Origin of the sequence: Halomonas sp. DP3Y7-2, from assembly GCF_019800795.1 — a bacterium.
In the GTDB taxonomy this organism is placed as follows: Bacteria; Pseudomonadota; Gammaproteobacteria; order Pseudomonadales; family Halomonadaceae; genus Halomonas; species Halomonas litopenaei_A.
Window position 1 is genome coordinate 172,788 of record NZ_JAHVKJ010000013.1, and the last position, 57,671, is coordinate 230,458.

Sequence of the window (57,671 nt, forward strand, 5' to 3'; positions counted from 1 at the left end):
TGGCCTATCGACTCGACCTGTCCCGACACATGCTGCCACCCCAGAGTCATGGTGACCTGCACCGCCTGCTGGCCACCGAGGCAGAGCGATTGTCCGGCCGGGTGACGACCTACTCACCGCTGGACAGCGGTGTGGGCTATACCCTGGCACAGCAGGATGCACGCTATTCCTCGCGCTTCTGGGATCTGGTGGCGGCGATGGGGGCGGTCGACACCCAGCTGGAAGCCAGCACCCGAGACATGTTGCGGGGGCTGAGCGACGGGCGTTATTGGCTGGGCTACAACCTGTTGGGGTCCTACGCCATGGTCTACGCCCAGGAGCATCCTGAGGTCATCGTGCAGGTGCCCATGGATTACTCCCTGGTGCTGATGCGTCTGGCGTTCGTTCATCGTCACGCCCGCCATCCGCAGGCGGCCGCCACCTTCGTCAAGTTTCTGTTGAGTCGAGCCGGCCAGCATGTGCTGGCGGGGCAGACCCCACTGTTCAGCATTCGCCCCGACGTGACCGGGCCCTATACGGCAGCACGGCTGCGCTCTCAGGTCGGGGAGAGGCTGTATCCGATTCTGCCCAAGGCGTCCTTGCTGGCGTTTGTTGATCCGGTGCGGCGCCAGGAGTTTATCGATCGCTGGGAAGCACGCTTTGGCGATAGCGCAGGCAAGGCCGACATCGAGGCACCGTCGGAGATAGAGGCACCGTCGGAGATAAAGGGTGAGACAGCGGATGCGAAAGCATCGATCGACACGGGGTCACTCTCGACACAGGGAGACTCTCGATACAGATAAGCAGTGGGCGCAGATGAACCTGGGCTGTCGCGTCGATAGCGGGACTTCATCGAGGGCAGGCAGCGCCCGTCACAGGCGGGCTTGAGGACGGCGTGAGAGGGCGCAGGACAGGGCCGAGCCATGGCAGTATCGAGTGGGCACATTGCCCGATGGTGGGGCGAAACGTTATAATGCGCGATTAACTTCTTCCCTCCCTCCAAGCCTCTGTGGGTGTTGCCGATTATGCTACGTATGGCCCAAGAAGCACTTACGTTTGACGACGTATTGCTCGTTCCCGGCTACTCCGATGTTCTGCCCAAGGACGTCAGCCTCCGGACCCGCCTGACTCGCGACCTCTTCCTGAACATCCCCCTCGCCTCTGCTGCCATGGACACTGTGACCGAAGCCCGTCTGGCGATTGCCATGGCTCAGGAAGGTGGCATTGGCATCATCCACAAGAGCATGAGCATTGCCCAGCAGGCGCTGGAAGTGCGCAAGGTCAAGAAGCACGAGAGCGTCATCGTCAAGGATCCGGTGACCGTAGGTCCCAAGGCCAAGCTGCAGGATCTGCTGTCCATGGCCAAGGAACACGGGTTCTCTGGTTTCCCTGTGGTGGAAGGCGAGACCCTGGTCGGCCTGGTCACCGAGCGTGACATGCGCTTCCAGCCCAACCATGGCGACAGCGTGTCGGACATCATGACCCCGCGCGAGCGTCTGGTGACGGTACCGGAAGGCACCCCGCTGGACGTCATCAAGGGCAAGATGCAGGAACACCGCGTCGAGAAGATGCTGGTGGTGGACGGTGAGTTCCGCCTGCGCGGCCTGGTGACCTTCCAGGACATCGAGAAGGCGCGCACCTTCCCCAATGCCGCCAAGGATGCCGATGGGCGTCTGCTGGTTGGCGCCGCCGTGGGCACTGGTCCCGAGACCCCTGACCGGGTCAAGGCTCTGGCAGAAGCTGGCGTCGATGCCATCGTGGTCGATACCGCCCATGGCCACTCCCGTGGCGTCATCGAGCGCGTGCGCTGGGTCAAGGAGCACTTCCCCCAGATCCAGGTGATCGGTGGCAACATTGCCACGGCCGCCGCCGCCAAGGCACTGGCCGAGGCGGGCGCCGACGCGGTCAAGGTGGGCATCGGTCCCGGTTCCATCTGTACCACCCGGATCGTGGCCGGTGTGGGCGTGCCCCAGATCACGGCCGTGTCCAACGTGGCCGAGGCGGTCAAGCCCTATGACATTCCGCTGATCGCCGACGGCGGTGTGCGCTTCTCTGGAGACATCGCCAAGGCGGTGGCAGCCGGTGCCAGCTGCATCATGGTGGGTGGTCTGCTGGCGGGTACCGAGGAAGCCCCGGGCGAGGTGGAACTGTTCCAGGGGCGTACCTACAAGGCCTATCGTGGCATGGGCTCCATGGGCGCCATGTCCCAGACCCAGGGTTCCAGCGACCGCTACTTCCAGGACAAGGATGACGGTGTCGAGAAGCTGGTACCGGAAGGCATTGAAGGCCGTGTCCCCTACAAGGGGGTGATGAGCGCCATCGTGCACCAGCTGATGGGTGGCCTGCGAGCGTCCATGGGCTATACCGGTTGCGCCAGCATCGACGAGATGCGCACCAAGCCTGAGTTCGTCAAGATCACGGGCGCCGGCTTCAACGAGTCCCACGTGCATGACGTGCAGATCACCAAGGAAGCCCCGAACTATCGCGTAGGGTGAGGCGTCCACCGTCGCCCTGAAGCTGGAAGCGCCCTGGCGCTTCCAGCTTTTCACTTTATTGCCCTTTGATCGCCAGGCCTTTTGGCCACCGCCTGCAAGGTAATTCCCATGACCGATATCCACGCCCACAAGATCCTGATCCTCGACTTCGGCTCCCAGTACACCCAGCTGATTGCCCGTCGGGTTCGCGAGATTGGCGTCTATTCCGAGATTCGCGCCTTCGACATCACCGAAGAAGAAATCCGCGAGTATCGCCCCAATGGCATCATCCTGGCCGGTGGGCCGGAGTCGGTGACCGAGCTGGATTCGCCGCGGGCGCCTGCCTGCGTGTTCGAGATGGGCCTGCCGGTGTTTGGCATCTGCTATGGCATGCAGACCATGGCCGAGCAGCTGGGCGGCAAGGTCGAAGGTTCCAACAAGCGCGAATTCGGCTATGCCCAGATTCGCCTGGATGCCGAGACGGCGCTGTTCAAGGACATCAAGGACCACGTTGATCCCGAGACCGGTCGCGGCCTCCTGGATGTGTGGATGAGCCACGGCGACAAGGTTGCCCAGGCGCCTGAAGCGTTCACCGTGACGGCCTCCACCCCTAGCTGTCCGATCGCTGCCATGTCCTGGGAAGAAAAGCGCTTCTACGGCGTGCAGTTTCACCCTGAGGTGACGCATACCCAGCAGGGCCAGCGTATCCTCGAGCACTTCGTGCTGGACATCTGCGGTGCTGAACGCAACTGGACTCCGGCCAAGATCATCGAAGACCAGATCGCCCGGGTGCGCGAGCAGGTAGGCGACCGTCACGTGTTACTGGGCCTGTCTGGCGGCGTCGATTCCTCGGTGGTGGCCGCCCTGTTGCACAAGGCCATCGGCGACCAGCTGACCTGTGTATTCGTCGACAACGGCCTGCTGCGCAAGAACGAAGGTGACCAGGTCATGGAGACCTTCGCTCAGCACATGGGCGTTCGCGTCATCCGCGCCGACGCCGAAGACCTGTTCCTCGGCAAGCTCGAGGGCGAGGCCGACCCCGAGGCCAAGCGCAAGATCATTGGCAACACCTTCATCGACGTGTTTGATGAACAAGCTGCCAAGATCGACGGCGTGGACTTCCTGGCCCAGGGCACCATCTACCCGGACGTGATCGAGTCCGCCGCGGCCAAGACCGGCAAGGCTCACGTGATCAAGTCGCACCACAATGTGGGTGGCCTGCCGGAGACCATGAAGCTCAAGCTGGTCGAGCCGCTGCGCGAGCTTTTCAAGGACGAAGTGCGCAAGCTGGGACTTGAGCTCGGCCTGCCCTACGACATGGTCTACCGTCACCCCTTCCCGGGGCCGGGCCTGGGGGTGCGTATCCTCGGCGAGGTGAAGAAGGAGTACGCCGATATCCTGCGCGAGGCCGACGCCATCTTCATCGAAGAGCTGCACAACTCCGGCTGGTACCACAAGACTAGCCAGGCCTTCGCCGTCTTCCTGCCAGTGAAGTCCGTTGGTGTGGTGGGCGACGGGCGCCGCTACGAGTGGGTTATCGCCCTGCGCGCCGTCGAGACCATCGACTTCATGACCGCCCGTTGGGCGCACCTGCCCTACGAGCTGCTGGAGAAGGTGTCCAACCGCATCATCAACGAGCTGTCCGGCGTCTCCCGCGTCACCTACGACGTGTCGTCCAAGCCGCCGGCGACGATTGAGTGGGAATGATAATCCCCCGTTAAGTGACGGTCAGTCGTGACTGACAAAGCGGCGCAAGCTTTTGATTTTCATTAGCTTGTGTCGCTTTTTTTTAGTGCTGGATGTAGGCCGGTCAGCATATCCTACGCCTCGACGCGTCAGCGCTTGCAACATGCCCGTACGACGGTCACTCCACTCGCTCGTTCAACACATTCAGCGCTATAAGCGCCCTGGCTCATGCCGGGACGTTCGCCATATGTGCCGGTGCAAGTCCTGCTCCCATTGAGGGTAAAGAGTGATGCTTTTCTCAACGTATTGACCCATTGCGGTAGCAACTCCATCGGTGTGAATGCCCCGTTAGTGGTCGTTAGCTGCTCGGTGTCAGTATGGTGAGCCGGCTGCTTGGCCGAGAGGAACCGCTTTATAGCCTAGGTTGTCGTTCCCATACTCGAGCCTTGAAATGACTCGTCCATCGAGTTGAGGTAGGAGGTAGCCACGCCTGGGGCAAGATCTACTGTCCTTACAATGATGATGAGTGCCGCTGTGGCGAGTTCTGTATCGCAAGTGTGTGGAGTACGCCGAAAAACCCCGGCAGTCACGCCCGGGCGCTGAGAAGGGTCGTAGACAAGTGCGCTACCCACAAGCGCCGGAGCAGACAGCAACCGGAGGATTGAGCCGTGGAATATGTCTTTACGCTGAAGTACCAGTTGGCTGACCAAGACAGTGATCAAGATGCACTGGTAGAGCGGCTGGGTGCAGCCGGTTGTGATGACGCCCTGGTGGGAGTGGGGCAGGCTGGACGTCTTGCGCTGGAATTCTCCCGTGAAGCAGACGATGCCGAGCAAGCGATTCGCACTGCGTTGGCTGATGTTAGAGGCGTCGTCCCGTCCGCGCGTTTGATCGAAGCCTCGCCAGACCTCGTAGGCTTGACTGACGTTGCCGACGCCGTGGGCGTTTCCCGCCAGGCCATGCGGAAATTGATGCTCACCCACCGAGCCACGTTTCCCCTGCCGGTTCACGAAGGTAGCGCCTCTATCTGGCATCTCGCAGAAGTGCTTGATTGGCTCAACGCGCGAGGGGGCTACCAAATAGATGCTGGCGTATGGGAGGTGGCGAGGGTGGCGTTGGCAGTGAATATCGCCAAGGAGGCGGTCCGTCATCCGGTGCGCGATCACGGTGATATGGCATTGCTGACCGCGTAGCCAAGGGTGGGGAGGATACCCTCACAAGAGAAGAAAGTGGATGGTGAGTGGCAGTGACGTTGTCGACCTGGAGTATTGCCGGCTTGGACAGTGCATCGTCGGCTAGTCCTGCCACCACCATCGCGCTTTTCCTAGTGGGAGAAGGGCGTTTTACCCGTTTGTGTTACCAGTGGAAGCCTGCACCGACACCGATCCCTACATTCCCCTGGGTGTCGCCGGAGCCATTGATCTTGAAGGCCCACTTGCCGTTCTCCGTCAGGTGCGAAACGCCTACCGCCGCTGCAGATTCGCCTGAGTAGTTGCCTCCACCCACCGCGACCATGCTTCTGCCCGGCAGATACGCCTGGGGAACGGATGCCATGGCAATGGCGGTAGCTGAGCCGGCGTTGGCGTCGTCCTCTACGTCACCGATCTTTTCCGCCAGTCGACTGAACTGACGCTGCACGTTCTGGTTGAGGGCATTCAGCTGCCCCACGTTGGCTGCATCGGTGTCAGCGACGCCAGGCCCGACGTTGTGAACGGTGGTGGGGCCAGCAGTGGCATCGCCAAGGGTCACGGAGCCATAGTCGACGCTGCCATCCTCGTGCCGGTCGTAGTTGACGGCGCCTGCCTGAACGGACTCAAGCTGGCGGACATTGACCGCGTCGGTGGCTTCGGTGCCCCCGGCAACGTTGGTGATCTGACGTTCAGCTCCAGCGCTACCTACCGACAGTGCTCCCGCGGTAGAGCCAACAGCGACATCGGAGAACGCCTCGCGGGCACCGTTCATGCCACCGCGGTCAGCGACGGAACCTGAGCCCAGTGCGATGCCGCCTTCGGCTCCCTGGTCCACGCGAGCGCCACCCCCCATGGCAATGCCATCGTCTGCATCGACCTGGGCGCCAGGCCCAGACGTGCTGATCTTGCTGTAGAGGCCACCGCCGCCGCCAGCACTGCTCAGCTGCTGACTAAGGTCCCAAAGCTGTCCGCCGGTCACCGCATCGGTGCTGCCACTGCTGATGTCCCCATCGGCCAGATTGGAGAGGCTAGTGCCATCTTGCCCACCCAGGGTAATGCTGCCCTTATCTGATCCGGTGTCATAGGTCAGGGCATCGGCGCCAAGGCTGGCATACTGCCCCTCGAGGTCATCCACGCGGCTTGAGACGCCCTCGACCGCCTGGTTGGTGGCGTATAGCTGGCTACCATTGATGGCATCGGTGCTGCTGGCGCTGACCCGACCCGCGGCCAGATGTGTCAGGGTCCGCTCTTGACCAGCGCTGCCAATGCCCACAGTGGCGATTGGCGAGCTACCGGCAAAGGTGTAGTCCGTACCGGCCAGGGTGATACTCGACGTTGCCACTGCCGCACCGGTCACCGAGTTGCTCCCCAGCGCAATGCTAGACACCTCGCTGGCGTTAGCGCTGTGCCCAATGGCGATGGCATCCACGGCCGATGCGATACCGTTGGAACCCAGTACCAACGTATGGTCGGCGCTAGCGGTTCCGGTACTCCCCACAACCGTTGCCCCCAAACCATCGACCGTTGCGTTGTTACCCATGACATTGGCGTGCTTAGACGCAGCTGAAATCGAATTGTTCGATCCGGAGACGCCAACAAAGTCTGCACTGACCGTGTTGTTGTTACCCAGCACTCGCGCTGCATTGCCATCTACATTGTTCTTCATACCAACAACGCTGGCGTACTTTGATGCGTCACTGATCGTGTTCGAGTCACCGATGGCATTCGCGCTGATAGCGTTGGTGCTAATGGAACTGTTCGTGCCAATCAGCACGCTATTTTCGGCGCTAGCGGTGAGAGAACTGCCTAAACTCACCGCTCGACTTCCGCTCGATGTAGTGCCTTCCCCAATGGCAATGGCTTGAGAGCCGGAGGCGGCGGACTCTCCCCCCAGAGCGATGGCGCCTTTGCTGGTGGCCTGTGCACCCTTGACGGTATTGCTGCCGATAGCGATAGCGCCAACACCAGAGGCGGTCGTGGAGTTGGCCACGCTCAAGGTGCCGCCGCTATCTGCTCCAGCACCTGCACTGGTGCCATCACTGGCGCCGCCGATGGCCACCGCATTGGTGGCTTTTGCATTAGCGCCAAAGCCTAAAGCGGTGGCGCCGGAGGACGAGGCGACGCTCTCAAGGCCAAAGGCGCTGGCAAAGCGTGCCGTGGCAGAGGAATGAAATCCTACTGCCGTGGCCCCCTCCGAGGTGGCAGTGGTAAGCCCCCCAATGGCGGTGTTGGCGTAACCGTTTGAGCCGGTGCCTCCACCGGTGGCGTCGCAGCCAGCTACGAGGGAGAAGGTTCCGTTACCGTCTGTGGCCTGAGACGTGTTGTGAAGATTTCCCTCGCGACCCACAAACACCGGATTTGATAGCGAGGCTCCGCCACAAGAGTCTTCTGTGTTGACGTAGTTGGCCTGAGCCGTCGTGGACATGCCCGCTATGAGGACCAGGCCCAGCGCTGGCATCAGCGGTCGATGGAAAAGCCCTTTGCGACTGTGGGCCATCGCTGTGAGTAGCGCTCGATGCTGAAACTTCGGTGTTTCCGAGTCGCTCTTTGTACGCCCGTAAGATGTTTTCATCGTTGACACTCCCTGCCTACTGTCGCACAAGGCTGCGGTATCCGCTGCCGCGCCCATCGTTCGTCGAGATGTCGCAGTCACTGGATCGGAACAGGTGCAGCTAGTCCGCCACCACTACGACGAGGATCACTAATGCTTCTGCAAGAATGTCGTAGTGTAATGTTAAGTAACAGGTAGGTAGCGGCCGAGAGTGGAGCGATCTAGATGACATGATTTTCTATGCAGAATTGGCTTTTGTTGCTTTGAAATAACGAGGCGGCGTCGAGGTCTTTGACGTGATCAAAGGGGGTGGCTATGCAATTTTTTTCTGAATGTTAAAAAAGTTTATTTAAAAACAATGATTTGCTCTGTGATTTTATATAGATATATAATTCATTTAAAAACATTGGCTGACGTGATAGTAATAGTTAAGGAGTGAAGTGAAAGAGATGTTTTTGTGCGCATATGGCTACCTAGATCCCCTCTTAAAAGCATGTCAGGTTCTTTATGCTTTTGGAAAATCTCTTTTATATTAGTATTTTGTGTTTTTGTTTATATGTAATGCTTATTTTAGTCATTTTTCTTTTTCGCTCTTTTTGGCACAATTCTTCGAAAACTAAAACCAAGAATGCGAAGTATATGTTTCAATTGTGCTGAAAATGCTTACAAATATGTTGGTGTGGCGTAGTTACTACTATGTGGAGTGTGATCGAGCCTCTGTGGAGAGCACGCGGGTCACGGCGGTACTTGTCGATTCTTTCCAGAAGACCGTTCTTGGTGCCTATCCATATTAGGAGTTTTACGGGTATCAATAACGAAAAGCGCACAGATAGACGAGGTGTCGAGGAGGGGAAAAGAGCCGGCGTATATGGCCCGCCTCAGCCAGCTTCGGTCACACCCGCCATGGAGTGGGAGCCGTCGTTTGAGTGCTGTCTTACTGCGACTCGCCCCGCCAGGATATCTTTAGGCGATGTAGGGTGCTGGACCGAGTAGAGCGTAGCGGTATGTCATCATCACAACACCCGCCGATGGGCGGGTGTTGTGTTCGAGTGGAGAAGGTCGGCCTGGCGTCGTCGATCCAGGCTGTGTGTCAGTCGCTCTCGTAAAGCTCTGCCTTGGCATCGCGCATGACGTTTTCACAGGCGGCGTGCTGGGCCAGCTCTGTCATCAACGTCTGGGACAGGGCGAAGCCCTTGCCCAGGCAGCGATCCACGTCTTCACGGGGGATGCCGGGCTGCACATCCACGTCCAGGGTGAGGGTTCGCTTGCCGCCTTCGAGACGGTCGGCAAGGTGCCTGAGCTGCCATGCCAGGCGGTGTTTCCAGCTTGCGGTTGTTTCCACGCCTTCGGTCACGTCCAGGGTGCACTGCCACTGAGGCTTGTAGACCTTCATGGTAACCTCCTTGCTGGTGAAGTGAGCGTTCTCCTGTTCCTTCATCACGTTCAGGTTTCAGCATACTCGCATATGTCCTCCTTGCCACTCCCTCCCTCGGGGGCGGTCCCCTGTTTCTATTGGATGGGGCCTTTAGGGTCGGTTCTATTGGGTCGTACCGGGTAAGCGAGTCCTTGCTGGGGCAGAACAAAAGAATGCTGAGAGATTGAACAAAAGGTCCTCGGATTGCGGCCTCGGGCGACGGAGCGCCTGCGGAAACTGGCTACACTGAATCGGGGTCACGGGGAGTGCTGCGATGCAGTCGCGGGGGGCAGGAGCGGCAATCGGCAGGGACAGGCGACTATGGCTGGTACTGCTGGTGGCAGTGGTATCACTGGCCTGGGAGCTGGCGGGAGAAGCATCGCGGCCACCGCCCAATGTCACAATGTGGGTGCTCGACCACACAGATGAGCTGCCGCCGCCGTCGAGCAGCTCTGATGGCTTGGTGCAACGCCGGCTGGAAGAGCAGGTGAGCCTCGGCCTCAGGGCGCATCCCGTGTGGATGCGTGTCGTCATTCACAATGGGCAGGCGGGCCAGCGCCTGGTGTTCTCGAATCCTCTGGTCCAGGGCATCGAGTTGTTTGGATGCACCGCGAACGATTGCCGTCCCGTTCGTAGGGCGGCACATTTCGCCGACAATGAGGGTATCGCTGCAGCGCTTCCCCAGTTTGTGCTGCCTGACGGAGTGAGCGAGTACTTGCTCAAGGTGGTGACCAATCAGGCAATCCGCTTTGACCTTACCGTGCTCGATGACGCCCAACTGCATCATCACTGGCGTCAGCTGCTGTTGGGCCAGGGGCTGTACTTCGGCCTGATTGCCGGTCTCGCTGCCTACAATAGCCTCTTGCTGTTCAGTCTGCGCGACGGTAATTATCTGTGGTACTTAGGGTTTCTCAGCGGGTCCGGGCTTTACTTCCTGACCCAGAATGGCCTGCTGATGATGCTCTTTCCCCACATGGGCGCTCGCCTCAACGAGGCGCTGCTGCTGTCCTCCCTGTCGGTGATCAGCATTTTCGGTATCCAATTCTGTCGTCGCTTCTTGCGCACGCCCTATCAGGACCCTTGGGTGGACAGGCTGATGCGTTGGTTATGCTGGCCGTTGTGTGCGGCGATAGCGGTGGCCTGGCTTCTACCCAGCTTCTTGACGGTGGTGATCTACTCGGTGCTGGGAACACTGGTACTGGCGGCCTTTCTGGTGTCATCACTACGAGGCCTGTGGCGAGGGTTTCGCCCAGCCCAGTGGCTGCTGATGGCGTGGTCGGTGCTGGTGGTGGGGGTCTCGCTATTACTGCTGGTCACCTATGGGATCATTCCCCATAACGTCTGGACGTTACACGGTTTTCAAATGGGTTCCGGGCTTGAAGCCATCTTGCTGTCGTTGGCCCTGGCCGATCGCATCAGCTTGCTGCAGCACGAGCGCGAAACATTGCTGGAAGAGAAGGCGCGGCTGCATGGCATGAGCTATCTGGACGGGCTGACCGGCGTGCACAACCGGCGTTATCTCGATGAAGCACTGCCCGCAGCCATCGCTCAGGCCGAGGCGAGTGAGCACCCGCTGTCACTGATCATGTTGGATATCGATAACTTCAAACGCTTCAATGATGGCTGGGGGCATGCCGAGGGGGACCGCGCCCTGCAGCACCTGGGAAAGGTCATAGAGGACGTGGTGCGTGATGTGGATCCTGTCTGCCGCTACGGTGGTGAAGAATTTGTCATCCTGCTCAAGGAGCGTGATGAGCACCAGGCAATGGAAGTGGCCGAGCGAATCCGCCATGGGTTGGCCTCGACACCGCTGCTGCTGCATAGCGGCGAGTCGGTGCTGTTGACCTGCACCCTGGGTGTGGCGCGACGCCAGCGGGGAGAGTCGGCCAGTGACCTGCTGCGACGTGCCGATCAGGCGCTGTACCGTGGCAAGTACGCCGGGCGCGATCGCGTGGTACTCAATGCGTCTGCTGTCAGTGCCGGCGACACGCCCTGAACATACCGCCTTCCCCATGACCTGTCGCACTATGCCATTCTTTTCAGGGAACCCTGGTGGTGGTGCGGGTCGAAGCTAGCGGGTGTCACGTTGTTCAATAATCCAAGGAACCGGCATGAAAGATGTCTCTATGTTACCTCGGCCATCAGCGCCCGGCGCTGCGTTTCTGATGGTGGCGGCGGCGGTGCTGTCGATGGCGCTGCTGGTGCCGGGTGGAGCGAGTGCAGCAACGGACAAGCAAGACAACGAGATGGCCGAGCCGTCAGAGGGACAGGCGCCTCTGGCGCTGCCGGCCACCTACCTGGGCACCTACCTGGGAGAACTACCCTGCGATGACTGTCGTGGCATACGACTCGAGCTGTCCCTGGATGGTGCTGGCCGCTTCCTGCTCAAGGAGCGTCACCTGGGGCCGGGGGAACAGCCTGACCGGCGCTACCGCGGCGACTATGAGATCGAGGCGAGTCGTCTGGCACTGATGGGGGCAGTCCCTCAGCCGTTTGACGAGTGGCGGATGGGCGCCAATGGCGGCTGGCTTGGCCAGGGGGATCAAGCGGGTGAACAGGGAGCCCGCCTGGAACGCCTGGAGACCGTGCTGTCAGAGCCGCTGGAAGGGCGCTACTGGAAGCTGGTCGAACTGGCGGGCAAGTCGCCGCTGACCGGTGAAACGCATCTTGTATTGCATGAAAAGGAGGGGCGCGTCGCCGGCTTTACCGGCTGCAACCGCTTGATGGGCCGCTACCAGGTAGAAGCGGACTCGTTGGCGCTATCTCCGCTCGGTACGACGAAAATGGCCTGCGCTCAAGAGACGATGATCCAGGAACAGGAGTTGCTGGAAGCGCTGCAAGCGACTAGTCGCTATCGAATACTGGGTGACGAGCTGTTTCTGCTGGGAGACCAGGGCGCGACCCTGGCGCGCTTCGAGGTCGTGCATCTGACCTGAGCTGGCCTGAACGGATGTGAACTGGCCTGGGCTGATGTGAAGTGGGCTGGGCTGATGTGAACTGGGCTGGGCTAGCTTGACTTAGGCTGGCCCGGCTTAGCTCAGTCCCTTCAAGGCGCTATCAGGCGGTCGTCGTGCTGACATCCGCGCGGTCGCTGACGATGCAATCTCGGCCTTCGGCCTTGGCACGGTACAGCAGTCTGTCCGCATGGTTGATCAGCGCATCGTAGCTGACGCCGGGAGAATGGCTGGTCACCCCAGCGCTGACCGTGAGCGAGATCACATCGCCATTGTGCATGATCGGCAAGCTGTGCAGTCGCTTTCTGAAGCTCTCCAGTACCGGCAGTATTTCGCCAAGGTCAGCGCCGGGGAAGATCAGCAGAAACTCTTCGCCTCCCCAGCGGCATAGTACGTCGGAGCGTCGAAAATGACGCAACAGCAGGTCCGACAGCTGGATCAGGCACTGGTCGCCCACACGATGACCATGCTTGTCATTGATCAGTTTGAAGTGGTCGATGTCGATCAAGGCAAGACTGTAGGGGATGCCCTTGCCTTCCCTGCGGTCACTGGCCAGCTGACGCAGGTATTCCCCCGCGTAGCGGCGGTTGTGAAGACCGGTCAGCGCGTCTCGGGTGGCCATGCTGGTCAGGTTTTCTTCCTGCGTTTCATAGACGTGTCTTGCCAGCATGGCAAAGCCGATCATGGTGAACAGCGCGATCGCCAGATTCAGCGTCGCCAGAATCAGCGGGAAGGGCGCTGCCTGCTCGACGGGAAACAGCTGGGCGATCGGAAATTCGAGGAAGAGGAAGATGACCATCCCCATCAGCCCCAGCAGCAGCGATACCCACCTCACCGAGTGGGTGACCGCGGCCCAGCAGGCCAGGGTCAGCAGGTAGAAGTGGAAGCCCGCTGTGGTGCCGAGCACAAGCGTGGCGATGATAGCGTGGCAATAGGCCTCCGCGATGATCAGATAGACAGCGCGATCCTGTTCGCCCCGCTCGTTGGCCAGATAGGCGCCCAGCCACATGCCGACGCTGACGATGTTGGTCAGTGCCAGCGCGGGATAGCCCAGCCACCAGAACAGCGGAATAAACAGGAAGTGAACGCCAGCCCCCATCAGGCTGGCCCAGCGCGTCAGCAGGTGCTTGCGCAGGCGTCGATGGCGGATGGAGGCCGGGCGCTGGAGTGCCGTCTGGGCGAGAATCGAGTGTCGGTCCATGCACGGGAGCCTCGCATTCGGTAAGGGGAGTCTCGACGTCTCGTCAGACGACGTGCTTGACCATCAGGGTGGGGCGAAGAGCGTGCCTGAAAGCAGGCTCCCGCCGGACACCCGGCTACAGGTTGCTACATCCAATGTAGCAGTTCCGGTAGATGAATAGTGCTACGCACTCACGCCAATTCAGCGCTGTGATACACGTTCTGTACGTCGTCGAGATCGTTGAGCATGTCGAGAAGCTTCTCGAACAGGGCCACGTCGTCCCCTTCCAGCGGGGTAGTCGCCTGAGGCAGGAACTGGATCTCGTCCACCTCAAATTCTGCCGCGCCCACGGTATCGCGCAGTGCCTGGCGAGCCTTGGCGTATTCGGTCGGCGGAGCGAAGACGGTGATCACGCCGTTTTCGTTCTCGATGTCAGTGACGTCCACGTCAGCTTCCATCAGGGCTTCCAGCGCCGCTTCTTCGTCTTCGCCGGCGTAGGACAGGATCGCCAGATGGTCAAACATGTGGCTGACGCTGCCGGGAGTGCCGATTTTGCTTTTGGTCTTGGTAAAGCAGGCGCGCACGTCGCCGAAGGTGCGGTTGGGGTTATCGGTCAGACACTCGACAATGACCATGGCATTGCCGGGGCCGAAGCCTTCGTAGCGCGCGCTGGAGTAGTCCTCACCACCCACTCCGGAGGCCTTCTCGAGCGCGCGCTCGATGACGTGGCCGGGTACCTGATCTTTCTTGGCGCGGTCCAGCAGACTGCGCAGCGACAAGTTGGCGGTGGGGTCAGGCCCCCCGGCCTTGGCGCAGACGTAGATCTCGCGCCCATACTTGCTGTAGACCTTGGTCTTGGCGGCGGCCGTCTTGGCCATGGATTCCTTGCGGTTCTGAAAGGCCCTACCCATTGCGTATTCCTGTGACGTGACAACACGAACACAGAATTCTACGAGAGTCTGCCCCCTGGCGAGAAGCCTTATTTCCCGCCGAGAGGGCTTATTCCCCTGGCGAGTGACTGGCCCGGGTCGCCCAAGCATAAGGCATGAGCTGTCTAAACTGGGGATACTGACCAAGGAGAGCGCTTATGGATCATCTTGCCTATCGCCATGCGTTAACGGAACGCCTGGCCGGTGCCGAGCTTCCCTTTGCCGCTGAAGAGTTTGATCGACGGCTGGCCCGGACCCGCGATGCGATGCAGCGTCAGGGACTGGATGCGCTGCTGCTGTGTCAGCCATCGGATATCTTCTATCTGTGCGGGTACCACACCTTTGAAGTGTCGGTACATGCCGCGCTGGTGGTCACGACTCGGCGCACCATGTTGCAGGTGGCCTCGATCGAAACCGGGCCCGCCGTGGTGACCGCGCGGGTCGACGAGATTGTCGGCTATCGCTGGGAGGCGCCCGAGGAGATCATCGACCCGCTGGCGCAGGTGCTGTCAGAGTGTCGCGCCATCGGGGTGGATGGCCATAACCCTGGTCTTCGACACAGTGTGATGCAGCACCTTCAAGGTCGCTTGGGAGGTGATCGTTTCCAGCACGCAGCAGGACCCTTGATGGCCACGCTAAGATTGGTCAAGAGCGACGCCGAGATCGATTGCCTCGTGCGCAGCGCCGCGATGACGGCCGAGGGACTGGAACGAGCCATTGAGTCGGTCGAGCCGGGCATCAGCGATAATCACATCGCCGCCGCTGGCGCCCAGGCCATGCTGGAGGCTGGCAGCGAGTTTTTCAGCCTGGCGCCTATCGTGACCACTGGCCCGCGCAGCGGCACGATTCATGTCAACCATCAGCGTCACCCCGTTCACCAGGGGGATGTGGTCTTTCTGGAGTTTGGCGCGGTCTGGCGCCGCTATACCGCCCCCATCATGCGCACCGTGGTGATCGGTAGCGTCACCGACGAGATGCAGCGCGCAGCCGAGCTCTGTGCCGTCATGGAGTCCGAGCTGTGCAAGGCCATGGTGCCAGGACGCCGGTTCGAGGAAGCCGCCAACGTGGCCGATCAGCTGCTGGCGCCGCAGCGCGACAGCTTCTTTCATTCCGGGGTCTACGGATACTCGGTCGGAGCCCAGTTTCCGCCTAGCTGGGTGGAGGGAACCGGTTACCTCGCTCCGGGCCAGACGACTCGATTCGAGCGCAACATGGTTTTTCACTTGCCCCTGTGCCTGCGTGTTCCCGGCCAATTTGGTATCGGCCTGAGCAACACCGTGCGAGTCACCGAGCGAGGGGCGGTGCGCCTGACAAATCACGACATGACATTGGTCCAGCGGTAGGCCTGGCCTGCTGCTGGGGACATGGGTGCCGATGCACCACATTCAGCGCTAGACTGGCGCGCCAATGCGCTTGAGAGCACAACATGCTGAGCTTCTTTGAACGGCTGGTCGATCCCTACCCGGATCAGCCCGAATCGGTGCCGACGCCCCAGCTTTGGCCCTTTATCCTGCACTACTCGCGGCCCTTTGCCGGGCTGCTGCTTTCCATGGCGCTGGTCACGGCCCTCGTATCTGCCGCCGAGGTGGTGTTCTTCACCGCCATGGGCGAGCTGGTGGACTGGCTGGCCGAGGCGGATCGAACCCGCTTTGTCGATACCCACCTGATGGCGCTGGTGGGGTTGGGGGTGGCGGTGTTGGTGGGGTTGCCGCTGCTGGTACTGGTGCTGTCTCTGATCACCCATCAAGGCATTTTCGGCAACTATCCGATGCTGGGGCGCTGGCTATCTCACCGCTTGATGTTGAACCAGAGCCTGTCGTTCTTTCATGACGAGTTCGCGGGAAGGGTGTCCCAGAAGGTCATGCAGACTGCCCTGGCCATGCGCGAGACGGTGACCAAGCTACTCGACATGCTGGTGTATGTGCTGGTCTATTTCACTGGCGCACTGGTGGTGCTGGGCAGCGCAGAACCCTGGCTGATGGTGCCGCTGCTGGTGTGGCTGGGAGGCTACCTGGGGTTGATGCGCTGGTTCATTCCGCGGTTGCGTCGGGTGTCGATGGCCCAGGCCGACGCCCGGGCGGTGATGACGGGGCGGGTCGTGGACAGCTACAGCAACATCCAGACCATCAAGCTGTTTGCCGATGACGGTGCTGAACAGGCCTACGCTCGGGAGGCCATGGATGGCTTCATGGGCACCGTGCATCGGCAGATGCGGTTGGCGACGGGACTGTCGGTAGCGCTGACGATGCTCAACACCTTGCTGCTGGTGGCCATGGCCGCGCTGGTGGTGCTGGCCTGGTACCACGAATGGGTATCGCTTGGGGTGACCGCCGTCGCCATTGGCCTGGTCATGCGAGTGCGCTCCATGTCGGATTGGATTCTGTGGGAAGTGGCAGGCCTGTTCGAGAACATCGGTACCGTGCAGGACGGCATCAACACCCTGTCGAAGGTCCCTGAGGTGCAAGACCAGCCTGGCGCTCCCCGGCTTGTGGTGTCTCGAGGCAAGATTGTGTTCGACCACATCACCTTTGGCTATGCGCGGGGACAGCTGCCTGGACGCAAGGTATTCGATGGCTTCGAGCTGCAGATCGCTCCGGGTGAGAGAGTCGGCATCATCGGTCGTTCGGGTGCGGGCAAGTCGACGCTGGCATCGCTGCTGTTGCGATTTCACGATGTCCAGGATGGACGAATCCTGGTGGACGATCAGGACATTGCCGGCGTCAGTCAGTCGTCACTGCGTCAGCAGATTGGCATGGTGACCCAGGACACCTCGTTACTGCATCGGTCGTTGCGCGAAAACGTGCTGTATGGCAGCCAGCCATGTAGCGAGGAACGCCTGTGGCAGGCACTGCGTCAGGCGCATGTGCATGAGTTCCTTGATGAGCTGATCGATCCGCAGGGACGGCGTGGGCTCGATGCGCAAGTGGGAGAGCGTGGAGTGACGCTGTCTGGCGGCCAGCGCCAGCGAATTGCCATCGCCCGGGTGCTGCTGAAGGATGCTCCCATTCTGGTGCTGGACGAGGCCACCTCCGCGTTGGATTCAGAGGTGGAGTCGGCGATTCAGGAACAGCTCTACACCTTGATGGAAGGCAAGACGGTGATTGCGATTGCGCATCGCCTGTCCACCATTGCGATGCTGGATCGACTCGTGGTGATCGACAGGGGGCGCATTGTTGAAATGGGGGATCACCACAGCTTGCTGGCCCAGGATGGGCTGTACGCCTCGCTGTGGCAGCGCCAGGCAGGAGGATTTTTGGGGGAATAGTCTTCGTTTGCTGTAGCGGTTTTCTTGGGTTTTCTTAGCTGATAGCTTCGCCATATGTGCGTCAAGTCAACGTCTTGGCTACCATTCGTGTGATACTGGACAGCTATTTCAACCGTCTGTGGAGATGACCTATCCCATGAAGGCTCCTGAGAGTGCTCATGACCTGTACCAACAACGGCGTGAGCGCTCTGGCGGACGGGGTGTCGCCCGCTGGTGGCGTTGGTGACAGGGGGGCGTGCTACAGCAGAGCGCCATCCTGAGCCTGAGCCCCGATCAATGCCGTCCCAGGGGCAGCGGCGGCGTCTCGCCCTCACGATTTACGGCGTTGCCCTGGTGGCCCTGGTGGTGACGCTGGCGGGTTCCCTGCGAGCGCAATACCTAAGCGAGCTCGAACGGATCGACCAGCGTCTGCTGGCACGTGCGAGTGTGGTGGAGGCCCTTGTCGGTGGCGCCTTCGACACGGTATCCAGCACGCTATCTGGAATTCTCGCCCTCGATGATGCTCTCGACGGTGTGGATGCAGGCTACTCTCGAGATGCCTTGCTGGCCGAGCGGGCAGCGCAAGTCCCCCTGGTTGATCGTCTGATGATGGCCCCGCTGTCCGTACCTCAAGAGTCAGCGCTGGCCAATGGATGGCTTCCCCTCGATAGCTTTCATCAATACCTGGCAGCGCTGGCGCCTGGGGACACCTTGATCTCTCCCTTGCACAGGCCGGAGCGCGCCGATGGCTACCGGGTGACCGTGGCACAGCGCAGCGCCTCTCCGACATCATCGCAACACGTGGCTCTGGCGCTGGTGGATCCTCAGCCGCTGGCCGAGCTTATCGCAGGCCTGGGACTGGTGGATGGGGAGAGCATTGCACTGGTCGATAGCGCCTCCCGCCTGCTGGTTCGCGTACCCCATGTCGCACTGGCGACGGGTGAGGTGGTCCCCCGGGTGGAAGCGCCGCTGTTGACGACGAACACCCCCGACACCCTGCGCTTCCGTGAAGTGTCTCATCTGGATGGCCAGGCGCGCTTCTTTTTGGCACGCCGGGTCAACGGCATGCCGCTGTGGCTGGTGTTGGGGCAGACGGAGGAAGACGCCTTGGCGGGCTGGTACCAGCGCCTGTGGTCCCTGCTGGCGTTGGCGGCGTTGCTGGCCCTGAGTGGCGGGTGGCTGCTGCGTCACATGTTGGCCCAGTGGCGTATCCAGGCCGAACTGCGCGGAGAGGTGATCGAGCGTCAGCGGGCAGAGCAGGCGGCACACCGGCGAGAAAACCGCCTGCAGGCGTTGATCAAGTCCATGCAGGATGTGGTGATGGTGCTGGATGGAAGAGGGGTCTTCACCTTCGTTCATGCCGGTGATGAGGGGCTGTTGATAGCCCCTGTCGAGCAGCTGATCGGACGCCACTATACGGATGTTCTCCCTCAGGATATTGCGGCACGACTTCGCAATACTCTCGCCTCGAGGATCGATAGTGGCGATGCTCATCGGCTCGACTACAGCCTGACCCTCAACGGTGAGCGCCATGAGTTCAGCGCGCTGATCAGCCCGCTGTTCAGCGGCAGTGGGGGGCACGATGGGACCATGATGGTGGTGCGTGATGTCACTGAGGATCGCCTGCTGCAGGCACGCATGAGCATTGCCGCGGTGGCCTTCGAGACCCACCTGGGGATGATGATCACGGATGCAGATGGCGTGATTCTCAACGTTAACCAGACGTTCACCGAGATCACCGGTTACACCGAGATAGACATGAGAGGCCAGCGTCCCGGCATTCTGCGTTCAGGACGACACGATGAGCATTTTTATCGTGAGATGTGGTGCCAGATAAGAGAGTACGGGGTGTGGCAGGGGGAGATATGGAATCGCCGCAAGAGCGGTGAGATCTACCCGCAATGGCTGACCATCAGTAGCGTGCATGACGATCAGGGGTGTGTGCGCAACTATGTGGCGACCCTTAGTGACATCACCGAACGCAAGGCCGCCGAAGAAGAGATTCACAAGCTGGCCTTTTTTGACCCTCTTACTGGCCTTGCGAATCGACGCCTGCTGCTCGATCGCCTGGAAGAGGCGTTGGCGTTAAGTCGTCGCGAAAATCACTACGGTGCTCTGCTGATCGTCGATCTGGATAACTTCAAGCAGGTCAACGATATCCTGGGTCACCGAGGGGGCGATGCCCTGCTCCGCGAGGCCGCCAAGCGCTTCAAGGCGGTGCTGCGGGAAGGGGACACGCTAGCTCGCTTCAGCGCGGATGAGTTTGTCGTGGTGGCGAGTCATCTGGGGGCCGAGCAGGAAACCGCCATCCGCCTGTCTGAGGTTATCGCCAGCAAGCTACTGTCGACACTGGAAACGCCAATATGGGTCGAGGGACGCCCCATGACCCTGACCGCACGGGTCGGCATCAGCCCGTTCCGTGATGAGGTGTCCAAAGAGCGCCAGATGCAACAGGCTGACATGGCACTCTTCCACGCCAAGTCACGCGCCGTGACACCAGTGTGCTTCTTCGACCCAGGCATGCAGCAGCGGATGCAGCAACGCGCCCAGCTCTACGAAGACCTGGTCGGAGCGATCGGCCGTGGAGAGCTCTACCTGGCCTATCAGAAGCAGGTCGACGAGCACGACCGCGTGACCGGAGTCGAGGCACTGTTAAGGTGGCAGCATCCTCAGCGCGGGATGGTTCCCCCTGCCGAGTTCATTCCCCTGGCCGAGGAACGCCCACTGATCCAGGAGCTCGGGCTCTGGGTGATCGAGCAGGCCTGCTTGACTCTGGTGTCCTGGCAACAGGCACAGGGCGATATCGCGGCGCAGCCAGCGGGGACAGAGCCCGGGGAGATAACGAGCGCGGCAGTCACGAAAGATGCGAGAACGAGGGGCGCCGATGCAGGAAAGAAGGCGCCGTGTCCCAGCGTGTCGGTCAATGTCAGCCCCAGGCAGTTTCAGGATCCGGGCTTTGTGGCCAGGGTCAGCGACATCCTGGCCCGTACCAGGGCGCCTGCCGAGCGGCTCAAGTTCGAAGTGACCGAGACATTGTTTGTCGGGGACCGTGACGGCGTCGAGCGCACCATGAGGCAGCTCAAGGCACTGGGCGTGACCTTTGCGCTGGATGACTTTGGCACCGGTTACTCATCGCTGGCCTACCTGAAGCGCCTGCCCCTGGACGAATTGAAGGTGGATCAGTCGTTCGTGCGCGATGTCCTCGACAACGCCACCAGCTCGGCCATCGTGGCCAGTACCATTGCCCTGGCGCGCAGTCTCGGGCTCGATGTGATCGCCGAGGGGGTGGAAACCCTTGAGCAACGTGACTGGTTGATTCAGCATGGCTGCCATCGTTTCCAGGGCTACCTCTACGGCCAGCCAGCGCGCATATCGGAGTTGAGCCTTACCGTGTTGTAGCCGTTCTATCGCCGGTACTATCGCAAGCCCTATCTCCAGTACTATCGCAAACCCTATCGCCAGCCCTATCGCCGATGTTGTGTTGAACCATGATGGAGCCATGATGACAGCGCCATTCTTTATCGATGCCTGGTCGTTCACCCATGGGCGGCGCCAGCTGCCTGAGCCCGCACCAGGCCCCCTCGAAGTGGGCGCCTGGTACCACTTTCAGCGCGATGTCGAGGAGACGTATCACCGGCTGGAACAGGCCGGCATCCCGGAGTCCGCAATTGACGGTGTCCTGGCCGAGGACACACGACCACGCTTTGAGTCACTGGGCGATGGCAACTTTCTGTTGATCTTGCGGGGCGTCAATCTCAACGCAGGCGAGCAGCCGGATGACATGCTCAGTATTCGCATCCTGCACTACAATGGGGTGCTGATCTCGACCCGCAAATTGCCCTCGCGCGCCATCGCCGACATTCGCCACGACCTGGAGCAGGGCACCGGCCCGGACGATCTAGGAGCGGTGGTGGTGGAGATCATCGAGAAGCTTCACCAGCGGATCGAAGATTTTGTCGAGCCCTTCGATGCCATCATCGCGTCACAGGAAGAAGCACGCGAGACCGACAATAGTGTGCTGATGGCGCTCAATAAACGCCTGATCAAGCTGAGACGATTCCTCAAGCCCCAGCGTTATGCCCTGGAGGCCATGATCGACAACCTGCCGCCATTGCTGGGCGACGATCGCTTTGACCTGGCCAATGGACGAGACACCATTCAGCGCATCAACGAGTCGGTGGATTTCTATCTCGAGCATGTGGGGATGGTGCAGCAGTACCAGGCTCATCAGCACACCGAGAAGGTCAATCGCAACACCTATCTGCTCTCGATCATCTCCGGCGTGTTCCTGCCCATCAGCTTTCTCACCGGGCTGCTTGGGGTCAATATTGGCGGCATGCCCGGTGTCGATAGCCCGCTGGCCTTCGCGCTGTTCTGCATCTTCATGGTCGTGCTTGTCGCGGTCGAGATGGTCGTGCTCAAGCGCTGGCGCTTTATCTAGTCGATGGGCTAGCCGGGGCTGAGGCTGGCCTGTTCAGGGTATCCCGCGGGACACGCCGCAGGTGGCTTTCTGTCTTGCCCCCTGGCAGGGCGGCGATCAAGTCGGCGGCGTGCAGCAGGCGCGGCAGATCAATTTCGCTGACCAGACCGCCGCCCTGAAGGGCATAGACCAGATCCTCGCTGGCGGTGTTGCCGGTGGCTCCAGGGGCGAAAGGACAGCCTCCCAGCCCACCGCTGGCCGCGTCCAGTGCGGTGGCGCCCTGAGCCACCGCGGCCAGCGCGTTGGCAACGCCCATGCCAAAGGTATCGTGGCCATGGAAGGCCCAGGCCAGGGTCGAGGAGCGGTGACGCTCCGTCAGCCGGGCGAAGTGGTCCGCCACCTGGTAGGGCGATGCCCGCCCTGTGGTGTCACACAGCGCGACCTCCAGCGGCACATCGCCAATGATCGCTAGCGCACGCTCCAGCACGTCATCCACCTGTTGCCAGCGGATCGTGCCGTCGAAGGGGCAGTCGAAGCAGGTGCCCAGACCCAGGCGCAGCGTAGTATTGCCCTTGGCCCGCAGCGCCTCGACCACCCGGGAAAGCCCCTCAAGGGATTGCTCCACCGATTGGCGCACGTTGTTGAGGTTGTGCGCCTCTGACACCGACACCACGTAGACCAGTTCATCCAGGTCATGGGCCAGGGCCAGTTCCGCGCCCTTGAGGTTGGGCACCAGGGCGGAGAAGCGCACGTCCTTGCGATGCGCGAAGGCGTGAATCAATTCGCTGGTATCTGCCATCTGAGGAATGGCGCGAGGACTCACGAAGGAGCCGATTTCCATGCGCGTGATGCCCGCATCGAGCAGCGCCTGGATCACCTGAATCTTGCGCTCGGTGGGCAAGGGTTCGGCAATCGATTGGAAGCCATCGCGGGGCGCGACTTCGACCAGTTCGACAGCGGCGGGTGTAGCAGTCATGACGATTCTCCAGGGTGTTCAAGGGCAGAAGGGGATGGCTGGTCAGCGACCGGTTGATCGGGAGGCGGCAGTGGTCCGCCGCGACCCATGCTGGCCAGCGTGTCGATCAGAAACTGCAGCCCCAGCGCGGTGAAGCCGATGGGGAGCAAGGCGTAGGGCAGTACCATGGGCGTGCCGAGAGAGCTTGAGACCCGCTCGCCGTATTCGAAGGCTTGATACGCCATCAGCCCACCACGCCAGGCAAGAATGGCGCAGAAGATGACCCCCGCAAGACCCGTAAGGACCTCCAGCCAGCGGCGAACCGCTTGGGGCAGCTTGTCCTTGAAGAAGGTGATGCGTATGTGGGCATCGAAGCGCTGGGCCTCGGCGGCGCCCATGACGGCCAGATAGACCAGCAGGAAGGAGTTGATCTCCAGGCTCCAGTGAGTGGGGGCGGCGAAGGCGTAGCGCATCAGGGTGTCGTAGCAGATGGACACCATCATGAAGACCAGCACCAGCATGGATGCCGCCCGCAGCAAGGTGAGTACCCTGTCCCAGCCCAGACGAACCAATGTCAGAGCAAGTGTGTTCATGTGTTCTCCTTCCGATGACCCCAGGCGCTCACGACTGCCCCAGCGCCAGCTGAATGGCGCGTTCTCCGATGTCTTCACCCACCTCGCCTTTCCAGTGATCCCAGACCTTGTGGGTGGTTTCGTTGAAGGCCGCCAGGTCCTCCTCGGTGGGCGCGATGACCTCGACGTTCTCGGCGCGCACCTGGGGCCAGTAGTCATTGGGGTAAATGTCGTCATTGCAGTGGTGGATGAAGTTGTCGTCGTACCACCGTGCTGCGTCAGTCAGCAGGCTCCGGCTGTCGTTATTCAGCGCGTCCCAGCGATCTCGCAGCATGAAAGGGGCGACCGAAAAGCCGGTGATGGGCAGCTGATAGCACACGTCGACCTGCTCCTGAAGGCTGCGCCCGATGATGGTCGAAATGTTGAAGACCCCCGCATCCACGGTGCCGCGCTGCAAGGCCATATACGTTTCGGAAGAGGGAATCCGCACGGCGCCGATATCGTAGGCCTCCAGCGCTGAGGTGGCCTCGAAACTGACGACGCGCACCTTCTTGCCACGAATATCTTCTAGCTGACGCACGGCGTGCTGCTGGGTGCTCCAGATGTATTCCGGCTCGAGAATTCCGCCGCCGGAGGACAGCATGTAAAGGTTCTCCTTGGCCAGCTGTTCGTTGATCAGCTCGAACAGTGGGCTGCCAAGGCGAAGGCGCTCCGGGTGTCGGTACAGCTCCCCGACGACGCCGGGCAAGCCAGTGATGCCAAGAATGGGGAGAGAGCGGGTGATGTAGGAGGTGGTATGAAACATGAAATCGATCGTGCGCGAGCGCAGCGCCGGAAGCTGCTCGTCGGCCTTGAGCAGCTGGCCCGAATCATAGAAGTCCACCTCCAGGACGTCGCCCCCGTTGTTGCTCAGGTAGTCAACGAATCCTGCCGACCCGTAGGTCAAGGCCTTGTAGGACGGTGGCAGATAGGTGACGCCGGTGAAGGTCGTGGCGGCCTGGGCGCGCCGTGTCATGAGCGCCTGGGGCCCCAGCAGTGCGGTACCGGCTCCGGCGAGTGCGGTGGTCTTCAGCAGTTGGCGGCGAGTCAGTGTCATGGGAACGTGTCCTCTTATCGTTGTCGTTGTCGTTGCTTCAGCGGTTGCTTGGCTCTTGGGCAGAAGTCTTGGTTGAGGCTTGTCTGGTCAGTGCATCAGGCCGGGTAGCCATAGGCTGATGCTGGGAAACATGACGAACAGCATCAGCACGATGAACTGCACCGCGACAAAGGGCAGCGCACTCTTGATGATTTCCTCGACGGATAGCTCGGGGCAGACGCCTCTGAGCGCGTAAAGATTGAGGCCCACCGGCGGTGTGATGACCGCGATCTCCAGGTTCAGCACCATGACGATGCCGAACCACAGCGGGTCATAGCCCATGGCCTGAATCAGCGGCAGCAGCACAGGGGTGGTCACCACGATCAGGGACACCGCATCGACAATCATGCCGAGCAGGATCAGCAGCAGCATGATGGCCAGCATGATCGCCCAGTCAGGCAGACCAGACACCGTCAGTGACTCGGTCAATAGCTGTGGCACGCGGACCATGTTGAGATAGTCGCCGAAGATCTTGGCGCAGCCGATAATCAGCAGAATGGCGCCACTGATGCGTGCCGTACTGGCGAGAATCCTGGCGAAGGAGGCCCAGGACAGGCAGCGGAACACCAGCGCAGCGATGAGCAGGGCCCCAAAGGCACCAATCCCCGCGGCTTCGCTCGGGGTCGCCAATCCCGAGTAGATCGACCCCAGCACGACCAGCACAAGTAATGCGGCATGCCAGATATGGGCGAGACTGTACCAGCGTTCTCGCCAGCTGAAGCGCTGCTCGACGGCGGGCGCCTCTGCAGGCCTGAGGCTTACCCGCACAAAGATGAAGAGTGACAGGGCCAGCGCCAGTACGACGCCTGGCACGATGCCGCCAATGAACAGGTCGGCGACCGACACACTGGCCACGGCGCCATAGATGATGAAGGGAACGCTCGGTGGAATCAGCATGGCCAGGGCGCCAGCGCTGACGACCGCTCCAGCCGCTAACGAACGGCTGTAGCCACGTTCGAGCATCTGGGGCACGGCGATGGAGCCGACCGCTGCCACCCCCGCCAGACTGACACCCGACACGGCACCGAAGACCGCAGAAGCGCCCACCGATGAAATGGCCAGGCTGCCCCTGAGCCAATGCAGCCACGCCAGGGCCGCGCGGAACAGATGGCTGCCTACTGGCGTTGCCCCCAGCAGGTTGCCCATGAGGATGAACAGGGGCAAGGCAATCAGCTCGAACGCATTGAGCTGACCAAACAGTGATGAAGGGGCGAAGAAGAACGCCATGGAGCCGCGGGCCATATAGAGGCCCGCGAGGCCAGCAAGCCCGAGTGAAAGAAAGATCGGGATGCCAAAGGCAATCAGCGCAATCAGTAGCGCCAGCACGATGATGGGTTCCATTCAGAGGCCTCGTTGTTGTTGTAGCCTGTTGCCGGCACTGACGAGCAGCAGCGGCTTAGGGAAACACGGCTTAAATGCCTGCGCCGCTCGGCTGATGACGTCAGCGCTCCCTCAGATGACCCCGTCTCTACGCAGCTGGTCGATATCGCCTGACGCCATCGACAGCCAATCTCCCAATATGGTGTCGGTGTGCTCGCCCAGGGCGGGACCAACATGGCGGACCTGGCCAGGAGTCGCCGACAGACGAGGAAAGACATTCTGCATGGGCAGCGGTTGGCCGTTGCGGTCAGGCACGTCGACGATGGAGCCGCGCTCACGGATGTGCTCGTCCTCCAGCATGTCCTTGGCGGTATACACTAGACCGGCGGGCACACCTGCCTCGGCCAGCAGGTCGACGATGTGCTGGGCATCGTGGCGGGACGTCCAACCGGCGATCAGCGCATCGATGGCCTGCTGGTTGTCGCCTCTGGCACGATGGTCGACGTAGTCGGGGTGGTCTGCCAGTCCTGGCTGGCCCATGGCCTGGCACAGCCTGCGGAAGACGGTGTCCTGATTGGCGCCGATGATGACGTCACGTCCATCCCTGGCGGGGTAGGCGTTGGACGGCGCAATCTTGGGCAGGAAGCTGCCGGCGCGTTCGCGAATTTTACCGGCCCTGGCGTAATCAGGTATCAAGCTTTCCATCATCGCCATTACCGCTTCGAAGATGGCGCTGTCCACCACCTGGCCCTGCCCGCTGCGCTCGCGCTGGTGAAGGGCAAGCAGCGCGCCCATGGCGCCCTGGACGCCGGCCAGGGTGTCCCCCAGCGAGATGCCTACCCGGACCGGCGGACGATCGGGATAACCGCTGATGTAACGCAGTCCGCCCATGGCCTCGCAGACAGCGGCAAACCCTGCCCGTGAGGCGTAGGGGCCATCCTGACCGAAGCCGGTGACCCGCACCATGATCAATCCAGGGTTATCCGCAGACAGGCTGTTGTAGTCGAGCCCCCAGCGCTCCATGGTGCCTGGACGGAAGTTCTCGATCAGCACGTCGGCCTCTGCCGCCAGGCGCTTGAGCAGGGCCTGACCTTCGGGCTTGCGCAGGTCCAGCGTGAGCGACTGCTTGTTGCGCGCGATCACGTTCCACCACAGCGGCTCGCCGTTGGCGTCGGTCTGGCCCCATTGGCGCATGGCGTCACCCTTGCCCGGTGGCTCGATCTTGACCACCTGGGCGCCGAAGTCGGCCAGGATCTGGCCGCAGGTCGGGCCGGCAATCAACTGTCCTAGTTCCAGCACCTTCAGGTCATCGAGAGGCAGGTTGGCGATGAGGTCTTTCATGGCGGAGTCCGTAGGTAGAGGTTCAATGGGGCGCGTTACCTGGCCGTGTCAGGCGACGTGACGATAGTGGTATGCAATTCGCGGGCGGCGAGCAGGTGGGCTCGCATCACGTTCTCGGCCCAGGCGGCATTGTCTGCCGCGATGGCGGTCAGCATTTCCCGGTGATGCTGCATGCTGCGATGCAGGGCCTCGCGGTCGTAGCTCGCGAAGTTGCGGCGGATGATCGAGGTTCGCACGACACTCTCGAGCATCTGGGCCAGTCGCTGATTGCCGCTGGCCTGAATCAACAGCCGATGAAAGCAGTGATTGAGCGAGGCAAGCTCACTGTGCTCCGCGCCGCCGAGTGGTCCCTCCGTCAGCGCTTCCATGCGAGTTGCCAGGTCCTTCAGTTGGGTCATGGTCGCGGGATCCATGCGCCTGGCCGCCAGGCCAACGGCCATGGGCTCCAGGACCAGGCGCAGCTCGAAGACCTCCCGGGCATCGTCTGCGGTCCATTCGCTGACCCTGGCGCCCTGATGGGGAATCGCCTCGAGCCAGCCTTCAGACACCAGTTCGCGCAGCGCCTCTCTGACTGGGGTGCGACTGACCGCCAGCTCTCTGGCTACCGCCGCCTCGCGGACGAACTGGAGGGGACGATAGGTCCCGTCGAGAATTCGCTGCTTGATGGCCTCATGGACCTGGGCAGTGGCCGTGGGGCCGGGCGTGGCGGTGCTGTGGTCGGTAGACGTCACGGCGCTTCTCTCACATTGCATGCAATTCCAAGAGTAGCGGCTAACATCAGCGTCTGAAGTTAGACTTTGGAACGAAATTGCATGCAACCTGCGTCAACTATGGGCAGGAACGGGCGAGGACGAGCCGAAGGCGTGGTCGGACAGGTAGGGGCAAACAGGGGCAAGCAGGGCAGCACAAGATAGCCGCAGCGAGGGGGCGCTGATGATCAGGCCCCACCGCGGTCAGCGACCTGCGTCAACGGTGCGCGGCGAACAGGCTGTCGGCCAGGTAGCGCTTGTCGAACTGTCCGGCGTCAGCCAGGGCGGCCGGATCCGGCAGCAGCAGGCGATGTCTGCTGCGATGGATAAGGCCTTCCTCGTCCAGAGCAGTAAAGGTGCGGCTGACGTGAACCGGGCTCAAGCCCAGCACATCGGCCAGCATTTCCTGCGACAGGGGCAGGCGCAGTGCATGGTCCTGTTGTCGTCCTGCGGTCTTGGCCAGGCGTTCATACATTTCCATGATGAAGTGGGCGAGCTTCTGACGAGCGCTGCGGCGCGACAGGTTGACCAGGCGTTCCGTCAGCAGCACCTGCTGTCGGCTGGCCATGGCGAACAGGATGGCGGTCAGATTGGGTGACTGGCGAAAGATGTCGTCGAGTCGGTCGTGGGGAAAGCGGCAGACCACTCCATCCTCGATCATGCGCACGCCGGTCAGGCGCTGATGAAAGGCGTACTCCCTTAGCCCGATCACGTCCCCGGGAAGGTAAACCTCGAGAATCTGGCGCGATCCATCTTCCAGCTGCCGATAGGAGTAGGCCCAGCCTTCGCTCAGCGTCAGGAAGTCGTTGGCGGGATCTCTCTCTTCCCAGAGTTGCGAGCCCGCGGTCACGTCCAGCGGGGACTTTTCCAGCGCTTCCACCAACTGTTGGTCATGCTCGCTCAAGCTGCGGTAATGACGGAAGTGTCTGACGATGCAGCTGTCCTTGGACGGCACGGCAAGGCTCCTTGAGGTGTGATCGTGACGCAGATGAATCCTGCGGTTACGTTAACCCAGGTTATGTCGGGGCGGTAGTCGTGGGCGCAGGATGGACGAGCTGTCGTAGGGATTCCCTCAGCATCACCCGGTCTGCGCTCGACACTGCCTTGAACGGCGGTGTCGGGCATCCCGTGGGCGAGGGAGCTTCCTCCCACTCTCCACCGAAAGGAAAGCATCATGCATATCGGCGACACCCTGCGGATCCGTCGCGAGCTCGTGATGGTCGCAGATGACCAGCTCGTGTCCGGCAATACGGCAGACATCATTGATACATCAGGCCTTAGCCCGGACGACCACCAGGATCCCTTACCCCGCTATCGCGTGTTGATCGACGACGTAGGCGAGCATGAGTGCTCGTGCACCATCCTTGATCGCCTCACGTAATGCTCTTTTGAGGTTGGGGCGAAGCCCTGACGTGCCGTTGCGGCACGCTCGTGCATCCAAGCGTTAGGTCTCCCTCGTCGGCCAGTGCCGGCGAGGTGGCGATGTCTTTAGAGAGGCTTCGTTGGCCAGGATCCAGCGTGCACTATCTTTCTTCACTCACTCCCACACCCTCATTCCTTTGCTCTGATTCCCTCATCCTCGTTCCCTCATTCTCCTTCCCTAGGCTTCTTTTCTTCACCATCTTGTGCTGAATCGGAAGGTGGCTGATAGTGCTCGGGAAGGCGTCTTGCCTTCGCATTGGGCTATGTTCTGGCGGGAGGGAAGGCATGTTCGACTGGGTGGCATCACCCGAGGCATGGATTGCGCTGGGCACGTTGACGGCGCTAGAAATCGTGCTCGGCATCGACAATATCATCTTCATTTCGATACTGGTGGGACGCCTGCCGGAGCATCAGCGCCAGCGCGCCAGGATGCTGGGGCTGGGACTGGCGATGGGGGCACGCATTGCGCTTTTGCTATCGCTGGCTTGGGTGATGAGCTTGACGGCACCACTGTTCACGATACTGGACGTAGAGATATCGGGGCGTGATCTGGTGCTGTTGCTGGGTGGCCTGTTCCTGCTGGCAAAGAGCACTCACGAGATTCATGCGGCGGTGGAAGGCGCCGGCGACACCTCCGCGACCAAGGCCGCGGCGTCCAGCATGGTGGCAGTGCTGGCGCAGATTGCCGTGATCGACATTGTGTTTTCGCTGGACTCCGTCATCACCGCAGTGGGCATGGTCGACCATGTTCCGGTCATGGTCATTGCGATAGTGGCGGCCGTGGGTGTGATGATGGTGGCCGCCAAAGGCATAGGGGAGTTTGTTGATCGTCACCCGACGATCAAGATGCTGGCACTGAGCTTTCTCATTCTGATCGGCGTCATGTTGGTGGCCGAGGGACTCGGCTTCCATATTCCGAAAGGCTACATTTACTTCGCCATGGCCTTCTCGGTCACCGTCGAGATGCTCAATCTCAAGATCCGCGCAATGAACCAGCGGTCAGACCAGAAGGACGTTCCTTCCGACGGCTGACCCCGCAGCGAGAGGCCGGGTACAGGCGTCGACATGCTCAGCCGCCGCTGGTTCGCACGAACAGCAAGAGCCTTGCTGTTCGTGCTGAGTGGGCGCTAGGACCCCTGGCGCAGCCGTGTCAGACCTTCCTGGGCACTGGAGGCCACCAGCTCGCCCTTGCGGTTGTAGATGCTGCCGCGGGCGAGGCCTCGCGCTCCTCCTGCCCAAGGGCTGTCCATGTCGTACAATAGCCAATCGTTGACGACGACGTCCTGATGGAACCAGAGCGAGTGATCGAGACTGGCGATCTGCAGTGAAGGATCGCCAAAGCGAATACCGTGTGGAACCAGCGACGTGGTCAGCAGATTGAAGTCCGAGCTGTACGCCAGCAGGTAGCGGTGAAGGGCGGCGTCATCGGGAAGCTCGCCACGCAGGCGGAACCACAGCCGCTTGCGCGCAGGCTGTCCCGGCTCAGCGCTGTCCTCGACGTGGCGAAACTCGATGGGATGACCGGGGAACCTTAGTATCGCATCGCTGGCGTCCGGTTCGCTGATATCGAGGCTGGGCATGCTGGCCTGATGGCCGAAGCCGTCTTCACGGCCGTGGAAGGACGCACTGCAGAAGAAAATGGGGCGGCCTTTCTGAATAGCGGTGATGCGACGAGTGGTGAAGCTGCCGCCGTCGCGCACGCGGTCGACCTGATAGACCACCGGCATGGAAGCGTCACCCGGGCGCAGGAAGTAACCGTGCAACGAGTGCACTTGGCGCTCAGGATCGACCGTCTGAGTGGCCGCGGACAGGGCTTGCCCCAGCACCTGTCCACCAAACAGCTGAGGCAGTCCCAGATCCTGGCTACGGCCCCTGAACAGGTTCTCCTCCAGCATTTCCAGGCCCAGCAGGTCAACCAGGCCCTTCAAGGCGTCGGACATTCGCGTATCCTCCATGAGCCGGCATGAAACCGGCCTGTCGATGACCGCTGCGACAAGGTGTTCTTCGCCGCGGCGATCAGAAATCAGTAAAGTGCTTGTTGACCAGTTTACGGGAGAGACCCATCTTGCGCAGTGATGAATTCTATATGCACCGAGCGCTTGAGCTGGCCGAACAGGCGGGGCGCGCGGGAGAAGTGCCGGTGGGGGCGATCGTGGTGGATGCCGAGGGAAACATCGTCGGCCGAGGATTCAACTCCCCCGTTTCCCGTCATGATCCGAGCGCCCATGCCGAGGTCCAGGCGCTAAGAGACGCAGGCGTCACGTTGTCCAATTATCGTCTGGAAGGGTGCACGCTGTACGTCACGCTGGAACCCTGCATGATGTGCAGCGGCGCGATCATTCACGCGCGCATTCGCCGCCTGGTGTATGGCGCCAGTGAACCACGCTCGGGAATGGTCGAGTCCAAGGCAAATCTGTTGGCCCAGCCTTGGCACTTTCACCGGGTGGAGGTGCAAGGCGGTGTCCTGGCCAGTCGCGCCTCTCGACTGTTGAAGGCATTTTTCGTGGAGCGCCGCGGCTGAACAGCGCAAGGGGCAGGACGCTAGCTGAGACAGGTGGCAGGTAACTCAAGTCCGTCAGCGGCTGGCGTCAGCCACCGGGCTCAGCGTGAAGGCCTGTGCTATCGACAGCTCCCTCGGGGGCCGCTGAGGCTTCCTCCACTCGGTTGCGCCCCCTTCGCTTGGCCCGATAGAGCGCCAGATCCGCTTGGTGCAACAGATCCTTGGGCGCAACGCGGCCTTGGGCCTGCGTCATCAGGCCAATGCATACGGTCAGAGGGCGGCCATCGACATGCTGTATGCCGCTGGACTGAACCGCTTCACGCAGCGACTCGGCCCACTCTCTGGCCTTCGCAGCGTCGCCCTGAGGAAGGTAGATGACGAACTCTTCCCCCCCGTAGCGGGCGGCGAGTCCGCCCTCGGGCAGTCGTCTACGAACGGTCTCGGCGAATCGCTTGAGCGCCCGATCACCCGCCTGGTGGCCTTGCTGGTCGTTGATGCTCTTGAAGTGATCCAGGTCGCACAGCAGTAAGCTCAGCGGCTGCTGTGAGGCGCTTTTCGGCAAGCTCGCCAGAAACTTGCGGCGATTCAACAGTCCTGTCAGGTCGTCATGGTCTGCCAGCCATTCGATGTTTTTCTGCAGTCGCGAACGGCGACGCATCTCGCGACGTAGCTCAATGTTGGTGTCGGCGATCTGGTGGTGCTGTTGACGCTGCTGGTGACGGCTGTAGAGCAGCTGATACAGCAGCCAGGCCACAATGAAACCGGCGCACAGTGAGGCAGCCGGGTAGTGCAGCTTGAGTTGGCTGAGCAGGGCGTGGCTGGGGCGAACCTCCAGGCGCAGGGGGTGCGTCAACAGTGTCATGTCGCTGCTGACCGACCAGGGGCCCTCTATATCGGGGCCGGGAAGACGCCACACCGGACGCTTGCCCGCCCACAGTGTGGCCTGCCAGACACGGCCGTCGCGCGCCTTGGCAGGCATGGCTTGGGTGGTCAGCCGGTCCAGATCGAAGGCCAGCCAGATCGTGCCCATTCGCTGGTGGCTGGCGGACGATCTGACCGGCAGGAAGCTGATAATGCCGCGTGCCCCGTCCGGCAATGTCAGCACGGAAGAGGCGCTCTCACGGGGGGATGTTGCGGTGTCTTGCGCGTCTGGCATCAGCAGGCCGAGATGGCGGGCGGCGTCGCGATCCAGGCCGGTGTGACGTGCGGACTGAAACCGTCTCAACCTGCCCTCTGGGCCTGCCAAGGCGATGAAGGCCAGGTTGGGGAAGTCAGCGAGAAAGGCTTGGGTCTGGGCCTGCCAGCGCAGTGGGTCCGGCAGCGCTCCGTCGAGTTCCCAATCCAGGCGCAGGCGACGCACGGCCAGCAGTTTCTCATTGATCCGAGAGGTGATCTGCTGGGCAAGGCGATCCGACTCGCGCTGGGCCCTGTCCATCAGTTGGTGATTGGCCTCGCTTTCCTGCAGATACCACACCCCCATGGCGGCGCTGGCGATCAGAAAGGCGGGTCCTAGGCCACGCATAATGCTGGGTAGGGTGTGGCGCCATCCGGTGACGACGGTGAGAAACTGGGTGACCAGCAGCAGCGCAGCGACGGCCAGGAACCATGGTCCGGCCATGGGCGCGAGGGGGATCATCGTCCCAGGCCACCATTGCAGGTAGGCCAGCATCGCCCAGACCAACGCGGCCAGGGCATGCATGAGCGGCGTACCGAGACTTGCCCGCGTGCGCAGCAGCAGACTGAGGTTCAAACAGGTCAGCAGCAGGGTATCCAGCAGGCTGGGTGGGCTAAAGCCCCAACGTGGCGGCGAGCTGGTGAGCGCCAATGGTTGGTCGAGGAGGGGAGCGGATAGCCACGGCACGGGCAGCAGGTAGCTCGCCAGCACCACCAGCATTATCACCAGAGGGGGCACCAGCAGGCATTGGCTGAGCCATAGTCGCTGGCGGTACCAGGCGAGTTGGCCCAGGCCGATCAACAGCGCCAGGCAAAGGGCGGTGCCGGTCGATGAGGCGCCGAAGGCCGTGTCTGACACTACCAGCGTTGCCCACAGTCCTGCTGCAGACAGCGCCAGAGCGACGAACGTCAGCGGAATCCGCAGGGGTTGCATGATGTGGCTCCGGGAAGACATGTCAGATGCTGCTTGTCAGCGCGGCTTGCTGACCTTTCCCGTATTGGCAGATGTGCTTATATCGGCAAATTTCAGCGGTCATGCGCCAATGGTAAGCAACCTAATGTCCTCGTGTCTCTCTAACCCCCGTTTAACCGGCGGCGGCTTGATCCTCGTCAAGCCAGTCGTCTTCATAGGCCGCGATCAACGGGACGTCAGGCGTCGGTCTCTATGCGATTGCGGCCATTGCGCTTGGCACGATAGAGCGCGACGTCGGCGCGATGCAGCAGATCTTCGGGAACCAGAGTCTGGTCGTCGTGGGTCGCGACGCCAACGCTGACCGTCATGGGGCGGCCATCGGCATGTTCTATGCCGCTATGCATCACCGCCTGGCGCAGGGTCTCGGCGATTTCCAGGGCGTTGTCGGCATCATCCCCGACCAGTAGAACCACGAACTCCTCACCCCCGTAGCGTGCCAGCACGGCATCTGCCGGTATCGCCAGGGCCCCGACTCTGGCGAAGCGGCGCAGGGCCTCATCACCGGCCTGATGGCCCAGCTGGTCGTTGATACTCTTGAAGTGGTCGATATCACACAGCAGGACCGCCAAGGGACGCTGCTGTCGTTCACGCTGCAGGGTGGTGAGAAATAAGCGTCGGTTCGGCAACAGGGTCAACTCATCGTGGCCGGCGAGCCATTCCACCTCTCGCTGAAGCTGGGTTCGGTGGCGCACTTCACGACGCAATTCCTCGTTGGAGCGGAACATGCTGGTGTGCTGCGCGGACATGCGGTGGTGGCCGAAGACCACCATGTACAGCAGGTAGGCCAGCAGTAATCCAATGCTGAGGCTGGCGGCCGGCTGGCGTGACTGCTGGGCCAGCAGGTACGCCGAGGAGGCGCTGAGCGACACCACCAGTTCGTGACGCCCCACGGCGATGACGCTGTCGTGGGTCCAGGGGCCGGGTGTCTCTGCTATCGGCCAGTCACGGATGACATCGTCAGCAACGGCCAGGCGCATGTGGTTATGCTCCCGGTTCAGGCGCGTTGCGGCGTACAGCTGATCGGCCAGCACCGGCAGGCTGAGCACCATGGCGGCTGTCCCGGTGACCTGCTGGGTGCGGTCACTGATGATGGGAAGGTAGTAGATCATGCCCGGCATTCCCTGCAGCAACGGCACGACGCCGGTGTGCCCCTCCTCACCCTCGCGCAGCGCCCGTGATAAGGCGTCGATATAGGGGCGGTTAACGTCCAGCGCATTGATCCCGACGATGGCGAGATTGGCGTCGTCCCGGGGGTAGACGTAGCGAATCGTGCCGTCGGGTTCGACGTAGGCAATGTTGAGGAAGTAGGCAAAGTCGCGATGGTAACGTTCTGCCTGGCGCTGCCATTGTGTCGCGGTAGGTTGCACGTCGAGCAGGCTCCAGAAACTGGCAAAGCGACGTACTGCTTCAAGGTGAGCCGTCACCTCGTTGCTCAGTTGCTCCGACAATCGCTCCGTCTCTTCCTGCATCTGGGCCTGCAAGCGGCGATCTTCGTACAGCCGTTGCTGGTGCCACACCAGTATGGTCACCAAAACCAGTGCCAGGGACGGTAACAGACTGCGCAGAATGGCGGGACGGGTATGACGCCAGCCGGCGACGACGCCGCTGAACTGGGCGCCGAGAAGCAGCGTCAGCAGCGCCATGCTGGCGGGGGTGCCCGCAAGATTCTGCGGGGAGTCGGTGTGGCCGTTGAGCACGAGCCACAGCTCGGTGATCAGCAACAGCAGTGACAGTGACTGGAGCAGCGGCGTGGCGAGGCTGGCACGTGTGCGTCCGAGCACTCCTCCGGCCAGCGCCAGCAGAATGAACAGCTCGATCAACGGAGGACGCAGGCTGTCGATACCGCTGACGCCGGGCAGGCGCGCGGCCCAGTGTTCGAGCGTGGCGTAAGGAATCAGTCCCTCGGGCAGCAGGTAGCTGGCCAGGCCCAACAGCAGCACGGCGAGCACCGGCGCCAGACAGACAGCAGACAGACGCACCCCCCGCCAGTACCAGGCGGCTTGCCCCAGGCTCACCGCGAGCAATAGCGACCAACTGGCGATGTAGCTCTGGTCTTGGATCATCACTGGCTTGATGATCAGGCCCGTCGCTGCCAGCACAGCAACCAGCAGGGTGAGGACCAGGGCGATTCGCGACATTGGCAGGGGTGTCCTATGGCATCGGCGGAACGAGTTCAAAGATCTCGGAATCCGCCTGGTCCGGCAAGCGCGCATTCAGCTTGTGAAATTGCTGTTGGCTGCGGTCGACGTAATCGAGGATCTCAAGATAGCGGCGGATATTCTGCACATAGATCACCGGTTCGCCACCCCGGGCGTAGCCATGGCGGGTCTTGCTGTGCCATTGGCTTTCCTGCAGGAGCGGTAACGCGTCGCGAACATCTCGCCAGTGATCCGGGTTGCCACCCCGCATCCGGGCAATATCACGGGCGTCGTAGAGGTGCCCGAGGCCGACGTTGTAGGCCGCCAGGGCCATGTAGAGTCTGTCGTCGCCGCGAATCGAGTCAGGCAGACGTTCCTCGATGCTGCGCAAGTAGCGGGCGCCTCCCTCGATGCTTTGGGCCGCGTCCAGGCGATTGGCCACGCCGACTTCCTCGGCGGTGGCATTGGTCAGCATCATCAGGCCGCGGACGCCGGTGGGTGACGTCGCTTCCGGGTCCCAATGGGACTCCTGATACCCCACAGCGGCCAGCAGCTTCCAGTCAAAGTGCTGCTCTCTTGCCGCCTGCTTGAACAGTTCATCGTAGCGGGGCAGGCGCTGGTTGACGTGGTGGATGAAGACCCGGGCACCGACATACTCGAGATAGTCATCGTGGCCGAAGTAGCGGCTGACAAGAAGGTCCAGCTCACCGCTGTCCTGCAAATCCTCTAGAAAGGCGTTGGCCTGTTCGACCAGGGCCAGACCGTCCAGGGAGGCAAAGGCCCAGGCCATGGTGACCGGCTGGCCGACATCGAAGCCATCTTCCACCTCAGGGAAGAACAGGCGGTTGAGCCGGAACTGGTGGGCATAGACCACCGCAGCGTCCAGATCGCCATCTTCGACTCGGCGCAGCAGGGCGGCGATTTCCAGGTCCTCCGCCTCCTTCCAGCTGAGCTGTGGACGACGCTGCTGCAGCTCGTGCATGACGCGACTGATACCGGTGCCCTTGGCGATGCCGATGTTCAGTTCGAGCAGATCATCAAGCTCGTCTGGCGGTGGCAGGTCACGCCGGTAGACGACCATGGGCTGCATCGACAGAATCGGACGCGAGAACATAAGCCCCGGTGCCAGCGGGTCCAGCGGCAGCGCGGCGGCGCCCAGGTCTCCCTGATCACGCACCGCGTCGAGCACGCTTTGCACGTGGTGATCATCGCTGAGGTTCAGGCTGACCCCGAGGCGATCGGCGAAACGCCGCATCAACTCGTACTCGAACCCTGTGGGCCCTTGGCGTCCCTCGTAGTAAGTGAAGGGGGTGTTGCGGGTGTGCACCGTGATGAAGTCGCGCTCCAGCACTCGCTGCAGCGTGACGTCGGAGGGGGGCACGGGCGGTCTGGGCCAGCATGCGAGAACCAGGCCCAGGCCGATGGTGACAAGGGTGCGCAGGTGTCGCGCGTGACGTAAACCGTCCTTCATCTTAAGACATCGCTGGCCGTGGAGCGCCCACCTTACCCAGCCCCTGCGAAACTGTCATCCGCGACGATTTCTCGCACCCGCCGGTTTCCAGTATCATATGCCGTCTCGCCCGCCGCGGCCCCTTCTTTTATCGCTGACCTTCAGAGGCTCCTGGATATGCTCGAACTGCGCGGAGCGCCCGCCCTGTCCAACTTCCGTCACGCCAAGCTGCTGGCTCAACTGCGTGCATCCGTCCCCGAGATCGAGGCACTGCACGCCGAGTACGTGCACTTTGCCGATGTGGGGGAGGAGCTCAACGCTGACGAGCAGGCCCTGCTGTCACGGTTGCTCGACTACGGTCCGGCGCAACAGGAATCCGACGTGGAAGGCCTGACGCTGTTGGTGGTGCCGCGGGTTGGCACCCAGTCCCCGTGGTCGTCCAAGGCCACCGACATTGCTCGTAACTGTGGCTTGACCCAGATCAAACGTCTGGAGCGCGGTGTTCGCTACCGCTTGAGCGTCCGCGGTGAGCTCAAGCAAGCACACTTTGATGCCATCGTCGCTGGCCTGCACGATCGCATGACCGAAACCGTGCTGCATGATAGCGCCGACGCGGCGACCCTGTTCGCCCACCACGAGCCGGCTCCGCTCGGCCAGGTCGACGTTCTTGAAGGCGGCCGCAGCGCGCTGGAAACCGCCAATCGCGAGCTCGGCCTGGCCCTGGCCGAGGACGAGATCGACTATCTGGTCGACGCCTTTGTCGAGTTGGGGCGTAACCCCAGCGACGTCGAGCTGATGATGTTCGCCCAGGCCAACTCAGAGCACTGCCGTCACAAGATCTTCAACGCCGACTGGCTGATCGACGGTGAGGCCCAGAGCCACTCGCTGTTCAAGATGATCAAGAACACCTATCAGGCCTCGCCTGAGGGGATCTTGTCCGCCTACAGCGACAATGCTGCCGTCATCCAGGGCAGCGAGGCGCGACGTTTCTATCCCACGCCGCTGACCGGCAAGGACGGAGAGCGTGCCAGCTATGGCGGCAAGGTGGAGCCAATCCACATCCTGACCAAGGTCGAGACTCATAACCACCCCACCGCCATCGCCCCGCATCCGGGCGCCGCTACCGGTGCTGGCGGCGAGATTCGCGATGAAGGCGCCACCGGTATCGGCGGCAAGCCCAAGGCGGGCCTGACCGGCTTTACCGTGTCCAACCTGCGCATTCCCGAGTTCGTGCAGCCCTGGGAAGCCTTCGACTACGGCAAGCCCGAGCGGATCGTCACCGCGCTGGACATCATGCTTGAGGGCCCCATCGGTGGCGCCGCCTTCAACAACGAATTTGGGCGTCCCAACCTTACGGGCTACTTCCGTACCTACGAGCAGGACGCCCTGGGCGCCGGCGGTATCGAGCGTCGTGGCTACCACAAGCCGATCATGATCGCTGGCGGTTACGGCAACATCCGTGATGAACACGTTGCCAAGGGCGAGATCCCGGTGGGCGGCAAGCTGATCGTGATGGGCGGCCCGGCCATGCTGATCGGGCTGGGCGGCGGCGCGGCCTCTTCCATGGCCTCGGGCTCATCCAGCTTCGATCTCGACTTCGCTTCGGTCCAGCGCGACAACCCTGAGATCGAGCGACGTGCCCAGGAGGTCATCGATCGCTGTTGGGCCCTGGGTCAAGACAACCCCATCTGCTTCATTCACGACGTGGGCGCCGGTGGACTGTCCAATGCCTTGCCGGAGCTGGTCAAGGATGGCGACCGTGGTGGACTGTTCAGCCTGCGCGAAGTGCCCAACGCCGAGCCGGGCATGAGCCCGCTGGAAATCTGGTGCAACGAGGCCCAGGAGCGCTACGTGCTGGCGGTGGCCCCCGAAGATCTCGAGACCTTCGACGCCCTGTGCAAGCGCGAACGCTGCCCCTACGCGGTGGTCGGTGAAGCGACTGCCGAGCATCATCTGGCCGTGGTGGATGGCCACTTCGATACGCGCCCGGTTGATCTGCCCATGAGCGTGCTGTTCGGCAAACCGCCGAAAATGCAGCGGGAATTCGAGCGCAATAGCCTCGAGCTACCGGGCGTCATGCTCGATAACCTGGATCTGCGCGAGGCTCTGGACCGAGTGCTGCGACTGCCGACGGTGGCGTCCAAGAGCTTCCTGATCACGATCGGCGATCGCTCCATCACCGGACAGGTGGCGCGCGACCAGATGGTGGGTCCGTGGCAGGTGCCGGTGGCCGATGTGGCCGTGACCACCGCCTGCTTTGATACCCATGCCGGTGAAGCCATGGCCATGGGCGAGCGTTCGCCGGTGGCCTTGATCAACCCTGCGGCCAGCGCGCGACTGGCGGTAGCCGAGTCCATCACCAACTTGGCGGCGGCCCCCATCGCCAAGCTGGGCGATATCAAGATGTCCGCCAACTGGATGAGTGCTGCTGACCACGTCGGTGAGAACCAGGCATTGTTCGACGCCGTGCACGCCGTAGGCATGGAGCTGTGCCCGGCGTTGGGTATTGCGGTACCGGTCGGCAAGGATTCGATGTCGATGCGCACGGCCTGGGAGCAGGATGGCGAGCAGAAGGCCGTCACCTCGCCGCTGACCCTGGCGATCACCGGGTTTGCCCCGGTGACCGACGCGATGAAGACGCTGACGCCGCAGATTCGCCTGGATCAGGACGAGAGCGACCTGCTGCTGATCGACCTGGGCGCCGGCCTCAACCGTCTCGGTGGCTCTGCACTGGCTCAGGTCTATGGCCAGGTTGGCAACGATTGTCCTGACCTGGACGATGCCGAGGACCTCAAGGCGTTCTTCAGCGTGATCCAGGGGCTCAACGCCGATGGCCGCCTGTTGGCCTACCATGATCGCAGCGACGGTGGCCTGATCGTCACCCTGCTGGAAATGGCCTTTGCCAGCCGCGCCGGTCTCGAGATCAAGCTGGACTGGTTGATCGATGAAGCCTCCGAGGCGGTCAATGCGCTGTTCAGTGAAGAGCTGGGCGCCGTCATCCAGGTGAGCCGCGAACACACCGAAGAGGTGCTGGCGCAGTTCGCTGCGGCGGGGATCGAAACCTGCGGCGTCATCGCCCGTCCTCGCTACGACGACCAGATACGCGTGACGCTGTTCGAGGAACCGCTGCTCGAGACCACGCGCCAGCTGACTCAGCGTACCTGGTCCGAGACCAGCTATCGTCTGCAGGCCCTGCGTGACAACCCCGAGTGCGCCAAGAACGAGTTCGACAACCTGTTGGATACCCGTGATCCCGGGCTGAGCGCCACGCCTACCTTTGACGTGGACGAGGACATCTCCGCCCCCTTCGTCAATCTGGCGCGGCCCCGTGCGGCCATCCTGCGTGAGCAGGGCGTGAACGGGCATCTGGAGATGGCCTGGGCCTTCGACAAGGCCGGTTTCGAGGCCGTCGATGTGCACATGAGCGACCTGCTGGAAGGGCGCGTGGGTCTGGACGAGTTCAAGGGGCTGGCCGCCTGCGGTGGCTTCTCCTACGGTGACGTACTCGGCGCGGGCGGTGGCTGGGCCAAGTCGGTGTTGTTCAACGAGCGCGCTCGCGAGCAGTTTGCCGCCTTCTTTGCCCGTGAGGACAGCTTCTCCCTGGGCGTCTGCAATGGCTGTCAGATGCTGTCGCAGCTCAAGGAGCTGATTCCCGGTGCCGAGAGCTGGCCGCGCTTCGTGCGCAATGAGTCGGAGCAGTTCGAGGCCCGAGTGGCCATGGTTCAGGTAGAAAAGACACCGTCGATCCTGCTGGCCGGGATGGAAGGATCGCGGCTGCCTATCGCCGTGGCCCATGGCGAGGGGCGTGCCGAGTTCCGCGACAGCGCCCACCTGCGCAGCATGCAGGGCTCGGGGCAGGTGGCATTGCGCTATACCGACAACTACGGCCAGTGCACAACGCGCTACCCGGCCAACCCGAATGGGTCGCCATCCGGCATCACCGGACTGACGACACCGGATGGCCGCGTCACCATCATGATGCCGCACCCCGAGCGGGTGGTACGCGCCGTGACCAACTCCTGGCGTCCGTCAGAGTGGTCCCAGGACGGCGCCTGGCTGCGGCTGTTCCGCAATGCGCGGGTGTGGCTGGGCTGAACCAGGTCCCTCTCAGGACTCAGCTTGTTTGCTAGATCCGGTGATAGCCCCTGAGATAGCCTCGGTGATAGACCCTGTGATAGCGCCGCCTTCGGGCGGCGTTGTCGTTGCCGGCGATGATGACTCGCAGGAAAGGTTGATGCTTGAGCTTGTGCTGCTACGCAACAGGTGCCAAGTTTGATGCTGCCGATATCGGTCTTTTTCAGATGGAGCTTCCATGTCGCCTCCCACCCAGCGCCGTTTCCATGATCGCCTGAGCGTGACCCTGGCCAACCACGTGGCCAAGGTTCATCTCGAACGGCCAGATCGTCACAATGCGATGGACCCCCCAATGATCGACGCTTTGCTGGATGCCCAGCAGTGGCTTGCCGAGCGTGTCGGGGTTCGCGCGGTGGTGCTCAGTGGTGAGGGCGAAAGCTTCTGCTCTGGTCTCGATGTGGCCTCGGTGGTGGCGTCCCCGGAGCGCATCGCCTGGCTGTTGAGCCCGGATGCCCGCGGCATCAACCCCGCTCAGCGTCTGGCGCTGGGCTGGCGCGAGCTGGGCGCACCGGTGGTGGCGGCGCTGCATGGCCATGTCTATGGCGCAGGCCTGCAGATGGCGCTGGGGGCAGATATTCGGATTGTTCATCCCGAGGCGATCCTGGCGTTGCCGGAGATCGAGTGGGGGCTGATGGCGGACATGGGGGTCAGCGTGACCGCCGCCTGGCTGCGCCACGATATCCTTCAGGACATGATGCTGACCGGGCGTCATCTTGCCGGCGATGAAGCCATGGTGCTGGGCCTGGCGTCGCGCCTGGATGAGGACCCGCGGGATGCTGCGGCTGAACTGGCGGGCGACCTGGCGCGACGCTCGCCCAAGGCGGTGGCTGCCGCGCGCAAGTTATGGCGTGAAGCCCCCGGTCTCGACCAGCGCGGGCGTCTGGCGATGGAGGCCGAGCTCCAGCGAAATCTGCTGGCTGGGCAGGAACAGCGCGAGGCAACCCGTGCCCGCCTGGATGGCAGACCGCCGCGGTTCGACTGAGCGCGAGCTAAACCGCCGTGCCCGCCTGGATAGCAGACCGCCGCGCTTTGACTGAGCGCGAGCTAAACCGCCGTGCCCGCCTGGATGGCAGACCGCCCCGGTTCGACTGAGCGCTCTCCAGGGAGCGTTGCTCCGGCAGTCGGCACAGGGCCCCGGCGGTGCATCAGCACCGTCGGGGCCCTGTCGTTGACGCTATCCCCCGCGTTATCACTGGGGACTCACCCTTGTGGTCAGCCCGCAGTGGCGGTTCGGGCCGGTGTGTTCGGGTAGATGCCGAACAGGGTGGCGTAGATCACGGGCAGAATCACCAGGGTCAGCAGTGTCGCCGCCCCCAGGCCGAACACGATGACCACTGCCATGGACGCGAAGAAGGCGTCACCGAACAGCGGAATCATGCCCAACATGGTGGTGATCGCGGCCATGGAGACGGGACGTACCCGGCTGATGGCGGCGGCCATGATCGCGTCGAAGGGCGCATCGTGCTCACCCATCTGGATCTTGATTTCCTCTACCAGCACGATGGCGTTCTTGAGCACCATGCCCACCAGGCTGAGGGTGCCGAGCAGCGCCATGAAGGTAAAGGGGGCGTTGAATGCCAGCAGACCGCCGACGATGCCGATGACGGTCAACGGCACGATGGACCAGATCGCCAGCGACTGGCGCAGATTGCCAAACAGCAGCATGGTCAGGATGAACATGCCGAGAATGCCGAGAGGCAGCAGCTTGAACAGCGCTTCCTTGGCATCCCGTGAAGTTTCGTCCTCGCCCCCCCAGCCGAGGTGGTAGCCCTCAGGCAATGGGATCGCCTCGATCTTCGGCTGCAGCCTGGCCAGGATATTGGCCGCCGTCTCGCCGGACAGCGGCAGCGGTTCGGCGTACACGGCCAGCATGCGTTGACGATCTCGGCGCTTGATCAATGGGTCGTGCAGACGTGTCTGCAGCGGCCCCATGACGGACCCGGCGCTGACGTACTTCTGTTGTTCGGCGCTCCACACATTCAGGCTGGAAAGGTCATTGAGTCCGTAGCGCTGGGAGGCTTCGTCACGCAGGACGATGGGGATCAGGTCAGAGCCCTCGCGGTAGACCCCGGCGACCTGACCGTCATTGTGAATCAACAGCGCCTGATGCAGGGCTTGGCGGGTGACGCCCACGCGGCGGGCCTGCTGCTCAAGAAACTCCGGGGTCAGTTCTTCCACCCGATTGCCCCAGGACAATCGGATGCTGTCGACCAGCGGATCGGCACGGAACACGTCGCTGACCTGGGTAGCCAGGGTACGCAGGGTGTCAGGATCAGGACCGTAGATCCGCGCCTCCAGACTTGCCTTGGCCGATGGCCCCACCTGCAGTGCCTGGACCTTGTACTGTACCTCGGGGTATTCGTCGCGCAGCAGGGTGATGATGTCGGCCATGCGCTGGGCTCTGCTGTTCAGGTCGTCGGTCTCGACGATCAGCTGGCTGTAGCTGGCGTAGCGGTCCTCCGGCGAATAGGTCAGGGTAAAGCGCTGGGCGCCGCCGCCGATGACGCTGGTGACGTGGACTACTTCATCCATCTTGGCCACCTGGGCCTCCAGCTGCGATGCGATCCGCTCGCTTTCGAGGATATCGCTGCCCTCCGGCATCCACACGTCGACAAAGAACAGCGGAGTGGTGGAGTCGGGGAAGAAGGCATTCTTGATATTGGAGGACAGTGCGAAGGCGCCGACGAGCAAGCCGATGCAGGTGGCGATGGTGAGCCAGCGGAAGCGGATGCCCTTGTCGACTAGCCAGCCGAAGATGACGAAGATCAGTCCCTTGTAGGGATCGCTGTCTGTCTGCTCCGCGTCCGCCGGTGCGTCCTTGAAGAACATGTCGAAAAAGAAAGGCGTCAGCGTCAGGGCGGTCACCCAGCTGAGCAGCAGCGAGTAGAACAGCACCCAGAACAGTGAACCGACCAGTTCGCCAGTGGCGTCTGGCGACAGACCGATGGGAGCAAAGGCGGTGATGGCGATGGCGGTGGCACCCAGTAGCGGTAGCCAGTTCTGGCCAGCCACTTCCTTGGCCGCTGCGAGCTTGCTCTTGCCCTTGCCAAGGCCTATCAGCATGCCTTCGGTCACCACGATGGCGTTGTCCACCAGCATACCCAGCGCGATGATCAGCGCGCCAAGGGAGACCTTCTGCAATTGCAGGCCGTGGGCGGCCATCAGCATCAGCGTGCCGAGGATGGTGATGGTCAGGATCAGCCCCATCAGCAGGCCCGATCGCACGCCCATGAAGATCAGTAGAACGACGATGACGATGCCGACCGATTCCATGAGGTTGATGACGAAGCCGGATACCGCTTCCTTGACCACTTCGGGCTGGTGGTAGACTGGCGTCAGCTCCATGCCCAGTGGCAGGCGGGGTTCTAGCTCGGCCAGGCGCGCATCCACGGCCTCGCCTACCTTGACCACGTTGACACCGGAAACGAAGGACAGACCAATGGAGATCGCCGGTTTTCCGTCGGCGTGATAGAGCTGCCCGGGTTGGTCCGTCAGCCCACGCGTCACGGTGGCGATATCGCCCAGGTGGACCGGGTTGGCGTCTGGGCGCCCGATGATCAGATCCTCCAGCGCCTGAACGCTCTTGAACTCGCCGCTAGGCTGCAGTGAGATGATCTTGCCGTCACGACGCACGCTGCCGGCATCGGCCACGGCATTCTGGGCGTTAAGCAGGGCGATCAGTGCATCTGGCGGGATGTTCAGTGCCTGCATTCGCTCGCGGTTGAGCGAGATGGTGACCTGTTCGGGACGGTCGCCGGCAATGACCACCTTCTTGACGCCATCGACCAGGCGTAGCTCCCGCTGCAGGAAGTCGGCCTGGTTCTTCAGGTCATACAGGCTGTAGTCGTCGCCGGACAGGTTGAGCAGCAGACCGTAGACGTCGCTGAAGTCATCTACCACCAGCGACTGGCCGGCGCCGGGCGGCAGGCTGGCCTGGGTATCGCCGATCTTGCGCCTGAGCAGGTCCCAGTATTGGGGCAGGGCGGTACCCTGGACATCGGTGTCGAGCTCCACCGTGATCTGGGACAGGCCCGCACTGTTGACCGTGCTGACCCGCTTGAGGTTGGGGATCTCCTGAATGGCCTTTTCCAGCCGCAGGGTGACTTCTTCTTCGACCTGCTGTGGGGTGGCGCCAGGGTAGGCGGTGCTGACCAGCGCCATGCGGATGGTGAAGTCAGGAAATTCGAGCTGGCCAAGGCCAAGGAAGGAGACCACGCCGCCCACCGACAGCAGCAGGGTGATCATCCAGCTGATGGTCTTGTTGCGTAGAAAATAGCCGATCATGGTCAGAGCCCCGCTTCCTGGACCCAGGGAGTGACCGTCAGCTTGTCACGCATAAGGTGGGCGCCTGCGGTGACCAGCTGATCTCCCGGCTGGAGATCACCGGCAATGAAGACGCCATCGTCATTGGTGGTGTGCAACTCGACCGCGACTGCTTCGACATGGCCTTCGGTCTCGTCGTCGGCCACGTAGCGCCACACCACGGTGTTGTCCGGGGCATCCTCAAGGGTGACGACGGTGCCGAGAGGCACCCGCCACAGGCCCTCGCTGTCTCCGGTCAGGGCATTGATGTCGATCTCCACCACGGCACTCATGCCCGCCAGAACGTTGACGTCATCGGGGGTGGGCAGGGTCAGCTTGACCTCGTAGCTCAGGGTGCCGCTTGACGCGCGGGAGTCGTGCTCCTTGTAGCGCGCCAGGAAACGGCGTGGATCGTCACCCAGACGCACCCAGGCCAGGGAAGCGTCATGGCTCTGGATATCGCGAATGCGCTCACGATTTAGGCGGCGAACCTGTTGTTCCGGCAGCTCGAAGGTCACGTCGATATTGCCCGGCTGCTGCAGCACTGCGATGGTCTGCTGGGGGGCGATGACCTGGAAGTTGTCGACGGGAACACTGGCGATGACGCCATCGAAGGGAGCTTTCAGCTCGGTGTAGTCGAGCTGATCCTTGGCCAGGTCGAACTGGGCCTGGGCCGAGAGAAAGGCCGCGCGAGCTTCGTCAAAGGCGGCGCGGCTGATGGCGCCCTTTTCCACCGAGACCTGCATGCGGTGGTGGGTCGCCTGGGCCAGGTCATAGCTGGATTGGGCGTTGGACAGGGCGTTGCGAGCATCACGGTCGTCGAGCAGGGCCACCCGCTCGCCGCTGCTGACGACCTGGCCTGCTTGAACATTCAGCTCCTTGAGTTCGCCGCCGACCCGAAAGGACAGGTCGGTACGCTCTGATGCCTCGACGACACCGGGGTAGGCGCTCATCGAGCTGTTTCCGATCTCGTCCAGGGTCAGCAACTTGACGGGGCGAGTCACCTGCTTGGTCAGGGGAGGCGCTTCTTCGCTGCAGCCGTGCAGAAGCGGTAACCCGGCGATGACGAAACACGTAGCCAGCTGGCGAAAGTGGCGAAGGATCATGAAGGGGTCCTTGGTAAGGGGACAAGGTGGTCGGCGGGAGGTGCCGACATGGATGACGCAGCTGGGCGGGGAGAGCCCGGCTGTCAGCCTGTTGTGACGGGTTACCAAGATGGCGTAGAGTGCACCGCCTTCCTGGTGGGATGACCTGCGGTGGCTCGTGTCGCTGGGTGCCCTGATGGGGACCCTGACGACGCTCATGTCGTGTGCCGGTGGCAGCATCGCCTTCGATAGCGGCCTTTATCCCTTTCGGCACGCACGCGCAGGCGCTCCATGCTACGAATCGAACGGGTTAAGTATCCTGCGCTAGATCAAGACATGCCGAACTCGGCAGAGGAGTGTTGCGCGAATGGCGGTAGCTGGTGCGAAATTTGACCAAATAAGCACACCGACACTGCGCCCCTATCAGCAGCAGGCCGTGGCGCACGTGGTCAGTCACTTTCGTCGCAGCGATGACCCCGCCGTGGTGGTGCTGCCCACGGGCAGTGGCAAGTCACTGGTGATTGCTGAATTGGCACGGCTGGCCAAGGGCCGTGTGCTGGTCCTTGCCCATGTGCGGGAACTGGTGGAACAGAACCACGCCAAGTATCTGGCCTACGGCCTGGAGGCAGATATTTTCAGCGCGGGCCTTGGCCGTAAGGAAAGCGCTCGACAGGTCGTGTTTGGCTCGGTGCAGTCGGTGGTGCGCCATCTGGATGCCGTCAGTGATGAACAGAACGCCCACGGGCCTTTTACCTTGCTGGTGATCGATGAGTGTCACCGGGTGTCGCTGGAGGCCTCGTCTTCCTACCATCGGGTCATTGATCACCTGCGTCAGCGCAACGCATCGCTCAAGGTGCTGGGCCTGACGGCGACGCCTTATCGGCTGGGGCTGGGGTTTCTCTATCATCGTCATCACCATGGCATGGTGCGGGGGGATGAAGACTGCTTCTTTCGCGACTGTGTGTTCGAACAGCCGCTGAGGCTGATGGTACGCCAGGGCTACCTGGCCAAGCCGGTCAAGATTGATGCGGCGGTGGCACGTTACGATTTTTCCCGACTGGTGCCGGGCAGCACCGGTATCTACCGCGAAGAGGACCTGAATCGTGTCGTGGCAGGTCACCGTGCGACGCCTGGCATCATCAGTGAAGTGATGGAGCGCGCTGCCGATCGTCAGGGGGTGATGCTGTTCGCGGCCAGCGTAGCCCACGCTGAGGAAATTCTGGGCTATCTGCCCGCGGCGGACGCCGCCTTGATCACCGGAGCCACCGCTGGGGACGAGCGCACCCGGATCATCGATGCGTTCAAGGCTAAACGCCTCAAGTATCTGGTCAATGTGTCGGTGCTGACCACCGGGTTTGATGCGCCCCATGTGGACCTGATTGCGATCCTGAGGCCTACGGAGTCGGTCGGTCTGTACCAGCAGATCGTCGGCCGGGGCCTGCGTCTGTCACCGGGCAAGCAAGACTGCCTGATCCTGGACTATGCCGGTAACCCTTGGGACCTGTACGCGCCTGAGGTGGGAAGCCCGCGTCCAGACAGCGATAGCGAGCCGGTTCAGGTGCCTTGCCCGCAGTGCGGACATGCCAACCTTTTCTGGGGAAAGCGCGATGGCGAACTGGTGATCGAGCACTTCGGTCGGCGCTGTCAGGGGCTGGTCGATGCCCAGGGGCAGGCGTTGACGCAGGCGGAGCCAGGTGCAAGGCAGTGCGATTTCCGCTTCCGCTTCAAGACCTGCGGCGACTGCGGCGCAGAGAACGATATTGCGGCGCGACGCTGCCATGGGTGTCAGGCGTTGCTGGTGGATGCCGATGACAAGCTGCGCGACGCGCTCAAGCTGAAGGATGCCAGAGTGCTCCGAGTCTCGGGCATGCAGCTTGAGGCGACCACCAACGGTCGTGGCCTGCCTCGGCTCAAGGTCACCTATCACGACGAAGATGGCGCCAGTCTGTCGGAGTGGTTCGCGCTGGAAACGCCGGCACAGCGCAGGGCCTTTACGGCGATCTTTTTGCGTGATCACGCCCGTGCACCTGGGGTAGAACTGGCGCCGTCGACGCCGCAGCAGGTCTGCGACGATCAGTACCGACTGAGAGCGCCGGACTTTGTGGTAGGGCGCAAGGTGGGGCGGCACTGGCAGATTCGCGAGAAATTATTCGATTACCGTGGTCGCTACCGCACCGCCGACAGCGCGCAGTAGTGCCGTAGTGCAAAAGTGCAAAAGTGCAAAAGTGCAAAAGTGCAAAAGTGCAAAAGTGCAAAAGCGCAGGCAGCGCGGAGCATGCGCTGTCGTCTGCAGCCAGGGAACGACCGTCCCTGTCGTCGTGGCTCAAGGCTATTGAGCAGACGCTTCCGGGCATCGGTCTCGGCTTAGCCAGAACGCGCAGAGCTTGATAAACTGGGCGATCGGTAACGAAGCGGTAGTTCTTTCATGTCGGTCTCACATCGGGGCCAGATCCAACGCGACCAGGTTCACGTGTGTGAGTGATTTGCCGACAACCAGCGAGAACGACGCCGGGGGGGAGGACGCTTCCTCGACGAACACGGCGTCTGCACCGACCCAGGTGCAGGCATTGGGCCGGCTGTTTGATGAGCCGATCACCGAATTACCCGAAGATCTCTACATTCCCCCCGAGGCGCTGCGGGTGTTTCTCGAGGCGTTCGAGGGACCGCTTGATCTGCTGCTTTATCTGATTCGCCGCCAGAATCTCGACATCTTGTCGATCAATGTCGCCGCCATTACCCATCAGTACATCGAGTATGTCGAGCTGATGAAGGCCATGGAGATCGAGCTGGCGGGCGAGTACCTGCTGATGGCGGCGATGTTGGCCGAGATCAAGTCGCGCACCCTGCTGCCGCGGCCGCCGAAGAGTGAAGACGGCGATGAAGACGAAGATCCTCGTGCCGAGCTGATTCGGCGCCTGCAGGAATACGAGCGGCTCAAGCTGGCGGCCGAAGCGTTGGCCGAGCTTCCGCGGATAGGTCGCGACTGGTTTCCGGCCCGAGCGGTACTGCCTCCGGTGGAGTCGCGGGTCATCCACCCCGAGGTGGAACTCGACGAATTGCTGGGTGCCCTGGCGGGCATCCTGCGTCGCGCCGAACTCAACCAGGCGCACCAGATCGAGAGCGAGGTGCTGTCCACCCGCGAGCGCATGCTGGCCATCATGGAGCGCCTGACCCATGAGCACTACACGCCCTTCGAGGCCTTGTTCTCGCTGGAGGAGGGCCGGGCCGGAGTGGTGGTCACCTTCATGGCGATCCTTGAGCTGGCCAAGGAAGCGATGATCGAGATTGTGCAGAATGCGCCGATGTCACCGATCCACGTTCGAGCGAGACTGGCCGGCGACGAGGAAGAAGACCCCTACGAGGCGCTCGACGATGACGGCGAAAGCGCGTTCGATGTCGAGCCATTCGCGGAAGGGGGATTGGAAGAGGAGATGCTGGACGGCGACATATCCGGCCAGGATAGCTTGGACGATGGGCACGGTGATGCCTACGATGAGTCTGCACCAGCCTCCACCGGAGAGGGGCTGAGCGAGGGAGACAAGCCCGCATGAGCGTGATGGAAACGCCCGATGCGCTGGACGAGATCGTCGAGGCAGCGCTGTTGGCTGCCGGTCAGCCGCTGGCGCTGGACCGGCTTGAGCAGCTGTTTGACGATCATGAACGTCCGACCAGACGACGTCTCAAGGAGGCGCTCGAGCGTCTGACCGAGCGCCACGTCAGTGGTGCCATGGAGCTGATCGAGACCGCCTCGGGATACCAGCTGCGGATTCGTCCGCGCCTGGCGAACTGGGTGGCGAGGCTGTGGGACGAGCGGCCTCAGCGATATTCCCGCGCCCTGCTGGAAACGCTGGCGCTGATTGCCTACCGTCAGCCGGTCACCCGCGGCGATATTGAAGAGGTGCGCGGCGTGACCGTAAGCGGTTCGATCATGCGGACGTTGCTGGATCGTGGCTGGATTCGTGTGGTGGGACACCGGGATGTACCGGGCCGTCCGGCGGTCTACGCCACCACCCGCAGCTTCCTTGATGACTTCGGCCTCAAGACGCTGGATGAACTGCCGCCGATGCATGAACTAAAGCAGTTCGAGGAATTTGATACCGAGGATGAGCCGCCTCCGCCACCTCCCGCGCTGCTTTCCCAGGCCGACGAGCCTGTGGAGGATGATCTCCAGAAGGACCTTCAGGATAACCTTCGGGAAGGCCAAGGATTGGATGAGGCATACGTCCCGCACCAGAACTCTGGGACGGCTGAGGGTGGGGCAGGCGATCAAACTGAGGCGCCCATTGAGGGCGCCGACACGACGGCCGGGATGGCCGACGAGCAGCACGCCGGGAAGGCGTCCGAGCGGGCAGGGCTGAGCTTCGCCGATCTTGAAGCCAGGCTGTCCGAACGCGCCCGGGGCCGCGTCGACGATGACACTGCCTCGGGGGTGGAACCCACAGAAAGCGAGAACGATGAATGACGACCACCAGCGAAAAACTGCAAAAGGTGCTGGCCCGTGCCGGCCTGGGATCCCGCCGCGAGATGGAGACCGCGATCTCCGATGGACGGGTCAAGGTCAATGGCTCGGTGGCGACTCTGGGTGATCGGGTCGAGGCCCGCGATAGAGTCAGCTTTGATGATCGGCCGATTACCTTGCGCGCGGCCGATGAGGTGCCGCGTCGGGTGATCATGTACAACAAGCCGGAGGGTGAGCTGTGCACGCGCAAGGATCCGGAGGGGCGTCGTACCGTGTTCGACCGGTTGCCGCGTCTCAAGGGAGAGCGCTGGATTGCCATCGGGCGACTCGACATCAACACCAGCGGCTTGCTGCTGTTCACCACTGACGGCGAGCTGGCCAACCGCTTGATGCACCCTTCCACCGAGGTCGAACGCGAATACGCGGTTCGCGTTATGGGGGAGGTCAAGCGCGAGCATGTCGTGGCCATGGTCGACGGCGTGATGCTGGAAGATGGCCCGGCACGCTTCACCGACGTGCAGGAGTTCGGCGGTGAGGGCATCAATACCTGGTTCCATGTGGTGATCATGGAAGGGCGTAACCGTGAGGTCAGACGCTTGTGGGAGTCGCAAGGCCTCACCGTGAGTCGCCTCAAGCGTGTGCGCTACGGCAACATCTTCCTCGACAAGCGCGCCAAGGCCGGAGAGTGGGTGGAGCTGTCCCAGGACGAGGTGGACGATCTTGCCAGCGTGGCGGGACTTGAGTCGCGCAAGGTGCCTGAGCTGACCCCTGATGAAAAGAACCGTTGGAGCCGTGACAAGCACAAGCGCCGTCCGGTACAGACCATGAAGCGTGGTGGCAAGCCTGCCCGCAAGGGCTGATGTTGGTAGCGCGAAGGCGAGCCCGGACCTGGGCCGGGTGCAGCGTTGAGGTGCCCCACGGATATGCCCCGAGGGACAAGAAAACACAGGTAATGAAAAAAAGGCTTGCGTCTAAAGGGGCATATCCGTAATATCTGCACCCGTTCGGAAGGGTCGTTAGCTCAGTTGGTAGAGCAGTTGGCTTTTAACCAATTGGTCGTAGGTTCGAATCCTACACGACCCACCAACCGAACCTGTGCATGGTCAGGCTGATTGCCTCCATGATTGGGTCGTTAGCTCAGTTGGTAGAGCAGTTGGCTTTTAACCAATTGGTCGTAGGTTCGAATCCTACACGACCCACCAGTTTCGCGGCCCTCGCTCTTCGGAGCGGGGGCCGTTTTTGTTGGGTATTCATGACGCTGCACGCTGGCATAGGGCCACGGCCCGTTGCCGTCAGGCCCGCCAGACCGAGACACACCGGTGTGCTGGCGTCATTCCTTGGTCAGCTTGACGCAGCGGAACTCGGCATCCTGTGGTTGCTGGGTTAAACTGTGTAGCAGCTCGCCGTAGCGATAGACGCATGGGCGAGGGTGAGGACCCCACATGGAGGGTGCCGCCGGCCTGAAGGGCTGGCCGCTCTGAAGGAGGTCCTCCTGGCGTGCCATGCAGCGGATGGCTGGTGGCACTGTCCCATCTGCAGGGGGATTCCCTGCCGGTCACAGTGGTAGACACGATGACAATCATGACTTCCCGCGCCGAGATCCGAGAGCATCTCGCGCGTCCCTACTGCCCCACCCGTATTCCCTCGGAAGACGCCGCTCGCGTCGATGAGATCAAGCGACTGCTGAAGGCCAATAATGCCGTGCTGGTCGCACACTACTACACCGATGATGCGATCCAGCAGCTTGCCGAGGAGACCGGCGGCTGCGTGGCAGACTCGCTTGAGATGGCGCGCTTTGGCGCCCGCCACGAGGCAGACACCCTGGTAGTGGCCGGCGTGCGCTTCATGGGCGAAACGGCCAAGATCCTGTCACCGGAAAAGCGTGTGCTGATGCCAACGCTGGAGGCGACCTGCTCGCTGGATGTGGGCTGCCCCGCGGACGAGTTCGCCGCTTTCTGCGACGCGCATCCAGATCGCACCGTGGTGGTTTACGCCAACACGTCGGCGGCGGTGAAGGCCCGTGCCGACTGGGTCGTCACCTCATCCATCGCGGTCGACGTGATCGAGCACCTCAAGGCCAAGGGCGAGAAGATCCTGTGGGCGCCGGACAAGCACCTGGGCGGCTACATCCAGAAGCACACGGGTGCCGACATGCTGCTCTGGGATGGCGCCTGTATCGTCCACGAAGAGTTCAAGGCCAAGGGCGTCGAGGATCTGAAGTCGGTCTATCCCGATGCCGCCGTACTGGTTCACCCGGAGTCACCGGAAGCGGTGGTCAGCCTGGCCGATGTGGCCGGCTCCACGTCGCAGCTGATCAAGGCCGCCAAGGAATTGCCCAACGACAAGCTGATCGTGGCCACCGACCGCGGCATCTTCTTCAAGATGCAGCAGGCTGTGCCCGAGAAGACACTGTTTGAAGCGCCTACTGCCGGTAATGGCGCCACCTGTCGCAGCTGCGCGCATTGTCCCTGGATGGCGATGAACGCCCTCGACAATCTGGCAGAAGCACTGAGGCATGGCTCGGGTGAGATTCAGGTCAGTGATGCATTGCGGGTTCAGGCGCTCAAGCCGCTGACGCGGATGCTCGAGTTCCAGGCCTGAGATCGTCGCTGGAGAACGCTTGCCGCAAGAAACGCCCACGAGGCCCTAGATGAAGAGGGATCTCGTGGGCGTTGTCGTTGTCGCTAGCGGAATTTTTCCATCGTGCGGCGGTAGTCGAGGAAAGCGTCGCGGCGTCGCTGAATGCTGGCTCTGGCGTTAAGGTCGCCCTGACGATCCGCCACCGCTTCGGCCACCTCCAGCTGACGAATGGCGCGATCGATCTCGCCGGTCAGCTGCAGCTGTTCGGCACGCGCCAGGTGCCCCCACGCTTCGCGACCGCTGCGGCCTGCGGCTTCGGCCAACAGCCCGAAGACGGTGGGGTCTTCAGGGCGCCGTTGAGCCAGATCGAACAGCTCGCGATAGGCCGCATCGGGGTCACGCTGAAGCAGCGCTTCGCCCAGCAGTTGGCTGGTGGGGGGGTATCCCGGCATCAGTCGCAGCTGGCGTTGAGCGCGTGCGATGGCATCATCCACGCGGCCGCCTTCCAGTGCGACCTGGACGGCGCTGGCCGGAAGCAGCGCAGTGTCCGGGTGAGCCCTGGAGAGGCTGTCCAGCGCCGAGAGAGCCGTATCGGCCTGACCCGAGCGGGCGTCGATCAAGGCTTGCAGGTAGCGTTGTGCGTCGGCGGGTGCCTGGTCTTGACGTAGTACCGTCAGGGCTTGTCCTGGGGCGCGCTCGTGGATCGCCAGCAGCGCCCTGGCCCGGATGAGCTGGTACTGCAGGTCGTCCGGTGCGGAGCCGCTGACGCGCGTCTGGTTGACCCTTGACTGGGTATCGCTGATGCGTGACTCGGTAATCGGGTGGGTCAACAGGAATTCGGGAGGAGTGCCGCCTTGCAGGCTCATCATGCGCTGCATGGAGCGGAACATATCCACCATCGCCTGGGGGTCGTAGCCGGCGTTGGCCATCGCCTGCAGCCCGATGCGATCGGCCTCTTCCTCATAGCGACGGGAGTAACGCAGCTGGTCCTGGATCATCGCCGCCTGGCTGCCTGCCAGTGCAGCGATGCCAGCGTCGCCGGCGCCACTGGCGGCCAGGATCAAACCTGCCAGCATGGTGGCCATGGCGGGAACCTGGGTTTGTTCCGCGCGAGCCTTGCTGCGCGCGTAGTGTCGCTGGGACAGGTGCCCCAGCTCGTGGGCCAGAACCGAGGCGACCTCAGCTTCATGGGTGGCGAAGCCGAACAGGCCGCTGTTGACCCCGACCACACCTCCGGGAACGGCAAAGGCATTGAGGGTCTTGTTGTCGACCAGGGTAACCGCGATATTGATCCCGCCCAGATCGCTGTAAGGCACCAGACGGCCTACCAGGGTTTCCACGTAGTGCTGGGCCAGCGGGTCCCGCCATTCCGGTACGTGGGCGCGAAACTGGCGTAGCCAGGCTCGGCCTAGGCGGGTTTCCTCACCGCTGATGGCGTTGCTGCCGGTGGACATCAGCGAGGGCAGGTCGAGCTCTCTGGGCTCATTCAGTCGAATGCCCTGGTCCAGGTACTGTGCCTGGGCGAGGGGCGCGGTCTGGGTCAGGGCCATAACGAGGATCAACCCCGCGCTGGGCAGGGGGCGAACGGTGGCGGCGAACAGCGATCGCTTGAGCATCGTGATCCTCGTCGATAGCGATGAAGGGGTTGCCTTGGGACATTGATTCGGCCGGAAAAGTGCCTTTAAATCAAAGTGCCTCAAATTTGCCAGCGGGGCTGTATGCCCATGGGGTGGCAACGCTTGGGGCGGACCAATATCGCATTCTCTCGGGAGAGATCATGGCAGTGCAACCTGACGATGTGCTAGATGCGTGCGGACTTCCCTGTCCGCTGCCGCTGCTGAAGGCGAAGCAGGCGCTTTCACGCCTGGCGCCTGGGCAGTTGCTGGAAGTCAGGGCGACCGACGCCGGCTCCTGGCGAGATTTCGAGAGCTTTGCCGAGCATAGTTCTCATGTGCTGGAAGGGCGTGAACAGCGCGACGATGTCTATGTCTATTGGCTGCGCAAGGCGGGTGACGCATGAGCCTGCGGACGGTATTCCGTAGCTGGGTAGACCACTATTTCTCGGATGAGGAAGCGGTTCTGCTGCTGGTGCTGCTGGTGGCCGGCTTTGCGGTGGTGATCTGGCTGGGCCAGATGCTGGCGCCGTTCCTCACCGCTCTGGTAGTGGCCTTTCTGTTGCAGGGCGCGGTCAACAGCCTGACGCGACGCAAGGTGCCGCATCTCGTCGCGGTAATGACCGTCTTCCTGGCCTTCGTCGGTGTGCTGCTGGCGATGGCGCTGGTGTTGCTGCCGCTGATCTGGAATCAGCTGGCGAGCCTGATACAGGAAGCACCAAGGATGTTCGCCGCCGGCCAGCAGATGCTGGATGACCTGCAGATGAGCTACCCCCAGCTGATCACTCCAGACCTGGTCCAGGACTGGATCGGGGTGCTGAGCCGTGAAGCAACGCAGTTGAGCCAGCGCGCGCTGACGCTGTCGCTGGCTTCCCTCGGCAACGTGCTGGGATTGATCATCTATCTGGTGCTGGTGCCGATTCTGGTGCTGTTCATGCTCAAGGATCGTGATCGCCTGGTGGGCTTCACGGTGTCACTGCTGCCGGCCAAGCGTGATCTGATGACGCGGGTATGGAAGGAGATGGACTGCCAGATTGCCAACTATGTGCGGGGTAAGGCGACGGAAATTGTCATCGTCGGGACGGTGACGTTTTTCACCTTCGCCTTTTTCGGTCTGCCTTACTCAGCGCTGCTGGCGGTGCTGGTGGGGTTCTCCGTGCTGGTGCCTTACATCGGCGCAGCGGTGGCGACACTGCCCGTGGCGGCAGTGGCAGGATTTCATTTCGGCCTGGGGGATCAGTTTCTGTATGTCATCGTCGCCTATGGGGTCATCCAGGCGCTGGATGGCAACGTGCTGGTGCCGGTGCTGTTTTCCGAAGCGGTCAACCTGCATCCGGTGTCGATCATTCTGGCGGTGCTGTTCTTCGGCGGCGTGTGGGGCTTCTGGGGGGTGTTCTTTGCGATCCCGCTGGCGACCCTGCTCAAGGCGCTGGTCTATGCCTGGCCACGGGGCATCAAGGAGCGCAGCATGGCCAGGCTACCGGGGAGTACCGGCACCGACGGCTGATCTCGCGCGTCGATGCCGGTCGGTCAGTGGATGCGACGGGTCGTCCCCGTCGCGGCCTGGCCCTGCTGCTAGCGTTGGGCGTTCAGTTCCTGCGCTGCTTCCAGCACTTCTTCCACATGGCCTTTCACCTTGACCTTGCGCCACTCCCTGGCCAGTCGCCCTTCAGCGTCGATCAGAAAGGTGCTGCGCTCGATACCCAGGTGTTCCTTGCCGTAAAGCTTCTTGAGCTTGATGACGTCAAA

The 57,671-nt window shown here is 62.2% G+C and carries 41 protein-coding genes and 2 tRNA genes (2 of these 43 cut by a window edge); 24 read left to right on the forward strand and 19 right to left on the reverse strand.

The window, feature by feature from the left end; all coding sequences use genetic code 11:
* The 4 genes from KUV45_RS18795 to KUV45_RS18810 form a co-directional block, all read left to right on the forward strand.
* Positions 1–782: the 3' portion of an ABC transporter substrate-binding protein gene (locus KUV45_RS18795; RefSeq protein WP_224851858.1), read on the forward strand. It extends 463 nt beyond the left edge of the window; only the last 782 of its 1,245 coding nucleotides appear in the window; the start codon falls outside the window, past its left edge; its stop codon occupies positions 780–782.
* A gap of 222 nt (positions 783–1,004) precedes the next feature.
* Entirely contained in the window at positions 1,005–2,474 is a 1,470-nt protein-coding gene (guaB, locus tag KUV45_RS18800) for an IMP dehydrogenase (RefSeq protein ID WP_222161621.1), read from the forward strand.
* 108 nt (positions 2,475–2,582) lie between these two features.
* Positions 2,583–4,160, forward strand: a complete 1,578-nt coding sequence (guaA, locus tag KUV45_RS18805) for a glutamine-hydrolyzing GMP synthase (RefSeq protein WP_206940102.1) — start codon at positions 2,583–2,585, stop codon at positions 4,158–4,160.
* Between the two features lie 647 nt (positions 4,161–4,807).
* On the forward strand, positions 4,808–5,332 hold the full coding sequence (locus KUV45_RS18810; protein WP_222161622.1) for an AlpA family transcriptional regulator: 525 nt from the start codon (positions 4,808–4,810) through the stop codon (positions 5,330–5,332).
* A 163-nt stretch (positions 5,333–5,495) separates the two neighbouring features.
* Here the strand turns inward: KUV45_RS18810 and KUV45_RS18815 are convergent, their stop codons facing one another.
* Entirely contained in the window at positions 5,496–7,901 is a 2,406-nt protein-coding gene (locus KUV45_RS18815) for a YadA family autotransporter adhesin (RefSeq protein ID WP_222161623.1), read from the reverse strand.
* 1,069 nt (positions 7,902–8,970) lie between these two features.
* On the reverse strand, positions 8,971–9,273 hold the full coding sequence (locus tag KUV45_RS18820) for a hypothetical protein (protein ID WP_222161624.1): 303 nt from the start codon (positions 9,271–9,273) through the stop codon (positions 8,971–8,973).
* Positions 9,274–9,568: 295 nt separating this feature from the next.
* Between KUV45_RS18820 and KUV45_RS18825 the strand changes: the two genes are divergently transcribed.
* A complete protein-coding gene (locus KUV45_RS18825; RefSeq protein WP_222161625.1) occupies positions 9,569–11,290 on the forward strand; it encodes a GGDEF domain-containing protein in 1,722 nt (573 codons plus the stop codon).
* 115 nt (positions 11,291–11,405) lie between these two features.
* A complete protein-coding gene (locus KUV45_RS18830) occupies positions 11,406–12,230 on the forward strand; it encodes an META domain-containing protein (protein ID WP_222161626.1) in 825 nt (274 codons plus the stop codon).
* Between the two features lie 121 nt (positions 12,231–12,351).
* On the opposite strand, the gene KUV45_RS18835 is transcribed toward KUV45_RS18830, so the two are convergent.
* Together KUV45_RS18835 and KUV45_RS18840 are read right to left on the reverse strand one after the other, a co-directional pair.
* Positions 12,352–13,449 (reverse strand): GGDEF domain-containing protein, encoded by a 1,098-nt coding sequence (locus KUV45_RS18835; protein WP_222161627.1) that lies wholly within the window; start codon positions 13,447–13,449, stop codon positions 12,352–12,354.
* 170 nt (positions 13,450–13,619) lie between these two features.
* On the reverse strand, positions 13,620–14,339 hold the full coding sequence (locus KUV45_RS18840; RefSeq protein WP_206940094.1) for a YebC/PmpR family DNA-binding transcriptional regulator: 720 nt from the start codon (positions 14,337–14,339) through the stop codon (positions 13,620–13,622).
* Positions 14,340–14,515: 176 nt separating this feature from the next.
* On the opposite strand from KUV45_RS18840, the gene KUV45_RS18845 reads away from it, so the two are divergent.
* From KUV45_RS18845 to KUV45_RS18860, 4 genes are all read left to right on the forward strand, one after another.
* Positions 14,516–15,700, forward strand: coding sequence for a Xaa-Pro peptidase family protein (locus KUV45_RS18845; protein ID WP_222161628.1), 1,185 nt, complete (start codon positions 14,516–14,518; stop codon positions 15,698–15,700).
* An 83-nt stretch (positions 15,701–15,783) separates the two neighbouring features.
* Positions 15,784–17,622 (forward strand): ABC transporter ATP-binding protein, encoded by a 1,839-nt coding sequence (locus KUV45_RS18850; RefSeq protein ID WP_222161629.1) that lies wholly within the window; start codon positions 15,784–15,786, stop codon positions 17,620–17,622.
* Positions 17,623–17,898: 276 nt separating this feature from the next.
* On the forward strand, positions 17,899–21,000 hold the full coding sequence (locus KUV45_RS18855; RefSeq protein WP_222161630.1) for an EAL domain-containing protein: 3,102 nt from the start codon (positions 17,899–17,901) through the stop codon (positions 20,998–21,000).
* A 103-nt stretch (positions 21,001–21,103) separates the two neighbouring features.
* On the forward strand, positions 21,104–22,042 hold the full coding sequence (locus tag KUV45_RS18860) for a CorA family divalent cation transporter (RefSeq protein ID WP_222174278.1): 939 nt from the start codon (positions 21,104–21,106) through the stop codon (positions 22,040–22,042).
* Here KUV45_RS18860 and KUV45_RS18865 read toward each other — a convergent pair.
* The 7 genes from KUV45_RS18865 to KUV45_RS18895 all read right to left on the reverse strand — a co-directional run bounded on the left by KUV45_RS18865 (position 22,035) and on the right by KUV45_RS18895 (position 29,048).
* Entirely contained in the window at positions 22,035–22,997 is a 963-nt protein-coding gene (locus KUV45_RS18865; RefSeq protein ID WP_224851857.1) for a hydroxymethylglutaryl-CoA lyase, read from the reverse strand. The genes KUV45_RS18860 and KUV45_RS18865 overlap by 8 nt on opposite strands.
* Positions 22,994–23,569, reverse strand: a complete 576-nt coding sequence (locus tag KUV45_RS18870; RefSeq protein ID WP_222161632.1) for a TRAP transporter small permease — start codon at positions 23,567–23,569, stop codon at positions 22,994–22,996. The genes KUV45_RS18865 and KUV45_RS18870 overlap by 4 nt, the downstream gene beginning before the upstream one ends.
* A 28-nt stretch (positions 23,570–23,597) precedes the next feature.
* Positions 23,598–24,644, reverse strand: coding sequence for a TRAP transporter substrate-binding protein (locus KUV45_RS18875; protein ID WP_222161633.1), 1,047 nt, complete (start codon positions 24,642–24,644; stop codon positions 23,598–23,600).
* A gap of 87 nt (positions 24,645–24,731) precedes the next feature.
* On the reverse strand, positions 24,732–26,024 hold the full coding sequence (locus KUV45_RS18880; RefSeq protein ID WP_206940080.1) for a TRAP transporter large permease: 1,293 nt from the start codon (positions 26,022–26,024) through the stop codon (positions 24,732–24,734).
* 111 nt (positions 26,025–26,135) lie between these two features.
* A complete protein-coding gene (locus tag KUV45_RS18885; RefSeq protein WP_222161634.1) occupies positions 26,136–27,344 on the reverse strand; it encodes a CaiB/BaiF CoA-transferase family protein in 1,209 nt (402 codons plus the stop codon).
* Positions 27,345–27,379: 35 nt separating this feature from the next.
* Positions 27,380–28,075: a GntR family transcriptional regulator gene (locus KUV45_RS18890; RefSeq protein ID WP_224851855.1), complete on the reverse strand. Its 696-nt coding sequence runs from the start codon at positions 28,073–28,075 to the stop codon at positions 27,380–27,382.
* A 235-nt stretch (positions 28,076–28,310) separates the two neighbouring features.
* Positions 28,311–29,048: a Crp/Fnr family transcriptional regulator gene (locus KUV45_RS18895; RefSeq protein WP_206940074.1), complete on the reverse strand. Its 738-nt coding sequence runs from the start codon at positions 29,046–29,048 to the stop codon at positions 28,311–28,313.
* A 219-nt stretch (positions 29,049–29,267) separates the two neighbouring features.
* Here KUV45_RS18895 and KUV45_RS18900 point away from each other — a divergent pair, with 219 nt between their 5' ends.
* Both KUV45_RS18900 and KUV45_RS18905 read left to right on the forward strand, forming a co-directional pair.
* Complete coding sequence (locus KUV45_RS18900; protein ID WP_206940071.1) at positions 29,268–29,474, forward strand: hypothetical protein; 207 nt, start codon at positions 29,268–29,270, stop codon at positions 29,472–29,474.
* Between the two features lie 326 nt (positions 29,475–29,800).
* Entirely contained in the window at positions 29,801–30,547 is a 747-nt protein-coding gene (locus tag KUV45_RS18905; protein ID WP_222161635.1) for a TerC family protein, read from the forward strand.
* Between the two features lie 95 nt (positions 30,548–30,642).
* On the opposite strand, the gene KUV45_RS18910 is transcribed toward KUV45_RS18905, so the two are convergent.
* Positions 30,643–31,455 carry an acyl-CoA thioesterase II gene (locus KUV45_RS18910; RefSeq protein ID WP_222161636.1) on the reverse strand — a complete coding sequence of 271 codons (813 nt, stop codon included), beginning with the start codon at positions 31,453–31,455 and terminating at the stop codon, positions 30,643–30,645.
* 125 nt (positions 31,456–31,580) lie between these two features.
* On the opposite strand from KUV45_RS18910, the gene tadA reads away from it, so the two are divergent.
* Positions 31,581–32,036, forward strand: coding sequence for a tRNA adenosine(34) deaminase TadA (tadA, locus tag KUV45_RS18915; protein WP_222161637.1), 456 nt, complete (start codon positions 31,581–31,583; stop codon positions 32,034–32,036).
* A gap of 67 nt (positions 32,037–32,103) precedes the next feature.
* Here the strand turns inward: tadA and KUV45_RS18920 are convergent, their stop codons facing one another.
* From KUV45_RS18920 to mltF, 3 genes are all read right to left on the reverse strand, one after another.
* On the reverse strand, positions 32,104–34,122 hold the full coding sequence (locus KUV45_RS18920) for a diguanylate cyclase (protein ID WP_222161638.1): 2,019 nt from the start codon (positions 34,120–34,122) through the stop codon (positions 32,104–32,106).
* A gap of 215 nt (positions 34,123–34,337) precedes the next feature.
* Positions 34,338–36,299: a diguanylate cyclase gene (locus tag KUV45_RS18925; RefSeq protein WP_222161639.1), complete on the reverse strand. Its 1,962-nt coding sequence runs from the start codon at positions 36,297–36,299 to the stop codon at positions 34,338–34,340.
* Positions 36,300–36,312: 13 nt separating this feature from the next.
* Positions 36,313–37,770 carry a membrane-bound lytic murein transglycosylase MltF gene (mltF, locus tag KUV45_RS18930; protein WP_206940059.1) on the reverse strand — a complete coding sequence of 486 codons (1,458 nt, stop codon included), beginning with the start codon at positions 37,768–37,770 and terminating at the stop codon, positions 36,313–36,315.
* A 156-nt stretch (positions 37,771–37,926) separates the two neighbouring features.
* Between mltF and purL the strand changes: the two genes are divergently transcribed.
* Positions 37,927–41,844, forward strand: coding sequence for a phosphoribosylformylglycinamidine synthase (gene purL, locus KUV45_RS18935; RefSeq protein ID WP_222161640.1), 3,918 nt, complete (start codon positions 37,927–37,929; stop codon positions 41,842–41,844).
* Positions 41,845–42,061: 217 nt separating this feature from the next.
* Entirely contained in the window at positions 42,062–42,865 is an 804-nt protein-coding gene (locus KUV45_RS18940) for a crotonase/enoyl-CoA hydratase family protein (RefSeq protein ID WP_222161641.1), read from the forward strand.
* A 230-nt stretch (positions 42,866–43,095) separates the two neighbouring features.
* On the opposite strand, the gene KUV45_RS18945 is transcribed toward KUV45_RS18940, so the two are convergent.
* Together KUV45_RS18945 and KUV45_RS18950 are read right to left on the reverse strand one after the other, a co-directional pair.
* Positions 43,096–46,167 carry an efflux RND transporter permease subunit gene (locus KUV45_RS18945; RefSeq protein WP_222161642.1) on the reverse strand — a complete coding sequence of 1,024 codons (3,072 nt, stop codon included), beginning with the start codon at positions 46,165–46,167 and terminating at the stop codon, positions 43,096–43,098.
* 2 nt (positions 46,168–46,169) lie between these two features.
* Entirely contained in the window at positions 46,170–47,291 is a 1,122-nt protein-coding gene (locus tag KUV45_RS18950) for an efflux RND transporter periplasmic adaptor subunit (protein WP_222161643.1), read from the reverse strand.
* A 346-nt stretch (positions 47,292–47,637) separates the two neighbouring features.
* On the opposite strand from KUV45_RS18950, the gene KUV45_RS18955 reads away from it, so the two are divergent.
* From KUV45_RS18955 to nadA, 7 genes are all read left to right on the forward strand, one after another.
* A complete protein-coding gene (locus tag KUV45_RS18955; protein ID WP_222161644.1) occupies positions 47,638–49,464 on the forward strand; it encodes a DEAD/DEAH box helicase in 1,827 nt (608 codons plus the stop codon).
* Positions 49,465–49,828: 364 nt separating this feature from the next.
* Entirely contained in the window at positions 49,829–50,821 is a 993-nt protein-coding gene (locus KUV45_RS18960) for a ScpA family protein (RefSeq protein WP_224851873.1), read from the forward strand.
* Entirely contained in the window at positions 50,818–51,732 is a 915-nt protein-coding gene (scpB, locus tag KUV45_RS18965) for an SMC-Scp complex subunit ScpB (protein ID WP_222161646.1), read from the forward strand. The genes KUV45_RS18960 and scpB overlap by 4 nt, the downstream gene beginning before the upstream one ends.
* On the forward strand, positions 51,729–52,589 hold the full coding sequence (gene rluB, locus KUV45_RS18970) for a 23S rRNA pseudouridine(2605) synthase RluB (protein ID WP_222161647.1): 861 nt from the start codon (positions 51,729–51,731) through the stop codon (positions 52,587–52,589). Before scpB ends, rluB begins: the two co-directional genes overlap by 4 nt.
* 150 nt (positions 52,590–52,739) lie before the next feature.
* Positions 52,740–52,815, forward strand: a tRNA-Lys gene (locus tag KUV45_RS18975).
* A gap of 40 nt (positions 52,816–52,855) precedes the next feature.
* Positions 52,856–52,931: transfer RNA gene (locus KUV45_RS18980), tRNA-Lys, on the forward strand.
* Between the two features lie 370 nt (positions 52,932–53,301).
* Positions 53,302–54,330 (forward strand): quinolinate synthase NadA, encoded by a 1,029-nt coding sequence (nadA, locus tag KUV45_RS18985; RefSeq protein ID WP_222161648.1) that lies wholly within the window; start codon positions 53,302–53,304, stop codon positions 54,328–54,330.
* An 83-nt stretch (positions 54,331–54,413) separates the two neighbouring features.
* On the opposite strand, the gene KUV45_RS18990 is transcribed toward nadA, so the two are convergent.
* Positions 54,414–55,925 (reverse strand): M48 family metalloprotease, encoded by a 1,512-nt coding sequence (locus tag KUV45_RS18990; RefSeq protein ID WP_224851853.1) that lies wholly within the window; start codon positions 55,923–55,925, stop codon positions 54,414–54,416.
* 161 nt (positions 55,926–56,086) lie between these two features.
* On the opposite strand from KUV45_RS18990, the gene KUV45_RS18995 reads away from it, so the two are divergent.
* Together KUV45_RS18995 and KUV45_RS19000 are read left to right on the forward strand one after the other, a co-directional pair.
* Complete coding sequence (locus KUV45_RS18995) at positions 56,087–56,329, forward strand: sulfurtransferase TusA family protein (protein WP_206940041.1); 243 nt, start codon at positions 56,087–56,089, stop codon at positions 56,327–56,329.
* Complete coding sequence (locus tag KUV45_RS19000) at positions 56,326–57,429, forward strand: AI-2E family transporter (RefSeq protein WP_206940039.1); 1,104 nt, start codon at positions 56,326–56,328, stop codon at positions 57,427–57,429. Before KUV45_RS18995 ends, KUV45_RS19000 begins: the two co-directional genes overlap by 4 nt.
* A gap of 68 nt (positions 57,430–57,497) precedes the next feature.
* Here the strand turns inward: KUV45_RS19000 and KUV45_RS19005 are convergent, their stop codons facing one another.
* On the reverse strand, positions 57,498–57,671 hold the 3' portion of the coding sequence (locus KUV45_RS19005; protein ID WP_222161649.1) for a peroxiredoxin. 303 nt of this gene lie beyond the right edge of the window; the window shows 174 of its 477 coding nt (coding positions 304–477); its start codon lies beyond the right edge, outside the window; its stop codon occupies positions 57,498–57,500.

What these genes read in the sequence shown, in the direction of transcription:
- guaB (WP_222161621.1), top strand. Translation starts at nt 1,005, where the DNA reads ATGCTACGTATGGCCCAAGAAGCACTTACGTTTGACGACGTATTGCTC.
- guaA (WP_206940102.1), top strand. Translation starts at nt 2,583, where the DNA reads ATGACCGATATCCACGCCCACAAGATCCTGATCCTCGACTTCGGCTCC.
- KUV45_RS18815 (WP_222161623.1), bottom strand. Translation starts at nt 7,901, where the DNA reads ATGAAAACATCTTACGGGCGTACAAAGAGCGACTCGGAAACACCGAAG.
- KUV45_RS18820 (WP_222161624.1), bottom strand. Translation starts at nt 9,273, where the DNA reads ATGAAGGTCTACAAGCCTCAGTGGCAGTGCACCCTGGACGTGACCGAA.
- KUV45_RS18825 (WP_222161625.1), top strand. Translation starts at nt 9,569, where the DNA reads ATGCAGTCGCGGGGGGCAGGAGCGGCAATCGGCAGGGACAGGCGACTA.
- KUV45_RS18830 (WP_222161626.1), top strand. Translation starts at nt 11,406, where the DNA reads ATGAAAGATGTCTCTATGTTACCTCGGCCATCAGCGCCCGGCGCTGCG.
- KUV45_RS18835 (WP_222161627.1), bottom strand. Translation starts at nt 13,449, where the DNA reads ATGGACCGACACTCGATTCTCGCCCAGACGGCACTCCAGCGCCCGGCC.
- KUV45_RS18840 (WP_206940094.1), bottom strand. Translation starts at nt 14,339, where the DNA reads ATGGGTAGGGCCTTTCAGAACCGCAAGGAATCCATGGCCAAGACGGCC.
- KUV45_RS18845 (WP_222161628.1), top strand. Translation starts at nt 14,516, where the DNA reads ATGGATCATCTTGCCTATCGCCATGCGTTAACGGAACGCCTGGCCGGT.
- KUV45_RS18850 (WP_222161629.1), top strand. Translation starts at nt 15,784, where the DNA reads ATGCTGAGCTTCTTTGAACGGCTGGTCGATCCCTACCCGGATCAGCCC.
- KUV45_RS18855 (WP_222161630.1), top strand. Translation starts at nt 17,899, where the DNA reads ATGCCGTCCCAGGGGCAGCGGCGGCGTCTCGCCCTCACGATTTACGGC.
- KUV45_RS18860 (WP_222174278.1), top strand. Translation starts at nt 21,104, where the DNA reads ATGACAGCGCCATTCTTTATCGATGCCTGGTCGTTCACCCATGGGCGG.
- KUV45_RS18865 (WP_224851857.1), bottom strand. Translation starts at nt 22,997, where the DNA reads ATGACTGCTACACCCGCCGCTGTCGAACTGGTCGAAGTCGCGCCCCGC.
- KUV45_RS18870 (WP_222161632.1), bottom strand. Translation starts at nt 23,569, where the DNA reads ATGAACACACTTGCTCTGACATTGGTTCGTCTGGGCTGGGACAGGGTA.
- KUV45_RS18875 (WP_222161633.1), bottom strand. Translation starts at nt 24,644, where the DNA reads ATGACACTGACTCGCCGCCAACTGCTGAAGACCACCGCACTCGCCGGA.
- KUV45_RS18880 (WP_206940080.1), bottom strand. Translation starts at nt 26,024, where the DNA reads ATGGAACCCATCATCGTGCTGGCGCTACTGATTGCGCTGATTGCCTTT.
- KUV45_RS18885 (WP_222161634.1), bottom strand. Translation starts at nt 27,344, where the DNA reads ATGAAAGACCTCATCGCCAACCTGCCTCTCGATGACCTGAAGGTGCTG.
- KUV45_RS18900 (WP_206940071.1), top strand. Translation starts at nt 29,268, where the DNA reads ATGCATATCGGCGACACCCTGCGGATCCGTCGCGAGCTCGTGATGGTC.
- KUV45_RS18905 (WP_222161635.1), top strand. Translation starts at nt 29,801, where the DNA reads ATGTTCGACTGGGTGGCATCACCCGAGGCATGGATTGCGCTGGGCACG.
- KUV45_RS18910 (WP_222161636.1), bottom strand. Translation starts at nt 31,455, where the DNA reads ATGTCCGACGCCTTGAAGGGCCTGGTTGACCTGCTGGGCCTGGAAATG.
- KUV45_RS18920 (WP_222161638.1), bottom strand. Translation starts at nt 34,122, where the DNA reads ATGCAACCCCTGCGGATTCCGCTGACGTTCGTCGCTCTGGCGCTGTCT.
- KUV45_RS18925 (WP_222161639.1), bottom strand. Translation starts at nt 36,299, where the DNA reads ATGTCGCGAATCGCCCTGGTCCTCACCCTGCTGGTTGCTGTGCTGGCA.
- mltF (WP_206940059.1), bottom strand. Translation starts at nt 37,770, where the DNA reads ATGAAGGACGGTTTACGTCACGCGCGACACCTGCGCACCCTTGTCACC.
- purL (WP_222161640.1), top strand. Translation starts at nt 37,927, where the DNA reads ATGCTCGAACTGCGCGGAGCGCCCGCCCTGTCCAACTTCCGTCACGCC.
- KUV45_RS18940 (WP_222161641.1), top strand. Translation starts at nt 42,062, where the DNA reads ATGTCGCCTCCCACCCAGCGCCGTTTCCATGATCGCCTGAGCGTGACC.
- KUV45_RS18945 (WP_222161642.1), bottom strand. Translation starts at nt 46,167, where the DNA reads ATGATCGGCTATTTTCTACGCAACAAGACCATCAGCTGGATGATCACC.
- KUV45_RS18950 (WP_222161643.1), bottom strand. Translation starts at nt 47,291, where the DNA reads ATGATCCTTCGCCACTTTCGCCAGCTGGCTACGTGTTTCGTCATCGCC.
- KUV45_RS18955 (WP_222161644.1), top strand. Translation starts at nt 47,638, where the DNA reads ATGGCGGTAGCTGGTGCGAAATTTGACCAAATAAGCACACCGACACTG.
- scpB (WP_222161646.1), top strand. Translation starts at nt 50,818, where the DNA reads ATGAGCGTGATGGAAACGCCCGATGCGCTGGACGAGATCGTCGAGGCA.
- rluB (WP_222161647.1), top strand. Translation starts at nt 51,729, where the DNA reads ATGACGACCACCAGCGAAAAACTGCAAAAGGTGCTGGCCCGTGCCGGC.
- nadA (WP_222161648.1), top strand. Translation starts at nt 53,302, where the DNA reads ATGACAATCATGACTTCCCGCGCCGAGATCCGAGAGCATCTCGCGCGT.
- KUV45_RS18990 (WP_224851853.1), bottom strand. Translation starts at nt 55,925, where the DNA reads ATGCTCAAGCGATCGCTGTTCGCCGCCACCGTTCGCCCCCTGCCCAGC.
- KUV45_RS18995 (WP_206940041.1), top strand. Translation starts at nt 56,087, where the DNA reads ATGGCAGTGCAACCTGACGATGTGCTAGATGCGTGCGGACTTCCCTGT.
- KUV45_RS19000 (WP_206940039.1), top strand. Translation starts at nt 56,326, where the DNA reads ATGAGCCTGCGGACGGTATTCCGTAGCTGGGTAGACCACTATTTCTCG.